Genomic DNA, 57,671 nt, shown 5'->3' on the forward strand with positions numbered 1-57,671 from the left:
TCCATGAGCGGTACCCGGACCTGGACCTCCAGGTCCACGAGGAGCAGACGTCGTCCCTGCTGGACGGGTTGGCGGCGGGGCGTCTTGACCTGCTGCTCCTCGCGGTGCCGCTGGGGCAGCCGGGCGTCACCGAACTTCCCCTGTTCACCGAGGACTTCGTCCTGGTCACCCCGCGCGGCCACGACCTCGCGGACCGCCACGACCTGCCCCGCGACGTGCTGCGCGAGCTGCCGCTGCTGCTGCTCGACGAGGGGCACTGCCTGCGTGACCAGGCGCTGGACATCTGCCGGGAGGCGGGCCGCGGCGAGGGGGTGGCCGCGACGACCACCGCGGCCGGCCTGTCCACGCTGGTGCAACTGGTCGCGGGCGGGCTCGGGGTGACGCTGCTCCCGCGAACGGCGGTGACGGTCGAGACGGGCCGCGACGACCAGCTGGAGACGGGGTACTTCGCGGACCCCGCGCCCTCGCGCCGGATCGCGCTCGCGATGCGTACCGGCGCGGCGCGCGGCGGCGAGTTCGAGGCGTTCGCGGGCGCGCTGCGGGACGCGGTCGGGTCGCTGCCGGTACGGGTGGCGGGGGCCCCGCCCGTACGGGAGCCGGTGGCCCCGCCCGCACCGCGACGGGCGGGACCGGCGGCCTGACGGCGGTCCCGCCCGTCGCGTCAGGCCTCCCGCCGAGGGTTCGGGGGCCGGTCCGTGCTCGGCTCCGGGGGCGCGCCCCCGGCGGTCGGGGCCGGTCCTGGGGCCGGGGGCTCGGGACGGGGCGGCTCGCCCGCTGTCCCGTGCGGCGGGATGGGTGCCGAGGCGGGCGCCCCGGGCGTTCCTGGCGCGGTCCCGGCCGCCTCCGGCCCAGGTGACGCCTCGGGCGGTGTCCCGTCCGCCACCGGCTTCCTCGGCCGGCCCCGCCGGGGGATCGGCTTCGCGTTCCCCGGCAGCCGGCCCGCCTCCGCCAGCGATCTGCGCAGCAGGAACTCGATCTGCGCGTTGGCGCTGCGCAGTTCGTCGGAGGCCCAGCGCGCCAGCGCCTCGTACACCGCCGGGTCCAGCCGCAGCAGGATCTGTTTGCGTTCCGTCACTGGTAGAGCGAGCCCGTGTTGACCACCGGCTGCGCGGCCCGGTCGCCGCACAGGACCACCAGCAGATTGCTCACCATCGTCGCCTTCCGCTCCGAGTCCAGCTCCACGATCTCCTCCTCGGTGAGCCGCGTCAGCGCCGCCTCGACCATGCCGACCGCGCCGTCCACGATCTCCCGCCGCGCCGCCACGACCGCACCCGCCTGCTGGCGCTGGAGCATCGCGGAGGCGATCTCCGGGGCGTACGCGAGGTGCGTGAAGCGGGACTCGATGATCTGTACGCCCGCCGCCTCGACCCGCGCGTGCAGCTCGACCGCCAGCTTCTCCGTGATCTCCTCGGCGTTGCCGCGCAGCGACAGCTCGCTGTCGTCGTGGGCGTCGTACGGGTACTCGATGGCGATGTGGCGCACGGCCGCCTCGGTCTGCGTGGAGACGAACTCCAGGAAGTCGTCCACCTCGAACGTCGCCTGTGCGGTGTCCTCGACCTTCCAGACCACCACCGCGGCCAGCTCGATCGGGTTGCCGTAGGCGTCGTTGACCTTGAGGACGGCCGTCTCGTGGTTCCGGACGCGCGTCGAGATCTCCGTACGGGACGTCAGCGGGTTGACCCAGCGCAGCCCGTCCGTGCGGACCGTGCCGCGGTAGCTGCCGAAGAGCTGGACGACTCGCGCCTCGCCGGGCGAGACCATGTTCAGCCCGCCCATCGCGAAGAGCGCGGCCAGGGCGATCAGGACGCCGGCGATGATCAGGGCCACCTTCGCGCCCCCGGCCAGGGCGGTGCCGAGGACGATCAGCCCGACGCCCGCGACCAGCCCGAGCAGCCCCAGCAGCAGGGCGAGCCCGCCGCCGATGTCGTGCGCCGGGAATTCCCGGACCCGGGGCGCGGGCAGCCGCACCGCGTCGTCGGCGGGCGCGCCGGACGTGCTGGAAGCGCTGGAATCAGTGGAGTGTGTGCTGGTCACGGCCATCCTCATGCCCCGTTTTCGGCTGCGTGCCGCGGGCGTGCCGCGGCTGTCATGTCCTGCGGTCGCCACTGCGACGACCGCTATCATTGTGATTACACATTAATCGTTTTGGCAACCCTGGGGCTGTTTCGCGAGTCGGTTCCAGTGCGGGCGGGTGCTGATTGTCACGTCCGGAACGACCGGATCGGGTGCGCTTTGTCGGGGCGTGCGGTGTTAGCTTGCTGCGATGTTCCGGATGGGGCGGAACGGCAGGAACGGCCGCGAACCGACCACATGCGCACCACGGAGACGAAAACGGAGCGAGACGGCCATGGCCCGAGCTGAGACCGGACGCGCGGGGACCGGGCACTCCCGGCGCGCGTCAAGCGGTGGCAAACGCCGTTTCCTCACACCGAGGAAGCTGCTCGGCACCTTCTTCGGGCTCTGCCTGCTCGGCATGGGCGGACTCTTCGTGATCTACCTGATGGTCCCCGTGCCCAGCGCCAACGCGCAGGCCGAGATGCAGAGCAACGTCTACAAGTACAGCGACGGCACGGTCCTGGCCCGCACCGGCGAGGTCAACCGCGAGATCGTCGGCCTGGACCAGATACCCAAGGACGTCCAGCACACCTTCGTCGCCGCCGAGAACAAGACCTTCTACAAGGACGCGGGCGTCGACATCAAGGGCACCGCGCGAGGCCTGTTCAACACCCTTTCCGGCAAGGGCAAGCAGGGCGGCTCGACCATCACCCAGCAGTACGTCAAGAACTACTACCTCAACCAGGACCGGACGGTCACCCGCAAGCTCAAGGAGCTGGTGATCTCCCTGAAGGTGGACCAGCGCAAGAGCAAGAGCGCCATCCTCGCCGGGTATCTCAACACCAGCTACTACGGCCGTGGCGCGTACGGCATCCAGGCGGCGGCCCAGGCGTACTACGGCGTCGACGCCTCGAAGCTGAACGTCGCGCAGGGCGCGTACCTGGCCGCACTGCTCCAGGCCCCCAACCAGTACGACTGGGCCCAGGGCGGCGCGACGGGGAGGAAACTGGCCACCGCCCGCTGGAACTACGTCCTGGACAACATGGTCGGGCAGCGCTGGCTGGACGCCTCCACCCGCTCCGGCCTGACCTTCCCCGTACCGCGGGAGCCGAAGGCCGCGCACGGACTGGAGGGCCAGACCGGCTATCTGGTCGAGGCCGCGGACGACGAACTCGAGCGGCAGGGCGTCGACAAGGCGGACATCGACGCCGGCGGCTGGACGATCACCCTCAACATCGACAGGAAGCGGCAGGAGCGGCTGGAGAAGGCGGTCGACGACCAGCTGGAGAGCAAGCTCGACCGGAAGAACAACAAGACGGACGCGACCGTGCAGGCCGGCGCCACCTCGGTCGACCCCGAGACCGGCCGGGTCGTGGCGCTGTACGGCGGCAGGAGCGCCACGGAGCACTGGATCTCCAACGCCACCCGGGCCGACTACCAGCCCGCCTCGACCTTCAAGCCGATCGTCCTCACCTCGGCCCTGGAGAACGGCTCCAAGACCCAGGACGGCCGGGCCATCGGCCTCGGCACGGTCTACGACGGCACCAGCGAACGGCCCGTCGTCGGCAGCGACATCCCGTTCGCCCCGCAGAACGAGGACGGCCGGGACTACGGGAAGATCGACGTCCAGCGGGCGATGAACGACTCCGTCAACTCCGTCTTCGCGCAGATGGTCGTGGACGTCGGCCCCGACGCGGTCAAGCGGACCGCGCTCGGCCTCGGGATGCCCGACGAGAACTTCCCCGCGACCCCCGCGATCACCCTCGGCACGATGAACGCCTCCACCTGGGACATGGCCGGGGTGTACGCCACGCTCGACCACCACGGCCGGAAGATCACCCCGTCGATCCTGAAGTCGGCCACGCACAAGGACCGTACGGTCGACCTGCCGGACCCGGTCGGTGACCAGGTGATCGACCGGGAGAGCGCCGACACCGTGACCCGGGCGCTCCAGGGCGTCGTGGACAACGGATCGGGGCACGAGGCCGACACGACCGCCTACGACGCCGCGGGCAAGACCGGTACGTCGGAGAACAACAAGTCCGCGTGGTTCGCCGGATACACCCCCGAACTGACCACCGTCGTCGCGCTGTTCGGCGAGTCCCCCAAGGACGGCGGCGGTCAGGTCACCCTGACCGGCACGGCCGACTCCGGCCGGGCGAACGGCGGCGGCTTCCCCGCCCGGATATGGGCCGACTACACCCGCGGCGCGCTGAACGGCGGCTCCGACGCCACGTTCGACCTGGACGTCCCCCAGCCCCTGCCGACGGCTCCCGGCCCGCCTCCGACCGCTTCCTCCCCGCAGAGTTCGCCCTCGGAACAGCCCTCGCGGAGCCCGTCGCCGGAGTCACCCGCCGACCCGCCGTCCGTGACTCCGAGCCGGCCGCCCTCCCAGGCGCCGTCGGAGAGCTCCGGGCCCTCGCCGTCGATCGAGCCTCCGCCGGACGGCGGCGGCGAGCAGCCGCCCGAGCCCGGCGGCTCGCCCAGCGGTGAACCGGACGTGGGGCAGGGGCCGCTGACGGGCCGGTGACGGATGACGGGGATGACACGGATGACGGGGGCAGCGCGGCCGTGCTCGTCCCTACGCCCGGGTCCTCACGCCCGGGTCCTCACGCCCGGGTCCTCACGCCCGGGTCCTCACGCCCGGGTCCCTACGCCCGGGTTCCTACGCCCGGGTCGGGAGCTCGAACCAGACGACCTTGCCGGTGGACAGCCGCGTCGCTCCCCAGCGCCGCGCCAGTCGGTTGACCAGGAACAGCCCGCGTCCGCCCTCGTCGGTGTCCCGGGCCCGGCGCTGGCGCGGCAGTTGCGGTGAGTCGTCCCCCACCTCGCAGCGCAGGACGTCCGTACGGAGCAGCCGCAGCGTCACCGGCCGCTCCGCGTACCGGACGGCGTTGGTCACCACCTCGCTGATCAGCAGCTCCACCGCGTCGCTCAGATCCTCCAGGCCCCAGCGGTCGAGCGCCCGCCGGGCCAGGCGTCTCGCCCGGCCCGGAGCGGCGTCCTCCGGGTCCAGGAACCAGTACGCCACGTCGCTCGGCGCGATCCCGTCGAAACGGGCCGCGAGCAGCGCGATGTCGTCGTCCCGGTCGCCGGGTCCCAGCACGTCGAGCACGTCGTCGCAGAGCGCCTCCAGCGGTGGCGCGTGGTCGGGCCCGGTCAGCTGCGCGGTGGCCGCGAGCCGTTCCCGCAGCTGCTCGATGCCGGTCCACACGTCCCGCAGCCGCGACTCGACCAGCCCGTCCGTGTACAGCAGCAGCGTCGCTCCCGAGGGCGCGTCCAGCTCGACCGCCTCGAAGTCCACCCCGCCGACGCCGATGGGCGCGCCGGGCGGTACTCGCAGCACCTCGGCCCGGCCGCCCAGGTGCAGCAGTATCGGCGGCGGGTGACCGGCGTTGGCGATCGTGATCCGGTGTGAGACGGGGTCGTACACGGCGTACAGGCAGGTCGCCATCCGGTCCGTGCCCAGCCGCTGCGCCTGCTCGTCCAGGTGGTGCAGCACCTCCTGCGGCGGCAGGTCCAGACCGGCCAGCGTCTGCGCCGTCGTGCGCAGCTGGCCCATGATGGCCGCGGAGGTCATGGAGTGGCCCATGACGTCGCCGACGACGAGCGCGACGCGGCTGCCGGGCAGCGGGATCGCGTCGTACCAGTCCCCGCCCACCCGGGCCGTCTCGGCGGCCGGGAGATAGCGGGAGGCAAGCCGGACCCCGGTGGGCTGCGGCAGGTTCTCCGGCAGCATCGTGCGCTGGAGCTCGTCCGCGATGTACGCCTCGCGGCCGTAGAGCACCGCCTTGTCGATCCCCAGTGCCGTGTGCGTCGCCAACTGCGCCGCCACCAGCAGGTCGTTCGGCTCGAAGGCGGCGCGGTCCGGCCGGCGCAGGAAGACGGCGGCGCCGATGACCCGGCGCCGCCCGCGCAGCGGCGCCAGGATCGCGCGGTGCCCGCTCGGTACGGCACGGTCGGCCCCCAGCAGCTCCGGCAGCGCGGCGCGGGCCGCGGCCGAGTCGCCGAACACCGGACGCACGCCCCGCAGCACCTCCGAGAGCGCGCCGCCCGAGTGCACCTCGCACAGCTCGGGGGCCGGGATCACGTCGGACTGCGGGTCCAGGATCGGCAGCCGCAGGGTGTCCACCGTCTGCGGCGGGATGGTGGCGCCGGGCGGGCCGTTCTCCAGGTCCTCGTCGGTCAGCCGCAGCCGGTCCGTGCGCCGCAGCCGCAGCACGAACGGCAGCACCGGCCGCTCGTCACCGACGGGCAGCGGGTCGCGGAGGTAGACCAGTATCGCGTCGGAGAACGTCGGCACGGTCGCCCGGCACAGCCCCAGCACGATCTCGTCCAGGTCTATGCCGCGCGCGATCCGGCGGGTGGCGGCTCCGACGAAGCGCAGCCGGTCGCCCTCGCGCCGCGCGAGGCCGGCGAGATCCGTGGCCGGGCCCGGTACGGCGGGCTGTGGCGCGGCCGGCTGCGGCGGCGCGGAGGCCGCCGCCTCCGTTCGCGGCCGGGTGCGTTCCTGCGGCCGGGCAACCAGGGGCTGCCGGCCTTCGTGGGAGGGTGGATGCTCCGTCACGCGTGGGGTTCCGTCCGTCCGGGCCGGTGGTGCGATGCGATCGCTTGGGCAGGGTGGCAGCCCTCCCGCATGGCTCCACCCCCTCCTGGTGACTCGCGATCGTTGTGCTGCACGGTCGTCGTGATGTGCGTTCGTAGCGGCTAACGGTGTGGGCAACGGTGTGACGCAGGATGTGACTGCTGGTCAGGCCGCTTGCTGTATACACTTGTTGGGACAGTCTTCGGTGTTCCGGAGGACGATCCTACGTTTGCACCCAGGGGGCACATCAAGGGTCTCATGACGGGGCCGGACGCGCCCGGGTGATCACGACCTCGGGTGGCGCGCATTCGGACAGTCACCGTCGCGGTCACGAGGCCGTCGCCTCCGCCCGTACCGGCGCCCGGTCCCAGCCCTCGGGGAGCTCAGGCACCGTCCAGCCAGGATCGGGCCGCCAGCGCTCCCATCCCTCGCTGTACGGGGCGCCCCAGGCGCTGATCGCCTCGACCGCGGCCCGCCCGGCCTCGCGCACCCGGCGCGCCTGCGCGGGTCCCATCAGGCCGTCCCGCTGCGCCTGGGCGAACTCGTCCTCGTCGCGCCACCGCCAGCTGTGGTCCGGGTAGACGTCGATGTCGAGGAAGTGGTCCTCGGAGTCCACACCGCCCGCCCAGCGGGTACGGGGCTCCTCCAGGTTCACGTACCAGTTCTGGAAGCGCCAGCCGCGCTCCCACCACAGCCACACCGACCAGGGTTCGCCGGGCCGGGCGAGCTTCAGCACGCCCATCCCGTACCAGCGGTCGCGCACCACCGTGCGCGGCTTGGTGTAGCGGGTGGCCAGCGGCTCGTGGTTGACGGGCGTGCCGTCCGCGAGCATCGGGCGCACGCACGGGGTGTCCGGGGCCAGCCAGGCGGCGAGCAGTTCGTCGGTGTCCTGTACGACCGTGACGGGACGGCAGATGTGCACACGGTTCCCGGCGTTCTCGCGGTACCGCCACAGGATCTGGGTGCCGGGAGCCCAATGCCGGCCGTTCGCTTCCGTCGCTGTCATGCGCAGATCTTAGGGCTTCCGCCGACGAACGGGCCGGTCGGTGGTCCGGGTGGTGGCCCGGGGCGCCGGCCCGGGTCGTAGCCGGAGTGGCGGCCCGGGCGGCGTCCCGGGTGTCGGCCCGGGTGTCGGCCCGGGCCGAGGGCCGGTCGGTGGTCAGGGCCGGGTCATGCGCAGCACGTCCAGTGCCTCGTCCAGTTGCTCCAGCGTGAGGACGCCGCGCTCCACATAGCCCTCGGCCAGCACCGTCTCCCGGATGGTGCGCTCCTCGGCCAGGGACTTCTTGGCGACCTTCGCGGCCTCCTCGTAGCCGAGGTACCTGTTCAGCGGGGTGACGACGGACGGCGACGACTCCGCGTACTGCCTGGCCCGCTCGGCGTGGGCGACGATGCCGTCGACCGTACGGTCCGCCAGCAGGCGGGAGGCGTTGGCCAGCAGCCGTACGGACTCCAGCAGGTTCTTGGCGATGACCGGGAGCATCACGTTCAGCTCGAAGTTCCCGGCCGCACCGGCCGCGGCGACCGTCGCGTCATTGCCGGTGACCTGGGCCGCGACCATGAGGACCGCTTCCGGGATCACCGGGTTGACCTTGCCGGGCATGATCGAGGAGCCCGGCTGGAGGTCGGGCAGGCTGATCTCCGCGAGGCCCGTCCGCGGGCCGGACGCCATCCAGCGCAGATCGTTGGCGATCTTGGTCAGGGAGACGCCGAGCGTACGCAGCTGTCCCGAGGTCTCCACCAGCCCGTCCCTGGCGCCCTGTGCCTCGAAGTGGTTGCGCGCCTCCGTCAGCGGCAGCCCGGTCGACCGGGCGACCTCGGCGATGACGGCGGCCGAGAAGCCGGGCGGGGTGTTGATGCCGGTGCCCACCGCCGTGCCCCCCAGGGGCAGCTCGGCGAGGCGGGGGAGCGAGGCGGTCAGCCGCTCCACCGCGTACCGGACCTGGGCGGCGTAGCCGCCGAACTCCTGGCCCAGCGTGACGGGCGTGGCGTCCATCAGGTGCGTACGGCCCGACTTGACGACGTCTCGGAACTCCTCCGCCTTGCGCTCCAGGGCCGCGGCCAGATGCTCCAGCGCGGGGATCAGGTCGCGGGTGACGGCGGCGGTCGCGGCGATGTGGATGGAGGACGGGAAGACGTCGTTGGAGCTCTGCGAGGCGTTCACCTCGTCGTTGGGGTGCACCGGCCGGCCGAGGCGCTCGGAGGCGAGCGTGGCGAGCACCTCATTGGTATTCATGTTCGAAGAGGTACCGGAGCCCGTCTGGAAGACGTCCACCGGGAAGTGGTCGTCCCAGCGGCCCTCCGCCACCTCGGCCGCCGCCTGCCGGACGGCGTCCGCGACCTGGGCGTCGACCACCCCGAGCTCGGCGTTGACCTTGGCCGCGGCGGACTTGATCCGGGCGAGCGCCTCGATGTGGGCGCGCTCCAGGCGGGCGCCCGAGATCGGGAAGTTCTCCACGGCGCGCTGGGTCTGCGCCCGCCACTTGGCGTGCGCGGGGACCCGTACCTCGCCCATGGAGTCGTGCTCGACGCGGTACTCGCCGGCGTCCGTGCGGGTGTCCGGGCTCGTGCCCGCCGGTGTGTTCGCGTTCGCGTTCGTGTCCGCCGGGGGGTTCGCGGGCGGGTTCGCCCGGGGCCGGCTCTCGTCCGTCGTCATGGTCGTGCCTCCTTGGGGATCCCTGGGGACAGCGTGTGTGCCGTCCCCAGTGTTCCCGCTTCCCCGGTGGCCACCCGAGGGTGACCACCGGAGCGAGGACGGGAGCGAGGCCGGGTCAGGCCAGGCCGGGGCCCCGGACCGGGATGCTGGTGAACGTCGGGGCCGGTGCGGGCTCGGTGAAGAAGTCGTTGCCCTTGTCGTCCACGACGATGAACGCGGGGAAGTCCTCCACCTCGATCTTCCAGACGGCCTCCATGCCCAGCTCCTCGTACTCCAGGACCTCGACCTTCTTGATGCAGTCCTGCGCGAGCCGGGCGGCGGGGCCGCCGATCGAGCCGAGGTAGAAGCCGCCGTGCGTCCCACAGGCGTCGGTGACCTGTTTCGAACGGTTGCCCTTGGCGAGCATGACCTTCGAACCGCCGGCCGCCTGGAACTGCTCCACGTAGCTGTCCATCCGGCCGGCCGTCGTCGGGCCGAACGACCCCGAGGCGTACCCCTCCGGCGTCTTGGCCGGGCCCGCGTAGTAGACCGGGTGGTCCTTCAGGTACTGCGGCATGCCCTCGCCCGCGTCGAGCCGTTCCTTGATCTTGGCGTGGGCGATGTCGCGGGCGACGACCAGCGGGCCGGTGAGCGAGAGCCGCGTCTTCACGGGGTACTTCGTCAGCTCGGCGAGGACCTCGTCCATCGGGCGGTTCAGGTCGACCCGTACGACGTCCCCGCTCTCGTCCAGGTGCTCGTCCGTGGTGTCCGGGAGGAACCGCGCCGGGTCCTTCTCCAACTGCTCCAGGAAGACGCCCTCGGCGGTGATCTTCGCGACGGCCTGGCGGTCCGCCGAGCAGGACACGGCGATCGCGACGGGCAGCGACGCGCCGTGCCGCGGCAGGCGTACCACCCGCACGTCGTGGCAGAAGTACTTGCCGCCGAACTGGGCGCCGATGCCGATCTTCTGCGTCAGCTCGAAGACCTGCTCCTCCAGCTCCTTGTCCCGGAAGCCGTGCCCGGTGGGCGAGCCCTCGGTGGGCAGTTCGTCCAGGTAGTGCGCCGAGGCGTACTTGGCGGTCTTGAGCGCGAATTCCGCGGACGTGCCGCCCACGACGATCGCCAGGTGGTACGGGGGGCATGCCGCCGTACCCAGCGAACGGATCTTCTCCTCCAGGAACTTCATCATGGAGGTCTCGTTGAGGACCGCCTTGGTCTCCTGGTAGAGGAACGACTTGTTGGCGGAACCGCCGCCCTTCGCCATGAAGAGGAACTTGTAGGCGCCGCCGTCGGTCGCGTACAGCTCGATCTGCGCGGGCAGGTTCGAGCCGGTGTTCTTCTCCTCCCACATGGTGAGCGGAGCCATTTGCGAATAGCGCAGGTTCAGCTTCGTGTACGCGTCGTAGATGCCGTGCGACAAGGCCTCCTCGTCGCTCCCCCCGGTCAGCACGTTCTGCCCGCGCTTGCCCATGACGATCGCCGTGCCGGTGTCCTGACACATGGGCAGCACGCCGGCCGCCGCGATGTTCGCGTTCTTCAGGAGGTCGAGCGCCACGAACTTGTCGTTCGAGGACGCCTCCGGGTCGTCCACGATCCGCCGGAGCTGCGCGAGGTGGGCGGGACGGAGGTAGTGCGAGATGTCGTGCATGGCCTCGGCGGCGAGCGTCCTGAGCGCCTCCGGCTCGACTTTGAGGAACGTACGCCCGTCGGCCTCGAAGGTCGAGACGCCTTCGGCGGTCACCAGCCGGTAGGGCGTGGTGTCCTCTCCCAGCGGAAGCAGGTCGGAGTACGCAAACTCTGGCATGTCGGCCATTCCTCACTCGACGGACGCGGCGCGGCCCGCTTCGGCGGCGCCTGTCCAGCGTAGGACGCGGTACCGACAGCGTTGCTGTGAGGTAGGGCTCAGTTCGGAGGCCGGGGGCCGGGGGGCGGAGGCCGGGGGGCGGCTCCGTCGTTCGGCTCCGGGGACCGGGGTCGACTCCGGGTGTCCGGCCGTGCGGCTCGGTTCCGCCGTCCGGCGCGCCGTACGGCACCCTGCCCCTAGTCGCGATCTATCGCGTTTCGCTACCCTGTGGCCGTGGACCTCGAAAAGCAGCCTCAGAAGCCGGACGCGCCGGTGCGGCCCGCCGCCGACCCGGTGCCGCCTCCCGCCGCCATCAGGGCCTCCGACGCGGACCGGGACCGGGTCGCGGACATCCTCCGGGAAGCCCTGGCGGAGGGCCGGCTGGACGCCGAGGAGCATGCCGAGCGGATCGACTCGGTCTACCGGGCGAAGACCGTCGGTGAACTGGAGCCCCTGGTGCGGGACTTGCCCGCCGTCGGCGCCGACGGCCGCACCGCCGCCGGACCCTCGGCGGCGGTGTCGTACGGCTACGGCCCCGAGGAGTCCGGGGCTCCCGCCGAGAACCTGGTGGCGGTCTTCAGCAGCACGACCCGCAGAGGCCGCTGGCGCGTGGGCCGCAAGACGCAGGCGTTCTCGCTCTTCGGCAATGTCGAGATCGACCTGACCGAGGCGCTCTTCAGCCAGCGGACGACGGTGATCAACGCGACGTCCATTTTCGGCAATGTCGAGGTCTACGTGCCCGAGAACATCTCCCTGCGCGGCAGCGGTACGGGCATCTTCGGCAATTTCGAGGTCGTCACGCTGGAGAGTTCGGAGCCTGACGCGCCGGTCGTCGTCGTGAACGGCTTTTCCGTGTTCGGCAATGTCGAGGCCAAGCCCAAGCGCGGCAAACTGATCACCGACCTGCGCCGCCACCTCCGCAAGCACTTCGGCTACTGAGCCCGCCGTCCGCCGCGCCGGCACGAGGTGGCCTCTTGCTTCGTCGCGAGGTGGCTGGGATCGCGCCGGAAGGATGCGGCGTTTTCCGGCCAAAAACGTTCTGCGGGCTCATGTTGTCCGGAATTCCGCACGGTATTCCGAACTCCGAACTGGGTAGCACTCAGTGCATAGGAGTGCGTACAGCGGGTAGGGAAGGCTGCATCGTCTCTCGCTCGCGAAGCCGTCGTCAGGAGTAGACCGTGCTGCAACTGCCGCATCAGCCCTTGCAGGTCGCCGCCGTCCCGCCACAGCGGAGTCCCACTCGGGAGGATCAGGCCGGCCCCTGGCATTCGGAGGCGGTGTGCCGCCGGGACGAAGCCGGACTGTTCTTCGCCCCGTCCAAAGAGCCGACGGCCGCCAGACTGGCGCGGGAGGAGGCCGCGAAGCGGGTCTGCGCCCGCTGTCCGGTCATGGTCGAATGCCGGGAACACGCGCTGCTCCAGCCCGAGCCGTACGGGGTGTGGGGCGGACTCACGGCCGCCGAGCGCAGAGTGGTGCTGGCCCGGCGGAGGCGGCGAGAACTGGAGCTGAGGAAGGCGGCGGCGTCGGCGGGCGGCAGGGTCGCCGCGGCCGGCTGACGCTCCCTCTTTTTTGGGGCTCGGTTCGCCTCCGGGGGCGGAGTGGAGGTTTACGGGCCGGGGAAACCCCGACGTGGTCCGGGGCGTCTCGCTGACCGCCGCGCGCGGCCTTCTTTTTGAGGGCTCGGTTCGCCTCCGGGGCGTGGGTGCCGGAACCCCCGATGGGGGCCGGGGCGTTCGGTGACTGCCGCGCGCGGCCTCTTTTTCGAGGGCTCGGTTCGCCTCCGGGGCGCTTTATGCCCCTGTCGACGGTCGACCGTGCTCGGTTTGCTCGTACCTCGCAAACCTCCGCGCGCTCTCCCTTTCGACAGCGGCGCGCCCCTTCGGCTCACTCGCCGGCGGGCGTGCCCGGCCGGGACGTATCGGGCGCCCGGAGGCGAACATGGGCATCCCGGGCGTAGCACGTGCCCCCGCCCCGGCACCACCCACCGGGCACCACCCACCAGGCCCCGCCGCCCGGCGGGCACCGCACGCGGAGCGTCATTTCGCGCGGTCGAAGTCGATCGTGCTGTAGGCCCGCAGCTTCGACAGCCGGTGCGTCGAGTCGATCTGCCGGATCGTGCCCGACTTGGAGCGCATCACCAGGGACTGCGTGGTCGCCGTTTCCGAGCGGTAGCGGACCCCGCGCAGCAGCTCGCCGTCCGTGATGCCGGTGGCGACGAAGAACACGTTGTCGCCGCTGACCAGGTCGTCGGTGGACAGTACGCGGTCCAGATCGTGCCCCGCGTCGATCGCCCGCTGCCGTTCCGCGTCGTCCTTGGGCCAGAGCTTGCCCTGGATCACGCCGCCGAGGCACTTTATGGCGCACGCCGAGATGATTCCCTCCGGCGTGCCGCCGATGCCCATCAGCAGGTCCACGCCGGTGCCCTCGCGCGCGGCCATGATCGAACCGGCCACGTCGCCGTCGGAGATGAACTTGATCCGGGCGCCGGTCTCCCGGATCTCCTTGACCAGGTCCTCGTGCCGGGGCCGGTCGAGGACGACGACCGTGACGTCGTCCGGGGCGGATCTCTTGGCCTTGGCGACCCGGCGGATGTTCACCGACACGGGCGCGTTGATGTCGACGTAGTCGGCGGCCTCGGGCCCGGTGACCAGCTTGTCCATGTAGAAGACCGCGGACGGGTCGAACATCGTGCCCCGGTCGGCGGCGGCCAGGACGGCGATCGCGTTCGGCATGCCCTTCGCGTTCAGGGTCGTGCCGTCGATGGGGTCCACGGCGATGTCGACCTCGGCGCCGGTGCCGTCGCCGATGTGCTCACCGTTGAACAGCATCGGCGCCTCGTCCTTCTCGCCCTCGCCGATGACGACCACGCCGTTCATCGAGACGGTGGAGACGAGGGTGCGCATGGCGTTCACCGCGGCGCCGTCCGCGCCGATCTTGTCGCCGCGCCCGACCCACCGGCCGGCTGCCATGGCCGCCGCCTCCGTGACCCGGACGAGTTCCAGGGCGAGGTTGCGGTCGGGCGCCTCGGGAGACACCTCGAGCGGGGGAGGCAGATGATGCTCGGTCATCGGAGCGCACCTTTCTGTACGGCGACGGCCGGATAAGAGGGTGATATGACTCTATCCGTACATCGACAAGTTGAGCAGTGGGGCCCACGGATGAGCGCCGGAGCGTGATGCGACCATGGTGGGGTGGCAGGTATGCGAGGCAAGCAGACGGTTCGGGACATGATCCTGTCGATGGCGGTCATCGGAGCGGTCGTCGCGGTCATCTATGTGTTCATTCCGCACGACGACGAAGCGGCTCCGGTCCAGCCGGTCGACTACCGCGTCGAGTTGCTGACGGCCCGGCGCGCCGCGCCGTACCCGGTGCTGGCCCCGGCGGGCCTGCCGGAGGGCTGGAAGGCCACGTCGGTCTCGTACAAGACCGAGAGCGACGACGCCTGGCACCTCGGCTACCTCGACCCGGACGGTGAGTACGTCGCCGTCGAGCAGTCCACGGCGCCCCCGCGGAAGTACGTGCCGGAAGTCAGCCGGAAGGCCGCGGACTCGGGCCGGACGCAGCAGGTGGCGGACGAGGAGTGGCAGCGCTGGGAGGGGCCCAAGTACGACGCCCTGGTCCGTACGGAGGGCGGCGCGACCACGGTCGTGACCGGTACCGCGTCCTTCGAGCGGCTGGGTGAGATGGCGGCGGCGCTCGAGGCCGGGAAGGACGCCGCGCCGGCCCAGGAGCCGCAGGAGTCCCGGAAGCCGCAGGGTGACGCCTGACGGTCCTGACAAGGGGGCCGGGGCCGCCGCTGAGGCCGGGCCGAGTACGACGACGAGGCCGCCCTCCGCGGCAGGGCGGGCGGCATCGTCGCGTCGTACCGGCCCCGCCCGCGTGTACGGGCGGGCCGCCGCGGACGGCGTCAGACGGTGGTGACGACGTCCTCGTAGCCGAGTCGCGGGGAGCGCGGGAACCAGGCGTTCTCGCCGGGCCTGCCGATGTTGACGATCATCAGCGGGGTGTGGTCGTCGTCCAGGAACTCCTTCTGGACTCCGGCGGGGTCGAAGCCGGTCATGGGCCCGGCGGCCAGGCCCGCCGCGCGCACGCCGACGATGAAGTAGCCGGCCTGGAGCGCGGCGTTCAGCGCGGCGGCGCCCTCGCGCACCGGACGCTCGGTGAAGAGGTCCTTGGCCTGCGGGTAGTGCGGGAGGAGCCGCGGCAGCTCCTCGTGGAACTCGTTGTCCGCCGCCAGGATCGCGACGAGCGGGGCGGTGGCCGTCTTGGGCCGGTTGCCCTCGGACATCAGCGGTACGAGGCGCTCGCGAGCCTCGGCGGAACGGACGAGGACGATCCGCAGGGGCGACTGGTTGAAGGCGGTGGGGCCGTACTTGACCAGGTCGTAGACGGCCCGGACCTGCTCCTCGGTCACCGGCTCGGCGGAGAAGGTGTTGGCGGTCCGGGCCTCCCGGAAGAGGAGGTCCTGGGCGGCGGGGTCGAGGGCGAGGGACATCGGTGCACCTTCCGGAACGTGCGGGATCGCGTGATCGCGGATCAAGAATTCGACTTCACCGTACATATTGTTGAGTGAAGCTTCAACTAAATCCGGAGCTGGGTGTTCCGATTCACAGGCGCGGGGAGCCGTCTCCTGCCCGCTCGCGGGCCCGCGGGCATCGCCCGGCCCGTACCGCTGACCGCGCGCCGGGCCCGTCCTCCCGTCGCGGCGGAACCGGTACCTGGTGCCGCGACGGGGCAAACGTTGCCGGGAGGGGCACTACGCGCCGGGCTCGCCCGTCCCCCTGCCGGCCGCCCGGGAATCCGCCTCCGCTTCCTCGGCCTCGTGGGCCAGCGACGCGTCCAGCCTCGCCCGGGCCCCCTCCAGCCAGCGGCGGCACACCTTCGCCAGCTCCTCGCCGCGCTCCCACAGGGCCAGCGAGTCCTCGAGCGACGTGCCGCCCGCCTCCAGCCGGCGGACGACCTCGATCAGCTCGTCCCGCGCCTGCTCGTAGCCGAGCGTCGTCCCGCCCACCGCCTCGCCGGTCGCTTCTCCGCCCGTCCCCCGGCCCGCCTCTTCGCTGGTCTTCCCGGTCGTCACTTCGTCCGTCCTGGCCATGTGTCCACCCTAGGTACGCGCCGCACGGCGGGGCGCGGTCCGACAACGACAATTCCGTGAGCCGGGGCGCGGCGGCGCGCCCGGGCTCGGGCTCGGCACCCGCCGCGCTCGCCGCGGGGGCCCCACCGGCTCACTCCGACACCCGCACCGAGAACTCGCCCTCGGCCACCCGGGCGCGCAGTTCCTCGGCCGCGGTGACCTCCCGCGGGGACCGTACGACCGTCCCGTCCGGCCGCTGCAGCACGGCGTACCCCCGCTCCAGCGTGGCGGCGGGCGACAGCGCGACCACGCGCGCCAGCGTGTGCGACAGCTCCGAGTCCGCGCGGTCCAGCAGATGGCGCAGCACCCGGCGGCCGCGGTCGGCCAGCGCGTCCACCTCGGCCCGGCGCTCCTCGACCATCCGGTGCGGTCGCTCCAGCGCGGGCCGGGCGAGCGTGTGCGCGAGGCCGCGCTCCTCGCGGTCGAGCAGCCCCCGGACACAGCGGAGCGCACGCTCCCGCAGCGCCTGTACGCGTTCCAGCTCCTCGCCGACGTCCGGCACGGTCTTCTTCGCCGCGTCGGTGGGCGTCGAGGCGCGGACGTCCGCTACGAGGTCGAGCAGCGGGGAGTCCGGCTCATGGCCGATGGCCGAGACGACGGGCGTGCGACAGGCGGCCACCGCCCGGACGAGCTGCTCGTCGGAGAACGGCAGCAGGTCCTCCACGCTGCCGCCGCCGCGCGCCACGATGATCACGTCGACCTCGGGCAGGGCGTCCAGCTCCTTCACCGCCTGGACCACCTGGGCGACCGCGTTGACCCCCTGCACGGCGGTGTTGCGCACCTCGAAGCGCACGGCGGGCCAGCGCCGCCGCGCGTTCTCCAGCACGTCGCGCTCGGCCGCGGACGCGCGGCCGCAGACCAGGCCGATCAGCTGCGGCAGGAAGGGCAGGGGCTTCTTGCGGTCCCGTGCGAAGAGCCCCTCCGCGCCCAGGGACTTCTTCAGGCGCTCCAGCCGGACCAGCAGCTCACCGATCCCGACCGGCCGTATGTCCGTGGCCCGCAGCGACAGCTGCCCACGCGGCGCGTACCACTCCGGCTTGGCCAGCACCACGACGCGCGCGCCTTCGGAGACGACATCGGCGATCGCGTCGAAGACCTGCCGGAAGCAGGTCACGCTCACGGAGATGTCGTACGACGGGTCCCGCAGCGTCAGGAAGACGACGCCGGCGCCGGGCCGGCGCGAGAGCTGCGTGATCTGCCCCTCGACCCAGACGGCCCCGAGCCGGTCGATCCACCCGCCGATGAGCCGGGACACCTCGCCGACGGGCAGCGGAGCTTCCGCGGTTGTGTGGAGAGCCATACCGAGGAGCGTATAGGCCGGGTACGACACCGCCCCGTGCCCGGCGGCACGGTGCCCGACCCGCGCCGAGCGGCACGGCCCGTGCCCGGCGGAACAGTGCCCGGGTGCCGACCTCCCGCCCGGGCGGGGCAGGCGCCGTCAGTGCTCGCGCTCGTCCTTCCCGGATGCCGGAGGCCGTGGGGCGGCGGCACCGCCCCGGCGCCGTTGCGCCAGCACCACGACGAGCCCCACCACCAGCCACGCCGCTCCCACCAGCTGCGCGGTCCTCGCCGCCGCCGCGATGACGGCGATCAGGATCGCCGCGCCGGTCACCGGCAGCACCACCTGCGCGACCGGGCGCGGGGGACCGGCCGCGCGGCGTACCGCGAACCAGCCCACCACCGACGCGTGCAGCAGGACGAAGGCCGTCAGAGCACCGATGTTCACGACGGAGACCAGCTCGTCCAGGCCGTCCGCCCGGCGCGCCGCCCAGACCGCCGCGACCAGCGTCACCGCCGCCGCCAGCAGCAGCGCCACCCGCGGTACGCCCGAGTCCGTGCGGGCGAGCGCGCGCGGCAGACGGCGTTCGCGGGCCATCGCGAAGAGCAGCCGCCCGGCCGCCGCCTGCCCCGCCAGCGCCGCGAACGCCGCGCCGATCGCCTTGCTCACCGCCACCAGGTCGTGCAGCCAGCCGCCGACCGACCGGTCCACCGCGTCGTAGAACGCCGACCCCTGCTTCGCGGGGTCCGCCGCGAGCTGCGCGGACGTCACCGGTTCGAGCAGCGCCACCAGGTAGGTCTGTACGACGAACAGCACGCCCGCGAGCGCCAGACACGCCAGCAAAGCCCGCGCGACCTGCCGTGACCCGGCCGCCCGTTCGTCCGCCTGCCCCTTCGCCGCCGTGCCCTGTGTCGCTCTCGTCCCCCTTCCCGTCACCTCCCCTTCCTTTTCCGCCCCCTCTCGCGTCCCTTTCACTTCCTCCGCGAACGAGGCGATCGCGTCGAACCCCAGATACGACAGCACCGCCACCGACACCGCGCCGAGCACCGCCGTCACCGAGAAGACCGTGTCCCCGGTGAACGGCGTCGCCCAGCCGCGCTCGGCACCGTTCCGTACGAGCACGACGAGTGCCGAGACCACGAACACCAGCAGCACCGCGATCTCCATCGCCAGCACCGCGAATCCGACCCGCGCCGCCGCCCGCACCCCCCACAGGTTGAGAGCCGTGGTGACGACGACGGCCAGCGCCGTCCACACCCACCGGTCGACGGACGGCACGAGTGCCTCCATGGCGATCCCGGCGAACAGGTAGGCCACGGCGGGGATCAGCAGATAGTCGAGCATCGCCATCCACCCGGCGACGAATCCGGGCCCTTCGCCGAGCCCCTTGCGCGCGTACGCGAACACGGAGCCGGCCTGCGGGGCGACCCGCACCATCTGGGCGTAGCTGAACGCCGTGAACGACATGGCGACCGTCGCCACCACGTAGACGAGCGCCACGGAACCGTGCGAGCGGGCGTCGAGCGTGCCGTACACGCCCACGGGCGCCATGGGGGCGATGAAGAGCAGCCCGTAGACGACGAGGTCCCGGAAGCCGAGCGTCCGCCGCAGCGCGCCGCCACGTACGGCCCCCGCGCTCCTTCCGCTCCCGCCATTCCCGCTCGCGCCCTTGCCGCTCGCGCTGTTGCCGCTGCCGCTGCCGCCGCTGCCGTCGTCGGTCCCGTCGCTCATCCCGGCCCTCCAGCCACTTCCTCCGCGCCGCCGGTCTCCGCACACCGTCTCCCCGTCCGCCCAGTGTGCGACGGAAGGCCGATCATCAGCCTTGCTCACACGGCCTTACGATGGGACGCATGACTGCTACGTCCCGCCCGTCGCCCGCCGCCACCCCCCGTGGAGACGCCGCGCGCCGCGCCGGCAAACGCGTCCTGCTCGCCGCTCCCCGTGGCTACTGCGCCGGGGTCGACCGCGCCGTGATCGCCGTGGAGAAAGCCCTGGAGCAGTACGGCTCCCCGGTCTACGTGCGCCACGAGATCGTCCACAACAAGTACGTCGTCAAGACTCTGGAGAAGAAGGGCGCGATCTTCGTCGACGAGACGGCGGAGGTCCCCGAGGGGTCGATCGTCATGTTCTCGGCGCACGGTGTCGCGCCGGTCGTCCACCAGGAGGCGGCCGAGCGCAAGCTCGCCACCATCGACGCGACCTGCCCCCTGGTGACGAAGGTCCACAAGGAAGCCGTCCGCTTCGCCAACGAGGACTACGACATCCTGCTCATCGGCCACGAGGGCCACGAGGAGGTCATCGGCACGTCGGGCGAGGCCCCGGACCACATCACGCTGGTCGACGGCCCGAAGGACGTGGCGAACGTCGAGGTGCGGGACGAGTCGAAGGTCGTCTGGCTGTCCCAGACCACGCTGTCCGTGGACGAGACGATGGAGACGGTCGACGCGCTCAAGCAGCGCTTCCCGAAGCTGATCTCGCCGCCGAGCGACGACATCTGCTACGCGACGCAGAACCGTCAGATCGCGGTCAAGCAGATGGGCGCCGACGCGGACCTCGTGATCGTGGTCGGTTCCAAGAACTCCTCCAACTCCGTTCGGCTGGTCGAGGTCGCCCTCGGCGCCGGCGCGGGCGCCTCGCACCTGGTGGACGGCGCTGAGGAGATCGACGAGAGCTGGCTGGACGGGGTCTCGACGGTCGGCGTCACCTCGGGCGCGTCCGTTCCGGAGGTGCTGGTCGAGGGTGTGCTGGAGTGGCTCGCCGAGCGCGGCTTCGAGGATGTCGAGATCGTCAAGGCGGCCGAGGAGTCGATCACGTTCTCGCTGCCCAAGGAACTGCGCCGCGACCTGCGGGCGGAGGCCGCGGCGCTGGCCGAGAAGGCGTGACGAGCGGGCGCTGATCAGACGCGCCTGGGCTCGGCTGTCGGTCCGCGTGCCGATCATGGTCCGGGCGTCCCGCCGTGGCCCGGGCGCCCCGCCATCGTCCCCGGCGCCCCGCCATGGGCCGGAGCCCGGCCGTCGCCCCGGGCGCCGCACATCGCTCCGGGGGCCGGCCGTCGTCGGCCTCCCCCGCCTCCCCCGCCTCCCGCGCTCGCGGGCGCAGCCCTCCCGGACGTCGCTGTCGGCGGCTGGCCGTAACGTGGCTTCCATGAACGTCTTCGGAGTGGACATCGGCGGCTCGGGCATCAAAGGCGCGCCCGTTGACCTGGACCGCGGCGACCTGGCCGAGCCGCGGCACAAAGTGCTCACCCCGCACCCGGCGACGCCCGACGGCGTCGCCGACGGCGTGGTGGAGGTGGTGCGGCACTTCGGCTGGTCGGGCCCGGTGGGCATCACCTTCCCCGGGGTGGTCACCGGGTCCGTGATCCGTACGGCCGCCAATGTCGACAAGTCGTGGATCGACACGGACGCGGGTGAGCTGCTCGGCGACCGGCTGGGGCAGCGGGTCAGTGTCCTGAACGACGCGGACGCGGCGGGCGTCGCGGAGATGGCGTTCGGCGCGGGGCAGGGCCGCAAGGGCGTGGTCTTCCTGCTGACCTTCGGTACCGGCATCGGCAGCGCGCTCTTCATCGACGGCAAGCTCGTGCCCAACACGGAGCTGGGACATCTGGAGCTGCACGGTCACGAGGCGGAGAAGCACGCGTCGACCAAGGTCAAGGAGGACGAGGACCTCAGCTGGCACCACTGGGCGCACCGGGTCCAGAAGTATCTGGAGCACGTGGAGATGCTCTTCTCGCCGGAGCTGTTCATCATCGGTGGCGGAGTGAGCCGCAAGGCCGACAAGTTCCTGCCGCTGATCAAGGGCATCAGGGCCGAGATCGTCCCGGCGGAGCTGCAGAACAACGCGGGGATCGTGGGCGCGGCGATGGCGGCGTCCGAGGGCTGATCGTCGCCCGTGGGGACGTGCCGCGCGCGCCCGGACGGTCGGGCGCCCGGCACGTGTACGTGGAACGGGCGGCCCGGCAGGTCCTGGGGGAGGCCGGTCCGGGCGCGCGCGGCCGGCAGGCGCGGCGACGTGTGGCCGAGGTGTGCCGCGGCCCGGCCGGGGCACGGCTGACAGGCGCGGCCTGTCAGCCGTGGCGAGAGGCCCGGAAGGCGGCGACAGCGGCCCTGGTGGCCGCGGCCTCCCGGGCTCGCTGACGACGGCCCATGTCCTGGACCTTCCGTACGGTCGCGATCAGACCCGCGACGAGCGTGCCGCCGTACAGCCAGCCCGCGTGCACGGCCAGGGTGGTGACGAGCGCCATCGTGTGTCCGCCGAAGCCCCCCGCGCCCCCGGCGATCGGGAGCGCCCCGACCGCGAAGGCGATCGGCACGCTGATCGGGGCGGTCACGAGGTCGGCGGGGCGTACCCACAGCGCGGTCACGGCGCTGACCGGCAGGAACATCGCCCCGTACACCGCTTGGGCGCCGTCGAAGAGCAACTGGTCCGCGTAGGCGCAGAAGAGCATGGTGGCGGTGGCGAAGAGCCCGGCGCCGAGTCCGGTGAACCGGGGGTTGGGCAGGCCGCGCGGCCGCGTCGGCCCGGCAGCCCCCCGCCGCCGGGACACGGCGGCGGTCCGGGTGGGCCCGCCGGCCCGGGTGGATGATGCGCCGGTCCGGGAGCCACGGGCCCGGCCGCCGTCGACGGACCCCTCCGACCACGCGGCCGGGCCGGGCCCGCCGGGCCCCGGCACGGCGCCTCCCGACCCGGTGCGGCCCGCGGCCACACGCCGCCCCGTCGTGGCACCGCCGGCCGGGGGACCTGACAGCAGGGGCCGTGCGGGCAGGGCGTTGTCGGGCAGGGAACCCCCCGCCGTCATGGCGCGCCGCTGCGCGGGGGCGCGCTGCGGGCGGGGGTGCCGCTGGGGCTGGTGGGTCCTGCGCTGCGCCATCGGTGCCGCTCCGTCCTGTGCTGCTCCACCGGACCAACGTAGGCGCCGGAGGGGGACGAATCAGGCATGGGACACGCCCTTGGAACGACCTTGCCCCGGTGTTCGAGGCATGGAGACGCCCGGGCGGGCCCCGGACCGCCGTGCCGAAGTGTCCGGGCGCGGCGGGCAGGGCGGAGTCCGGCACGGCCGCACGCCGTGCGCCACGGCCGTACGCGATGAGGCGCCGCGGGGCGGGAGGCGCTGGGCAGCGCCGCGCGGCGAACCGGTCATCGGCCGCGGCGGCCCGCCCGTAAACTGGGGGATCGGGCCCGCCGGGGCCGCGCTCAGTACCCACTCCAGGAAGTCGCCAACGTGTCGCTCACGATCGGAATCGTCGGCCTGCCCAATGTCGGCAAGTCGACCCTGTTCAACGCCCTGACCAAGAACGACGTGCTGGCGGCCAACTACCCGTTCGCCACGATCGAGCCCAACGTGGGTGTGGTCGGCGTACCCGACCCCCGCCTGGACAAGCTCGCGGAGATCTTCAGCTCCCAGCGGATCCTCCCGGCGACCGTCGACTTCGTCGACATCGCGGGCATCGTGCGCGGCGCCTCGGAGGGCGAGGGCCTGGGCAACAAGTTCCTGGCGAACATCCGTGAGTCGGACGCGATCTGCCAGGTCATCCGGGCCTTCCAGGACGAGAACGTCGTCCATGTCGACGGCAAGGTCTCGCCCAAGGACGACATCGAGACGATCAATACCGAGCTGATCCTGGCCGACCTCCAGACCATCGAGAAGGTGCTGCCGCGGCTCCAGAAGGAATCGCGGATCAAGAAGGACATCGCTTCGAAGGTGAAGGCGGTCGAGGAGGCCAAGGAGATCCTGGAGAGGGGGGACACCCTCTTCTCCGCGGGCATCGTCCAGGGCAGTGAGAAGTCCGAGCCGCTGCACGACCTGCACCTGCTGACGACCAAGCCGTTCCTCTACGTCTTCAACGTGGACGAGGACGAGCTGACGGACGAGGCCTTCAAGGACCAGCAGCGCGCGCTGGTCGCCCCGGCCGAGGCCATCTTCCTCAACGCCAAGCTGGAGGCAGACCTGGCGGAGCTGGAGGCCGACGAGGCCCTGGAGCTCCTGCAGGCCATGGGACAGGAAGAGCCCGGCCTCGCCACCCTCGCCCACGTGGGCTTCCGCACCCTCGGCCTGCAGACCTACCTGACGGCCGGCCCCAAGGAATCCCGCGCCTGGACGATCAAGAAGGGCGCGACGGCCCCCGAGGCGGCCGGTGTGATCCACACCGACTTCCAGAAGGGCTTCATCAAGGCCGAGGTCATCTCCTTCGCCGACCTGGTCGAGACGGGCTCGGTGGCGGAGGCCCGCTCGGCGGGCAAGGCCCGTATGGAGGGGAAGGACTACGTGATGCAGGACGGCGACGTGGTGGAGTTCCGCTTCAACGTCTGAGCGGATGAACTGACACCACGTTGCTCGACGTGGCAGACACGCAGGTCGGAAGGGGACGGACTCGTGAGAGGCCGACCCCTTCGTCCGTCCCGTGCTGGATCGGTGCTGGGTCTTCTGCCCGGACGTCAGGCGTACTCACGTGTCGTACAGAGTGGAGCGATGCCCGACGTGTACGACCCACACCACCAGCTCGCCGTTGTCGATCGTGTAGATCACGCGATAGTCGCCCACCCGTAGGCGGCGGCGGTCGGGCTGGGAGACAAGAGCGGTGGTGTTGAACCCCAACGGGTCACTCTCCAGCTCGGTCAACTTGGCCAGAATGCGGAGGGCCATGTCTCGCGATGCCTTGCGGAGTTCGGCCTGAGCCTCGGGCCGGAAGACGGCGCGGTGCTCACTCGCTGCGTGCCAGCGTCTCCCTCATGATGTCCTCGATCGGGATGCCGTGCGCTGGACTGGCCATGCGCTCGTCGATGATCCGGTTGATCTCGCGCTCTTCCCACTCTGGTATTTCCGGAGCACGTCGATGGACACCACGGCAGCAACCTCCTTGCCTCGGCGCGTGATCACCGTGGGTACGTCGTCACGGTCGGCTCGTTCCACGACCTCGGCCAGGTGTGTCCGGACATCGCGGATGGACTCTGTGGGCAGCGGCTGCGTCATGCGCCCAAGTGCACCTGGTGTTTCATGTGTACGCAATGGCCGCGTTGGCTAATGCCGACGTTACTAACATTGTTGTTAGTGTCACGAGTGGAGGTTGGCCGACGTGGTGGATTTCGTAGGTCGTCGGCAGGAGCTGGCGACGTTGGAGTGAGAACTCCAGAAGGTGGCGGCAGGGCTTGGCGGGGAGCGGCCCGGTCGGTGCGTGATGTTGCGAGGGCGGCGCCGAGTGGGCAAATCGCGACTGGTCGAGCGGTTTGCGGAGCGCTCCGGAGCCCCCTTCTTGTTCTACGCGGCGACCGGTGCTTCCCTTCCGGCAGCGTCTGCCCGGACGTCGGAGCCGGGCCTCGGGGAGACGGCCCGGGGCCGGACGGCCGGGCGGCTCAGCCGTAGCGGCGGGTCTCGTGGAAGAAGCCGGGTACCGTGTGCAACTCCCCGGCCGCGGTGACCTCTTCGTACACGTGGCGGGCCAGCGCGAGATCGAGGACGCCCAGGCCGAACGGGGAGAAGACGACGGTACGGTCGGCCGGCGGGGCGAGGTGGCCGGTCAGCGCGTCGTGGAGGGTGCCTGCCACGAAGTCGCGGTGCCCCGTCCGCTGTTCGGCCAGATGAGGTGAGGTGTCCGCCTTCAGGCAGTGGTCCACGTCGTCGACGACGTTGTACGAGTCCAGGATGATCTCGGGCGAGAGATCGCGCAGCGAGACGTGCAGCACCAACGGGTGATGGGCGAAGTGCTCCGGGTCGTGGATGTGCGGGGTGCCGGCGACCGTCGCGAAGACGACGAGGTCGGCGGCGCGGATGACGTCCTCGGCGCTGTCGTGGACCACGGTCGGGGTGTCGCCGGTGTGCCGCAGCCGCTCCTGGAAGGCGGCGCTGTACTCCGGCTCCAGGTCGTACAGCCCGATCTCGTCGAATCGCAGGCCCGCGGCCAGGAGATACCGGTGCACGTAGCGGGCGATGAGCCCCGTGCCGCAGAATCCGACCCGGCGCGGGCGCACGCCGCGCAGGGCGCTCAGCCGGACCGCGGCGAGCGCGGCCGACGCGGCGGTGCGGCTCGCGCTGATGATGGAGCTCTCCATGCAGGCGAACGGGTAACCCGTCACCGTGTCATTGAGAATCAGCACGGCGGAGGCCCGGGGAATTCCGGACGCCACATTCTCCGGAAAGCTGGAAATCCATTTGACGCCGTGTACGTCCACGTCCCCGCCCACCGAAGCGGGGAGTGCGATGATCCGGGAGGAAGGGCGGTCCGGGAAGCGAAGGAAATATGAGTCGGGATTGACGGTCTCGCCCCGGCCGTGCAGCAGATAGGCGTTCTCTATTACCTTCGTGACCTGATTCTCGTGTCCGTCGAGGACTTCTTTTGTCTGGGTGCCCGAGATGACTGCGAAGGGGGGAACGGAATTCATGGATCATGGCTATCGGGCAGGCCGTGATTTTTCAAGTGGCCGGTCCCGCGTGGTGGCGCCGGGCGCGTCCCGCCGGCGGGACGGGCGCCGATTCCCCGAAGCGGCGGTCCGTGCGGGGGCGCGGGCGCGGCGGGGGCCCGCCGCCCGCACGGCCCGGGGCCGGTGCTGCTAACCCGCGTCCACCGCGGCTGTCGCCGCGCCGTCCAGTACGGCCACCATCCAGGCCAGCAAGTCCTGGTCGGCGCTCTCCGCGGCCCGCTGCCACCGCTGCTTCTGCTGGCCCATCAGGTCCAACTGGACGCGCACCACCGACTTTCCGCCGTCGCCCAACTCCCGGCTGTCCCGGATCCGCCGCCGGAGTTCATTGCGGGACCAGCCGTGCAGTTCCGTCTGGGTGAGCCACCTCTCCTGCTCGGCCTCGGGGAGGCTGGTGACCTCGGCGTGGTGCTGGAAGCTGAGCTTCGCCCGGCGCCTTTCCGGAGTGAACCGCCGCGCCACCCAGGCGTAGTTGCGCAGGGTCTGGTAGTCGAGAGAGGTCTCGGCGATTGCCTTCTTGTAGCGGTTCGGGTAATTCGACTGCCCGAAAATGAGCCAGTCGCCCAGCCACCAGGCGGAGGAGTCGGCGATGACATGGATCTGCCGGCCCAGGTTCCGCCATTCGTCGATGGTCATACTCTCCGGCATGGCGAGCGTGACTCGCTTGGTGATGGCTCTGCTGCCGACTCCCAGGCGTTCCTGCGCCGGCCGTGTCGTCGACACGGTGCCGTTCCTGCCCGTCACTGTTTTGTAGACATTGTCCGACATAAGGTCTTTGCCTTTGCTCGTCCGCTACTGCCTGCTGCGGAACGAGATTGCCAGGGCGGGCCAAAAATTGACTATATGAAAACTTGACGGTTGTTTTGCGAAGCTTAAAGCGGTGTCGGTGGCGCTCGGTGGGCCACCGGTTGTGGAACCGGCCGGGTCGCCGTGCCCCCGTCGCCGGCATGCGCACGGTCTCCGTGGCGTGCCGGGCGTCGTGCTCGGGGCGGCACCGGCGTGGTCCACGGTCGTGCGCACCCGATCGCCTTTCTCTCCCTCCGCCGCCGAATGGGAGATCCGATGGATCACCATCCAGGAATTGTTTTCCCGGTGTGCGCGAATGGCTGATCAGAAAGATTTCGGGCGGGTTGGATCGGAATGGTGGTGAACGCTTTCACTCTTCGGTCACGGACGGTGACTCTGGTACGCTAAAGAGGTTGTTCTTGGATACGGAGGGGCGTTGATGGCGAAAGATTCGGGGCAATCCAAGGTATTTGAGGTGGTCCAGACCGTGGCTGTGCTGGCCGCGATCCCGCTCGGTCTGATCCCTCTGGTCCAGTACGTCGCGAGTGACGATCACGGCGACCTGTTCCGTGCCTTATTCGGTGAGCAGACCGGCTCGATGGGGCTGCTGCTGCCGGGCCTGGTCATCCTCGTGGCGCTGGTGATCGTAGGAGTGGCGGAAGTCGCGAAGAAGCGCGGCAACACGTCCCAGTGAGCGGATTGGAGCGGGCCCGGGGCCGGAAACCTCCGTCCATCGGGCCCGCGTTCGCCGCGTGGGCCGGTCGTCGGCGTCCGCGCTCGCGGGCCGCTACCGGGCCAGGCACCACTCCAGGACCGCCATCGCGCTGTGCAGTTTGAACCGGGCCTGCTCGAACGCGATGCTCGCGGGCCCGTCCAGCACCTCGGCGGTGACCTCCTCCCCACGGTGCGCGGGCAGGTCGTGCATGAACAGGGCGCCCGGACACCGGGCCATCACCCCGGCGTTCACCTGGAACGGCTCGAAGTCCCGCCGCCAGAGCGGATCGGCCTTGCTGGTCCCGGTCGTGTTCCAGCGCGTGGTGTAGACGACGTCCACCGCCGTCGGCAGCGACTCCATGTCATGGCGCTCGACGGCCCGGCTGCCGTAACGGCCCGCCAGGGCCTGCGCCTCGGCCAGCACCTCCGGCGCCAGACCGTAGCCCCTCGGTGTGCGGAACTCGATCTCGGTGCCCGGGAACCGGGGCAGCGCCAGGGCGAGCGCCGCCGCCGTGTTGTTGCCCTCCCCGGCGTACAGCAGCCTCAGACCGTCCAGCCGCCCGAAGCGGGACCGGAGGGTGGCGAGATCCGCCAGGGCCTGGGTGGGGTGTTCGTCGGCGCTCATCGCGTTGACGACCGCCGGGCAGTGCTCGGCCAGCAGCCGCATCTCCCCGGGGTCCCCGGCCGTACGGATCACCAGTCCGTCCAGCATTCCCCCCAGCACCCGGGCGGTGTCCCCGAGCGATTCCCCGGTGTTCAGCTGGAGGTCTCCGGGACCGTACGTGATCACGTCGGCGCCGAGGCGCAGCGCCCCGGTCGTGAACGACGTACGCGTACGGGTCGAGGTCTTCGTGAAGTACACGCCGACCACCCGTCCCCGCAACGGCGCGTGCCGGGACGCCGCGTCCGGATCCAGGGCGATCTCCCCGGCGCGCCGCACCAGCCGGGCGAGGTCGGAGTCGTCGAGATCACGCAACGAGATGACATGACGGGCGTCGGCCATGGTGGTCACTCCTCACCGCTCGGGGAACGTTCGATGACCTGGTCCAGCCGTGCTGCCAGGGTGGATACGTGGGGCGGGAAGAGCGCGCTGCGGTGGTCGCCGGGAATCCGGCCGGACCGGATTCCGCCGGCCGCCAGGGCGCGCCACTGGTCGAGGTAGCGGTCGAAGGTCCGGCCGATGATGTCCTCGTACCCGCCTTCGGCGAGTTCCTGGCAGACGAGTACGTCCACCGCGCCGGCGTACCGCGGGAACCGGTAGTGCAGCCGCAGCTCGGCCATCTCCCGCCAGGACCTGAGCCGATGGCTCCAGCCGTGGACCAGGTCCAGGTCGAGGGCCTCGTCCCCGAACACGGTGTCCCCGTCGTCGACGATCGTGCGCAGCGCCGCCAGCAGTTCGTCCCGTGTCCGGGCGCGCTCCGGGCCGTCCGCGGACTCCCGCAGCCGGGTCAGCGCCGCGCCGGCCCGCCGCAGCTGTGCCACGTTCTCCGCGAGCGGGTTGACGCCGGTGGAGGGGTACTCGATCGGGTCGATGAGGATCAGCCGGGGGCGTTCCCCGTCCGCGCGCAGTGCGCGTGCCATCTCCCAGGCGATGCCGCTGGAGCCGCACCAGCCGAGAATGTGGTACGGACCGTGGGGCCGTTCCCTTCTCAGCGCGGCGACATAGGCCGCCGCGACCTCCGCGAGGCTCTCCGGGGCCGGGGCGTCGCTGTGCAGCCCCGGCCACTCGAAGGCCGCCACGGGACGTTCGCCGGCGTAGACCTCGGCCAGATGCCGGTACCAGTGAGCGCTTCCGCCACCGGGATGCACACAGAACAGCGGGTCGCCCTCGCCGGTGTCACCGAGCCAGATCAGCGGGGAGGGCTCCTCCGCGGGAGCCGGCGGGGACTCCTGCCGGCCGGGCCCCGGGGCCACGGCCTGTGCCGCGGCGGTACGGGACGCCACCTGACGTGCCATCGCCCGCACCGTACGGTGCCGGAGGAAGTCCCGGAAGGCCAGCTCGATGGAGTGGGTGCGGGCGAGCCGGGCCGTGATCCGCATGGTGAGCAGGGAATGACCGCCCAGCGCGTAGAAGTCGTCGTCCCTGCCGACGCGTTCGACACCGAGGGCCTCGGCCCAGGCGGAGGCGATGGCCTCCTCGACCGGTCCGACGGGAGGCACGTACTCCGTGTCGCCCTGGGGCCGCGCGGTGTCGGGCGCGGGCAGCGCGTTGCGGTCCACCTTGCCGTTGGCGAGCCGGGGGAAGGTCTCCATGGGGACGAAGTGGGTCGGCACCATGTGACCGGGCAGGGCCGTGCGGGCGTACCGGGCCAGTTCACCGGGCGGGAGCCTGTCCTCGCGTGCGATGACGTAGGCCGCGAGCTGCTGGGCCCCCTCGGGACCGGGCACCGGACGCGCCACGGCCGAGCGGACCCCCGGGTGCGCGGTGAGCGCCGCCTCGACCTCGCCCAGCTCGACGCGGAAGCCACGGATCTTCAACTGGTGGTCACGGCGGCCCAGGACCTCGATACGGCCGTCCGCCAGCCGTCGGCCGATGTCGCCCGTCGCGTACATGCGGCTGCCCGGGACGGCGGCGTACGGGTCCGGCAGGAACACGTCCGCGGTGCCGGCCGGGCGGCCCAGGTACCCCCGGGCCAGCCCCCCGCCGCCGACATGGATCTGTCCGGCCACCCCGTACGGCACCGGCTCGAGGCGGTCGTCCAGCAGGTAGCAGGCGGTGTGGGCGGGCAGGACCCACGCCGGGGGCGTGTCCGGGGCGTACCGGCTGCCGAAGCAGTACACGGTCGCCTCGGCCGGACCGTACATGTCCCACACCCCGGCCTCGGTGGCGCCCAGCCGCCGGGTCAGTCCGGTCCCGAGCGACTCCCCGCCGGAGACGCGGCGGAAGCCCGGCGGCGCGGTCCAGCCGGTCTCGTCCAGCATCTTCCAGGTCGTCGGTGACGCCTGCATCAGGGTGGCCCCGCGCGAGCGGAGCACCTCGGCGAGCGAGAGGGGGTCCTGGGCGTAGTCGTTGCCGGCGAGGACCAGCCTGCAGCCGGCGGCCAGGGCGACGAAGACGTCCAGCTGCCAGACGTCGGTGGTCGTCGGCACCACCGTGACCACGGTGTCGTCCGAGGTGAGAGCCATGTCCCGGATCATCGAGCGCACCCGGCCGGAGAAGGCGGCGTGCCGCACCGTCACGCCTTTCGGGCGGCCGCTCGATCCCGATGTGTGGACGACGTAGACCAGCTCCTCGGGGTGGGCCGGCCGCGGCGCGGCTTCGGTGACGAGGTCGCCGACGTCGGTGGGGAGCACCGTCCTGAGCGAGCCCGCCTGGGCCCCCACCTGTGTCCGTACCGGCGCGTCCGCCACCACGACGGCCACCCCCGCCCCGGTCAGGATCGCCGTGTTGCGTGCGGCGGGATGCGAGGGGTCGACCGGTACGTACGCGGCGCCGATGCCGACGATGCCGAGTACGGCCGCCACCAGTTCCGGGTCGTCGGCGGGCAGACATACGCCGACCGGATCACCGGCTCGCACGCCCAGCGCCCGCAGGTGTGCCGACCAGGAGCCGGACCGCTGCCGCAACTCCCCATAGCTCATGCGGTGTTCGCCGTGTTCGAGGGCCACCGCCCGCGGTGCCCGCAGGGCCTGCTCGTGGACGAGTTCGTGCACCGCGAGGGCGGGCCCGACGGCCCCCACGGCCTGATGGGCGGTGCCGTCGTGGGTGGTGCCGTCATGGGTGGTGCCGTCGTGACCGTTGCCCTCGGCGAGCAGCCGCCGGCGCTCCTCCTCCGGCAGCAGGGAGACCCGGGCGTCGCCGTCCGGATCGGCGGCCATCAGGTCCAGCACCGACCGGTACATCTCGGCGAGCAGCGCGGTGTACCGCTCCCCGATCCGGCTGGACTTGGCCACCAGGACCAGGTCACCGGCCTCGGTCAGCACGCACAGCGGAAACTCGTTCAGGCTGATGTCGGTGGTGTCGGTGGTGTCGACGGCCGTGCGGTCCAGCACATGGAAGTCGAGGTAATTGAAGGCCACGTCGAACAGCCGGTCGCCCCGGCCGAATTCGTGCTGCAACTGGGGCATCGGGAAGCGGCGGTGCGGCCACAGCTCGACTTCCCGGGCGAACACCTCGCGGACCAGCTCCCGCCAGGTCCGTGCCGGCCCGGGGGCGACCAGCGGCACCGGGTTGAGGAACATGCCCCGGACCTGGTCCCCGCCCTGGACCTCGGTGCGGCCGTTGCACACCAGGCCGGAGTAGAAGCCGTCGCCCTCGGCGAACGTCCGCCACACGGCGACATGGGCGGCGAGCAGCACGCTCTTGAGCGAGGCCCGGGCCAGCCCGGCGAGATGCCGCAGTTTCCCTTCGAGGTGCCGGTAGGGGACCCGCAGGTGGTAGTCGCCCGGACCGTCCGGATCGGCCCAGGCCGGCGGAATCGTCAGCCGTACGGCGTTCTCCAGCCGCCCCGACCAGAACGCGCGGTCCGCCGGGCCGTCGAGGCTGAGCCGCTCCTGCGCGATGAAGTCGGCGTACCGGACGGTGGTCCGCGCCGTCACCGACGGCTTCCGGCCGGCGCGGACGGCCCGGTAGCACGCGATGATCTCGGAGAGAACGGAATTGTGGCTCCAGCCGTCCAGCACCGCGTGGTGTTCGGTGAGGGAGAGATGGAACCGGTCGTCCGCGACGCGATGGGCGTGCACCCGGATCAGCGGGGCCTCGCCCGGCTCGAACAGGCGCCCGCGCTCCGCCGCCCGGAACCGGTCCATGAAGGCCCTCTGCTCCTCGGCGGAGGAGCCCCTGAGATCCGCGTGGCCGAACTCGGCCTCGGCGGAGGCGTACACCAACTGCAGCGGCTCCGAGAAGGTGTGCAGGTCGAAGCCGGTCCGCAGGATCTCGTGCCGGGCCACCACCGTGTTCGACGCCGCCTCGAGGGCCTCGCTGTCGAACGGGCCGTCATCGCGGATGAGGTAGCTGGTGATGTTGTGGTACAGGTTCCGCTCGGAGTCGGAGAGCATCTCGTAGACCATGCCGGCCTGTACGCGGGCGAGCGGGTAGGCGTCACTCACCCCCTCCGGGACCTTGGCCCGGTCTTCCGCGCTGATCAGCGAGAACGGCGGGACACCCACCACCTCCGCCGGGGACGCGCCCCGGGAGGCGGCCAGTTCCGCGATGGTCTGGTGACGGAACAGGTCCTGTACGGAGTACGGCAGCCCACGGGCGCGCAACAGGCCGACCAGGCGGACGGCACGGATCGAATCCCCGCCGAGCGAGAAGAAGTTGTCGTGGACACCGATCCGCCGCGGCCCGTCGAGCACCTCCGCCAGGGCCGCGGCCATGGTTTCCTCGGTGGCCGTACGCGGCGCGACGAAGGCGTCCGCCGCCTCGTGCCCCGACGCGTCGGGGCTGGGCAGCGCGCCGAGGTCCAGCTTGCCGTTGGCGGTGAGCGCGAGCTTCGGTACGGACATGAACGTCGCCGGCACCATGTAGCCGGGCAGCCGCGCGGCCACGTACCGCCGCAGGTCCGCCACCGCGACCTCGGCACCGTCCTTGGGGACCGCGTAGGCGACGAGCTGCCGGTCGCCGGGAGCGGACTCGTGCACGGTGACGGCCGCGGCCGTCAGGTCGGGGTGTCCGCTCAGGCAGGCCTCGATCTCTCCCGGCTCGATACGGAAACCACGGATCTTCACCTGGTCGTCCGACCGCCCGAGAAAGCCGATGTCCCCGTCGCGCAGCACGCGGGCCTGGTCCCCGGAGCGGTAGAGCCGCGCACCCGGCGGGCCGAAGGGGTCCGGGACGAACCGCTCCGCGGTCAGGGCCGGCCGGCCGAGGTATCCGCGGGTGACGCCCGGGCCGCCCACGTAGAGTTCGCCGGGCGCCCCGGGGGGAACCGGCCGCATGCGCGCGTCGAGCACGTGCAGGGTGAGGTCCGGCAGCGGGAGGCCGATCGGGCTGCGGTGCCCGCCGAGGTCGTCCCGGCCCAGCGGCCGGGAGGTGACGTGCACGGTGGTCTCGGTGATGCCGTACATGTTGACGAGCAGCGGCGCACGGTCGCCGAACCGCTCCCACCACGGCCGGAGTGTGTCCACGTCGAGCTTTTCCCCGCCGAAGACGACCAGGCGCAGCCGGAGACGGTCGAGCACCGGCTCGTTCCGGGCCGTCAGCTCCGCCAGGTTCCGGAACGCGGACGGAGTCTGGTTCAGTACGGTCACCCCCTCGTCCGCCAGCAGACCGGCGAGGTCCCACGGTGAGCGCGTCACCTCATGCGGGACGATCACGAGGCGACCGCCGTGGAAGAGCGCGCCCCACATCTCCCAGACGGAGAAGTCGAAGGCGTAGGAGTGGAACAGCGCCCACACGTCGTCCGGGCCGAAGCCGTGCTCGTCCTTGCCGGTGGTCAGGAGCCGGACCACATTGGCGTGGGTGACCTGAACGCCCTTGGGACGGCCGGTGGAACCCGAGGTGTGGATGACGTACGCGAGGTCGTCCGGGTGCGTGTCGGACGCCGGGGCCCGGTCCGGCGACGCGGCGATCCGGGCCCGCTCGACGGGGTCGTCGAGGACGACGGTCCCGCCGGGCACCCGGTGGGCGGTCTCCGCCGCCCCCTTCGCCGGCGTGCTGTCGGTGACGATCACCCGGGGAGAGGCGTCGCGGACGAGGTAGTCGATCCGCTCGGCGGGGAGCGCGGGATCGAGCGGGAGATACGCCGCGCCCGCCTTGAGCGTCGCCAGCACCGTGACGATCAGATCGATCCCGCGCGGCAGCCGGATCCCGACCAGTTCCTCCCGCCCGGCACCGGCCGCGCGCAGCCGGTGCGCCAGGCGGTTGGCGCGGGCGTCCAGTTCGCCGTACGTCAACGGCTCGCCGTCGAAGGTGAGCGCGACGGCTTCGGGACGCGCCGCGGCCTGTGCCGCGAACCGCTCGTGCAGGCAGGTGGTGACGGGCGCCGCAGCGGCCGGGGGGCGTGTCCCCCGTCCTCCCCGCCCCGCCCGGCGTGCCTCCTCCTCGCTCATCAGCGGGAGCTCACTGATCCGGGTGCGCGGCTCCCGTACGGCCGCGTCGAGCAGCCGGACGTAGTGCTCGCCCATCCGCCGTACGGTGTCCGCGTCCATCAGGGAGTGGGGAAAGGTCACCGATCCGGTCACCGAGCCGTCGGAGTGCTCCTCCAGCGCCCAGGTCAGGTCGAACTGGGCGTGTCTCTGCTCCAGGGGGATCAGCTCCCCGGTGAGGGCGCCCGCCTCGAACCGGAACGGCTCGTTGTTCTGCAGAACGAAGTTGACGCCCGTCAGGGGATGGGTGGCGAGGTCACGGCCGACGGCCAGCGCGTCGACGACGCGCTCGAACTGCACGTCCTGATGAGCGTAGGCGTCGACCGCGGTGGCCCTGGCGCGTCGGAGCAGTTCGGCGAAGTCCGGGTCGCCGGACAGGTCCGCGCGCAGGACCAGCGTATTGACGAAGAGGCCGATCAGGTCGTGGGTGTCGGCGTGGGTCCGGCCCGCGATCGGGGAGCCGACGGCGAAGTCGGCCTGGCCGGTGTACCGGTGCAGGAGGGACCAGAAGGCGGCCAGGTAGACCATGAAGGGGGTCGCCTGGTGGGCACCGGCCAGCGCACCCGCCCGGCCGGCCAGCGCGGCCGGTATCCCGAAGGTGACGGTCGCCCCCGCGGGTTCCCAGACGGCGGGGCGGGGCCGGTCGGTGGGCAGCTCCAGTGCGGGCAGGTCGCGCAGTTGCCCCACCCAGTACTCCAGTCCCCGGCCCAGAAAATCGTCGGAGGCGTGGGCGCGCTGCCAGACGGCGAAGTCGGCGTAGCGCAGTCGCGGTTCGGGCAGCGACTCCCCGGCGCACAGGGTGGCGAGTTCGTGGGCGAGCAGACCGCCGGACCAGCCGTCCACCGCGATGTGGTGCACGACGATCGCCAGGACGTGCTCCTCGGCCGCCAGCCTGATCAGCCGCGCCCGCAGGACGGGGCCGGCGGCCAGGTCGAACGGCGTGGCGCTGTCCGCGTACAGCAACGCGTCCACGTCATCGGGGCTCGCGCCGGTGAGGTCGTCGGTCAGCAGGTCGACGGGGGACGGCGGATCGATGGTCTGCACGGGTTCACCGTCGTCGCCGAGCGTGTAGCGGGTACGCAGGATCTCCTGGCGGCGCACCAGTTCGTTCAGCGCGCGGCGGATGTCCGCCTCGGCCAGGGGGCCCGTCAGACGGAACACCAGCGGTACGAGGTACTCGGTGCCGCCCGGGCGGAGCTGGTCCAGCACCCACAAGCGGCGCTGGGCGGAGGACAGCGGCAGCGATCCGTCCCGGGGTGCCACCTCGATGGCGGACCCGTTCGGCACCGGCGCCGAGGCACGCTGCCGCAGACGGTCGCGGAGCAGCCGTGCGCCACGGCTCGCCTCTCGGTCGCGCTCGCGCTCAGGCTGGTCAAGGCTCATGTGAACATCCCTACGATCGTGTGACGGCTGGGCCGGGGCGGGCCGGCGCGGTCCCGGCCACGGCTCCCGCTCCCGCGCCGGCCGCTGTATCCGCGCCCGCTCCGGTTCCGGCTTCCGCTCCGGCTTCGGCTTCGGCTTCCGCGAGTCGCGCCAGTGCGTCCGTCTGGGCGGCGACGGTGGTCGCCTCGAACAGCAGACGGAGAGGTACGTCCATCCCGAACAGGTCCCGCAGCCGCGCCGCCAGCCGCGTGGCGAGCAGGGAGTGGCCGCCGAGATCGAAGAACTCCTGCCGCACTCCCACCCGCTCGACCCCGAGCACCGCGGCCCACGCCCCGGCGACGGCTTCCTCGATCTCGTCGCGCGGCGCCACGAACTCCTCGTCCTCCGGCTGGGGATCCGGCAGTGGCAGCGCCTTGCGGTCCACTTTCTCGCTCGCCCCGAGCGGCAGTTCGCCGAGGAACACGAACGCCGCGGGCACCATGTACTCGGGGAGGCGGTCACGCAGAAAGGCGCGCAGCTCGGCACCGGTCAGGCGGGCCGATCCGGCCGATCCGGCCGCGTCGGCCGGGTCCGGACGGGGCACCGCGTAACCGATCAGCCGGCGCCCGCCGTCCGGCAGGCTGTGGACCGCCACGGCGGCCGCCCGCACGGCCGGATGCCGGGCCAGGTGCGCCTCGACCTCCCCGAGTTCGACCCTGAATCCGCGGATCTTGACCTGTGCGTCCACCCGGCCGAGGAACTCGAGGGCACCGTCGGCGCGCCGGCGGGCCAGGTCCCCGGTCCGGTAGAGCCGCTCGCCGGCCCCACCGCCGTACGGATCGGGTACGAACCGGTCGGCGGTGGCGCGCGGTCGGCGCAGATAGCCCCGGCCGAGCCGGGGGCCGCCGAGGAACACCTCACCGGCCACCCCGAGGGGGACCGGCTCCATCCGCCCGTCCAGTACGTACACCCGCGCTCCGGGCAGCGGACGGCCCAGCGGAACGCCCTTGTCCGGGGAACCGGTGGCGTGCGGACCGGCTTCGCCCACCTGCTGGGTCAGCGCCGCGACGGTGGCCTCGGTCGCTCCGTAGAGGGTGACGAATCCGGCGTCCAGCCCGGTGGCGAACCAGCGCCGGGCGTCCTCGTGGGTGATCACGTCACCGGCGACGACCATGTTCCGCAGGGTGCCCAGCCGGGGGTCGCGGTGCGTGACCTCGGCCACCAGCTCGCGGTAGTAGTGCGGGACGACGGCCAGTTGCGTGGCCGCGGTCCGCTCGATCAGCGCGGGCAGTTCGGCGGGGGGCACCAGGCCGGGACCGGCGACCACCACCGTGGCCCCGAGCAGCAGCGGTGCCAGCATCTGCTCCAGGGCCGGGTCGAAGTACAGCGGCGCGAGGAACACCACCCGGTCGTCGGACCGGTAGCCGAGCCCGGTGGCCATGGCCCGCACGTGGTGGGTGAGCGCCCGGTGCGTGATCATGACGGCCTTCGGGCGGCCCGTCGAACCGGAGGTGTGGACGACATACGCCAGCCGGCCGGGATCGCCCGGCGGCAGCTCGACGGGCGGAACCTGGTCCGGTGTGTCCACCAGCACCGCCGGTACGGGCAGCTCTCCCAGGCCGGACAGCGTCCCGCTGTCCGTGAGCACGGCCGACGGCCGAAGCTCCTCCAGCAGCGACGCCAGGCGCCCGGCCGGCTGCGCGGGATCCAGCGGCGCGAACACCCCGCCGGCCAGGAAGACCGCCAGCAGGGCCGTGACGGCTGCCGCCGACCGGTCCAGCAGGACGGCCACCGGGGCTTCGGGCCGGCTGCCCGCGGCGACCAGCCGCCGTGCCAGCGCGTCCGCGCGTGCGGCGAGTTCGGCGTAGGTGAGGTGTTCGCCGTCGCCGGCCACCGCGAGGGCCCGGGGGGTGCGGGCGGTCTGGGCGGCGAACGCCTCGTGAGCACACTCCGGTTCGAGGCGCGTGGACGACGTGTGCGGGGTGCGCGGTGGATTCCAGCCGTGGAGCAGCCGCTCGCGTTCGTCACGGTCCAGCACGGGCAGCCGGCTCAGCGGCCGGCGGGCCCCGGCCGCCATCGCCGCGGCGAGCGCCCGGAAGTGGCGGGCGATCCGGCGCACGGTGGCCTCGGCGAACAACTCCGTGGCGTACTGAAGCTCCATTGCGTACCCGCCGTCGGGACGGACGGTGAGGAGGACGGTCAGGTCGAACTTGGCGCCGGTGTGGTCCGTTTCGAAGGGCTGGACGTCGACGCCGGTCAGCGTCAGGGGCCGGGGCGCCGCCTCCCGTACCCCGAAGGTGACGTCGACCAGCGGCGACCGCGCGAGGTCACGGCGCGGAGCCAGCTCGTCCACCAGCCGGTCGAAGGGGAGCCGGTCATGGCCGAACGCGTCGAGGACGCGGTTCCGTACCCGGCTGATCAGCCGCTCCGGCGTCGGGTCGTCCGAGAGGTCGGCCCGCAGGACGAGGGTGTTGACGAAACACCCCACGACGTCCTCCAGTTCCGGGTGGTCACGTCCGGCGACCACGGTGCCGACGGCCAGGTCGGTCGCACCGGTGTAGCGCCCCAGCAGCGCGTAGAAGACGCTCAGGAAGGTCATGAACGAGGTGGCACCCCGCTCCCGGCCCAGGCGCAGCAGCGGCCGTGCCACCTCGGCGGGCAGCACCTCGCGCACGACGCCGCCGTCCCCGTCCCGCACGGCCGGCCTCGGCCGGTCGGTGGGCAGGTCCAGGGGCCGCACCCCGCTCAGCCGCTCACGCCAGTACCCGAGATCGGCGTCCAGGGCGGGGCCGGACAGCCGGGCGCGCTGCCAGGCGGCGTAATCCGCGTACCTCAGGAGGGACGGCCGCGGCGCCGGTGGCCGCCCGGCGGCACGGGCGCGGTAGAGCCGCGACAGCTCGGTGGCGAGTATGTCCTCGGTCCAGTCGTCCGTGAGGATGTGGTGCATCAGCAGGACGAAGACGTGGTCGCGCGCGCCGACACGGATCAGGTGCGGGGCGAACGGCGCTCCCGCGGACAGATCGAACGGGCGCCGGGCCAGCGACCGGATCAGGTGCCGCACGCGCGCCTCGCTCCGCTCCCGGCCTGCGCCCCGGGGTGGGCCGGCGATGTCGGTGACCGGCAGCGGGACCGGCTCCGCGGGGGACACGACCTGGCGCGGAGCACCGTCCGGACCGGTCACGTAGCGGGTGCGGAGGATCTCGTGGCGCGCCACCAGGTCGTCCACGGCGGCGCCCAGGGCATCGGTGTCCAGTGGTCCGCGCAGGCGGAACGCCCAGGTCACCTGGTATTCGGCGGCACCCGGGCTGAGCCGGTCGAGAAACCACAGCCGCTGCTGGGTGAAGGACAGGGCCCCGGGGGACCGTTCCTCGTCGGAGGGCACCTCGATACGGCCGCCGGTCTCGTCCGCGGTGAGGTGCGACAGCCGCTCGGCCAGCGCCGCCACGGTGCGCGCTTCGAACACCGTCCGTACGGACACGGGGACGCCCAGGGCGGCGCGGAGCCGCCCCGCGAGGCGGATCGCGAGCAGGGAATGACCACCCAGCTCGAAGAAGTCCTCCTCGGCACCGACCGTCTCCGTCCGGAGTCCGAGCACCTCGGCCATGAGCTCGGCGACCAGCTTCTCCTCGGGGGTGTCCGGCGCGACTGTTCCGGTGGCGCGGACGGCACCGGGCTCCGGGAGGGCGGTCCTGTCGGTCTTGCCGCTGCTGGTCGTCGGGAGCGCGTCCAGCGTCATGAGGACGGACGGCACATAGGCGTCCGGGAGCCGGTCCAGCAGGTACGCGCGCAGCTCCCGGGACGTGGGCGGCGTCCGGTGCGCGGGCGGCTCGGCGGACGGCCCGGGGCGTGGCTCGGCACGCGGTACCACGTACCCGACGAGCCAGGGACGGCCGTCCGGTCCCGGGCGGGGGACGACCACGGCCGCCGCCACGGCGGGATGGCGGGCCAGTACGGCTTCCACCTCACCCGGTTCGACCCTGATACCGCGGATCTTCACCTGGTGGTCCATCCGGCCCGCGAACTCCAGCACGCCGTCCTCGCGGCGGCGCACCCGGTCGCCGGTCCGGTACGCGCGGGCGCCGGGCGGACCGTACGGGTCCGGGACGAACCGGTCGGCGGTCAGCCGGGGGCTGCCGAGGTAGCCGCGGGCCAGGCCCGCCCCGGCCACGTGCAGTTCGCCGGCGGCCGCGCGCGTGCCGTCCGGCGCGAGGACCTCCGCCCGCGTGCGGTCCAGCGGCCGGCCGATGGGCACGGTGCCGGTGCCCGGGCCGTCGAACTCCCACGAGGTGACGTCGATCGAGCACTCGGTCGGACCGTAGGTGTTGACCAGGGTGGCGGGAAGCCGTGTGGTCAGCCGGACGGCCAGCTCGTCGGAGAGCGGTTCGCCGGCGGAGAAGAGCAGCCGCAGCGAGGTGCAGTCCGCCAGGCCGGGCTCGTCGGTGAGTGCGCTGAGGAACGTCGGAACCCCTTGCAGCACGGTGATCCGCTCCCGTGCCAGCACCTCGGCCGTGAGCGCGGGATCCCGCTCGGTGCCGTCGGGCGCGAGCACCACCGTTCCGCCGCTGACGAGCGGCCCGAAGAACTCCCAGACCGAGGCGTCGAAGGTGACGGACGTCTTCTGGAGCATCCGGTCGGCGGCTGTGAACGCGTAGCGGCCGACGGCCCAGCGGACCCGGTTGCCGATTCCCCGGTGCACCACCGCCACCCCCTTGGGGCGCCCGGTCGAGCCGGAGGTGTACATGACGTAGGCAAGGCCGTCCGGATCGATCGCACCCGCCACGGGTGTGGCCGGCCGGGTGTCGATCGCGGCTCGCGCGGCGGTGAGCCGCAGCACCGGCACCTCGGGACGGACGACCGGCGGCTCGGTGTCCACCAGCAGCAGGCGCGCGCCCGCGTCCTTGAGCATCCATGCCAGTCGTTGGGCCGGATGGGCGGGGTCCAACGGCATGAACGCGCCGCCTGCCCGCAGGACTCCGAGCAGCGCCACCACCAGGCGGGGGCGCCGCGGCAGGCAGATGGCCACGACATCGTCGCGGCGCACCCCGCGGGCGCGCAGCTCGTGAGCCAGCCGGTTGGCCGCCCGGTCCAGTTCCCGGTAGGTCAGCGCGCCCTCGGGCGACTCGACCGCCGGGGCGTCGGGGGTCAGCGCCGCCTGACGGGCCACCAGTTCGGGCAGGCCGGCGTCCGGGCTCGGGGGGTGGTTCATGGTCACCTCGGCTCGATCAGTCGATCAGTCGATCGTCAGCCGGTCCGGCCGGCCATCCGCTCGCGCAGGCTGAGCGGCCGCATGTCGGTCCAGACCCGCTCGATGTGGTCAAGGCACTCCTCGCGGGAGCCGGACGTTCCCTCGGCCCGCCATCCCGCGGGGATCTCCCGGTCGGCGAACCAGACCGAGTACTGCTCCTCGTGGTTGACCACCACGAGATACCGGTCGTCTGTGGACATGCTGTTCCCTTCATGCGTCGGGTCCGTGGGGTCCGTGGGTTCCATCGGGTTTCTGGGTTCCATCGGGGTCCGTGGGTTCCGTCGGGTCCGGCTGGTACGGCTGGTCCGTCGGGGTGTCCGACGCGTCCGGTCCGACGCGGCCGTCGACGGATCAGCACGTCGCCTTCTCCTTCCAGAGGTGCCGGATGTCGCCGAACTGTTCGTTCACCCAGGTGTCGGAGTAGATGGTGTCCAGGTATCGCTCACCCCGGTCGGGCAGCAGCAGGACACAGTTGGCGCCCGCCGGCAGTGCGCCGAGTCTCTGCTCCACGGCGCTGACCACCGCGCCGGAAGACCCTCCGCTGAGGATCGCCTCCGTACCCACCAGGCGGCGGCAGCCGACCACACAGTCCTGATCGGTCATCCGTGCCACCGAGTCCGCCATGCCGTCGAAATGGAGTTCCGGACGGATGGCCGCGCCATGGCCGGGAACAAGCCGCCGGCAGCCCGTTTCGCCGAAGATGGCGCTGCCCTCGGCGTCCACCGCGACGATACGGGTGGAAAGCCCGCCGCGCGCGATGAATTGCGCACACCCGTGAATGGTGCCGCAGGTGCCGGTGGCGACGAACAGATAGTCCACTTCCCCGTCGAGCTGCTCGACTATCTCCCGCATGATGGCTTCCTGGGCCCGGGCATTGCGAACATTGGCGTACTGGTTGGGCCAGAAGACATGCGGAAGGCGCTGCCGGAGCTGGTGCACCCGCTGGATCCTCGCGGGCAGGAATTCGCCCGTCTCGCCGTCGCGTTCGGTGACCATGCTCAGCTCCGCGCCGTAGGCCCGGAGGATTTTCTGGTTCTGCACGGTCGTCTTCGGGTCCACGACGCAGATGAAACGGATTCCGTACAGCCGGCAGACCTGGGCCAGACCGATCCCGAGGTTTCCCGAACTCGACTCGACCACGACGGACAGACCAGGTGTCAGCTCCCCGCTCTCGATGGCTCCGAGCACCATCCCGATGGCCGCCCTGTCCTTGACGCTGCCACCCGGGTTCAGCGCCTCCAGTTTCGCGTAGAACCTGGCGGCCGAAAAGGGGAAAAGCCGCTTGAGCGGCACCAGCGGGGTGGCTCCGACAGCCGAGAGGACACTGTCATGCCTACCACTGCTCCCGGCATCCGGATTCTTCACCATGTCGGCCTCTCCTCATCAGGCTGAAGCTGCCTCGCCGGGCGCGGCGGCCGGTTTCTCCGGTGCCGGAGAAACCGCCCCGTCCCGCTCGGCCGCGAGGCGCAGCAATCGGTCCACGAGCCCTTCGAGTTGGTTCTTCTGTTCCGCGATGGCGAGCACGTGCTCCGCCATGTCCGCGAAGGTCGTGCCCCGGAAGTACCCCAGGTCCTCCAGCAGCATCACCTCGGTCGACTTCTCCAGCTCCAGCATCAGCTGGACCGAGGAGAAGGAATCGAGATCGGTGAGCAGGTTCGGCCGCGGCACTCCGGGCTGCTCCCCGCAGATCATGTACGCGGTGTCCCGTACGAGTTCGGTCAGCGCGCCGACCGCCACCGGATCCCTGCCCGTGGCCACTGTCCTGTCCGACATGATTGCCGCTCACACTCCTTTTCCGTATCCCGATTATTTCGGCCTTCGCGGTCCGGTAATCCGAACACCCGGCGGGGAACGCGGCCACCGGCCGATCACCCGACAAGGCGTTCATCGTTTCCACAGCGGGACACCGCTGTCCAGTCGGATGTCCCGCTGGCGGGACGGGGGCGAAGCCGCCGCGGCGGCGCCCGTACAAGGCACTTGACGCCCCGTGAGCCGCATTACTACTTTCCTCGAAGTTATTCGCCGATTTGCCGCACCGGAGAAGTCGCCCGGAAATGAGGACCGTCCATCATGCTGTATCCGCACACCGAGTCCCGGCAGGTCGTACTGCGCCCCGCCGGTACGTCCGACGCGCCGGACGCCTACGAGATCCTGTTCCGGACCGGTTACCGCGGGCTGCCGACGATCGACGAGTACGTGGCCTCCTTCGGGCGCGGGGCGTCCGCCGTGTTCCTCGTGGACCCGGCGGGCGGTGGCGAACCGGCCGGCCTCGCCACCATCTCCGCCCTGAATCCGGCCGGTCATCTGACGGTCGAGGTCACCATGGCCGACGGCCGGCCCGACGAGTCGCTACGGGACGCGACCGCCCTGTGCACCAATTTCGCGTTCTCGATGTGGCGGACGCGGAAGGTGTACTTTCACACCACTCGGACGAGCGCCCGGGCACTGGCCTTCGGCGACGAGTATTCCGCCATGATCCGCGAGGAGGCGGTACTGCGGGACTACGTGTTCTTTCACGGCCGGACCTGGGACGTGAACGTTCTCTCCATCCGGCGGGAAGAATGGGATGAACAGGGCGTCGAACTCCTGAAGCTGATCACCTGAACCAAGGCCCCACACCCTCCTGGAGGTGACGCGCCATGCCCCTTTCCGTATGGGGTTATCTGTCCGAGTACGAAAAAGAACGGAACGACATTCTCGAAGCCGTCGACTCGGTGTTCCGTTCCGGGCAGCTGATTCTCGGCGACAGCGTGAGGTCTTTCGAGCGCGAATTCGCCGCGTACCACGGAGTGCCGCACTGCGTCGGGGTCGACAACGGCACCAACGCCCTTGTGCTGGGCTTGCGCGCGCTCGGGATCGGCCCGGGCGACGAGGTCGTCACCGTCTCGAACACGGCGGCACCGACGGTGGTGGCGATCGAGGCCGTCGGCGCGCGGGCGGTGTTCGTCGACGTCCACCGCGACACGTACCTGATGGACGTGGGCCAGGTGGAGGCGGCGATCACCCCGAGGACCGCATGCCTGCTGCCGGTCCATCTGTACGGCCAGTGCGTGGACATGGAACCGCTCATGGCCATCGCCGCGCGGCACGGCCTCCCCGTCCTCGAGGACTGCGCACAGGCCCACGGCGCCACCTATCGGGGACGCGTCGCGGGCTCCATGGGCCGGGCGGCGGCGTTCTCCTTCTACCCCACCAAGGTGCTCGGCGCCTACGGCGACGGCGGTGCCACGCTCAGCGGCGACGCCGAGGTCGACGCGCGCCTGCGACGGCTGCGGTACTACGGCATGGAGGACACCTACTACGTCGTCGAGACACCTGGCCACAACAGCCGGCTCGACGAGGTGCAGGCGGAGATCCTGCGCCGCAAGCTGACCCGCCTCGACGACTACACAGCCAGGCGCCGCGCCATCGCGGCACGCTACGCCGAGGCGTTCAGCGGCACCGCGCTGCTCACCCCGCGGGTGGCGCCGGGCAACACGCACGTCTATTACGTGTACGTCGTACGGCACCCCGAGCGGGACGCGATCATCGCCGCGCTGAAGCGGCAGGACATCCTGCTGAACATCAGCTACCCGTGGCCGGTGCACATCCAGTCCGGATTCGCCCATCTCGGCTACGGCGAGGGCGCGTTGCCGGTCACCGAGGAACTGGCCGGCCAGATCTTCTCGCTGCCCATGTACCCCTCCCTCACCGATGCCGAGCAGGAGCGGGTCATCGACGCGATACACGGCGTGCTGGCCGAGCTCTGACCACAGGAGGACTGATCGTGAGAGACCGACTCATGACCGCACCGCCTCGGGACGCGAACGGGACACGGGCGGCCGGGCGGCACTCGGCCGTGTCGCTGGACGCGTTCCACCAGTGGTGGGCCGACCGTCACCGCGACGGCCGCTTCCACGTCGAGCGGATCCCGTTCGCGGATCTCGACTCCTGGTCCTTCGAGAGCGACACCGGGAACCTGGCGCACTCCAGCGGCCGGTTCTTCACCGTCGAAGGGCTCCAGGTCCGGGACAACCTCCTGGAGACATGGTCTCAACCGATCATCAACCAGCCGGAGATCGGCATCCTCGGCATCGTCGTCAAGGAGTTCGACGGCGTCCTGCACTGCCTGATGCAGGCCAAGATGGAACCGGGCAACGTCAACACGCTCCAGCTGTCGCCCACCGTGCAGGCGACCCGCAGCAACTACACCCAGGTCCACCGTGGCATGTCCACGCGTTACCTGGAGTACTTCATCGGCCCCGGCCGGGGCCAGATCCTGGTGGACGTCCTCCAGTCCGAGCAGGGCGCCTGGTTCTGGCGCAAGCGCAACCGCAACATGGTGGTCCTGGTGACCGAGGACATCCCCGTGCACGACGACTACCACTGGCTGACCGTGGAACAGATCCGCGAGCTGAACCATGTCGACAATCTCGTCAACATGGACGCCCGCACCGTGCTGTCCTGCATGCCCCTCCCGCTGCCGGACGAGTCGCACCTGCCGACCGGGGACCCCTTCCGTGACGCGCTGATCCGCTCCTGCCAGTACCAGCAGGACGGGGTCGAGACCCGGCACACCTCGGGGGAGGTCCTGAGCTGGTTCACCGAGGCCAAGACCCGCTGCCACTGGACGGCGCGGCTGACACCGCTGGCGAAGATCAGCGGCTGGAACCGGGACGGGAGCGAGATCGCCGACGAGCACGGCCGGCATTTCCGGATCGTCGCGGTGGAGGTGGAGGCCGGCACCCGCGAGGTCCAGCGCTGGACCCAGCCCCTGCTCCTTCCCCGTGGTCAGGGAAGGGCGGTCTTCATGGTCCGCAACGTGGCCGGCGTGCTCCACGTACTGGTGCAGGCCCGTCCCGAGTACGGCCTGATGGACCAGGTCGAGATGGCGCCCACCGTCCACCTTCTGCCGGGTACGGAGGTTTCGGCCGTGGCGGAGCCCTTCCTGCGTGACGTACTGACCTCCCGGACGGCGAAGGTCCACTACGACCAGGTGCTCTCCGAGGAGGGCGGACGGTTCCTCAACGCGCTCACCCGCTACCAGATCACCGAGGTGGGCGAGGAAGTCCCGCTCGAGACGCCCCGCAACTACTGCTGGATGACGATCCGACAGCTGATGGATCTGCTCCGGCACGGCCACTACCTGAACATCGAGGCACGTTCCCTGCTGACCTGCCTGCACAGCCTGTACTGACCTGTGCGGCCCAGCCATCACCGGAAGTCCGGTCGGACATGAACACGGATATGAGCATGGACATGAGCGCGGACACGAGCACGGACATGTCGGCGGTGCGCATCGACGGTCTGTCGCTGCCGAACGCCTGTCGGATCACCCCGGTACGCCATGCCGACCGGCGGGGGTTCTTCTACGAGGCGTTCCGCAGCGACGCGATCACCGAGGCCATCGGCTACCCGTTCCGCGTCCGCCAGTTCCACTGCTCCGTGAGCCGGCGCGGCACCATCCGCGGCATTCACGGCACCCTGCTGCCGCCCGGCCAGGAGAAGCTGGTGACCTGTGTGCGCGGCGAGATCATGGACGTGGCGGTGGACCTCCGGCTGGGGTCACCGACCTTCGGCAGGTACGAGATGCTCCACCAGGTCGCCGGCAACGGAGTCTCCCTCTACCTCGCCGACGGTTTCGGCCACGCGTTCCTCGCCCTGACGGACGACGCCTGTGTCACCTTCCTCTGCTCCGAGGAGTACAGGCATGGAACGATGCTGCACGTCAACGCGCTGGACCCGGACATCGCCATCCCCTGGGACCTGACCGGGGCGCCGGTCATGTCGGACAAGGACGCCGCGGCGCCCACCCTGGCGCAAGCGGCGGACAGGGGGCTGCTGCCCAGCTACGAGGAGTGCCTCGCGCACTACGAGGCCCGGCGGCACCAGGCCGCCTAGGCCGTGTTCCAGAAGTCCCGCGACCGGCGCCCGGGCCCAGGAACCACACGCACCCCACCGCCGCCCCACCCTGCACCGAGCGGAGTCGACTGCCGATATGAGCGCTGAAGAGACCGACCGACTGCGCATGGGGGTGCTGGGCTGCGCCGACATCGCCTGGCGGCGGACGCTGCCGGCCCTGGTCGCCGACGCGACGATCGAGGTCACCGCGATCGCCAGCCGGAGCCCGCGGCGCGCCACCGAGTTCACCGACCGCTTCGGCGGTCTCCCGCTGGCCGGGTACGACACACTCCTCGCCCGGGACGACGTGGACGCGGTCTACATCCCGCTTCCCGGACTGCTGCACGCCGCCTGGGTGGAGCGCGCCCTGGAGGCGGGCAAGCACGTACTGGTCGAGAAGCCGATGACCGCGAGCCATGCCGAGACCGCCCGGCTCATCGAGCTCGCCCGGGCACGAGGGCTGGTGCTGCTGGAGAACTACATGTTCCTGCACCACTCCCAGCACACGGCCGTACGGGACGTCCTGGCGCGCGGGGACATCGGCGAGGTCCGGGGCTTCGCCAGCGATTTCACCATCCCGCCCAAGCCGGACGGCGACATCCGCTACCAGCCGGAGGCCGGCGGGGGAGCCTTCCTCGACTTCGGTGGCTACCCCGTCCGCGCGGCCCTGCACTTCCTCGGCGGTGAACTCGACGTCGTCGGCGCCGTCCTCCGCCACGACAGCTCCCGGGACGTGGTGGTGTCGGGCAGTGTGCTGCTGTGCACGCCCCAGGGCGTTCCGGCACAGCTCACCTTCGGCATGGAGCACTCGTACCGGACCAGCTACGAATTCCGGGGGAGTACGGGACGGCTCTTCCTCGACCGCGCCTTCACACCGCCGGAGACCTACCAGCCGGTGCTGCGCATCGAGAGCCAGGACCACCGCGAGGAACGTGTCCTGCCCGCCGACCATCAGTTCGCCAACGTCATCGCGTTCTTCGCCGATGCCGTACGCGGCGGAACCGAGCCGCGTGTCCAGCAGGGGAACACACTGAAACAGGCGTGGCTGATCGAGCGCATCCAGCAGGCCGCCACCGTCGTCAAGGTCTGACCCGGCGGCGGACGGCCGCGCCACCGGGTCGGGCCCCCGCGTCGGGCCCCTCGGCAGAGCCTCCTCGTCAGGGGGTCCACTCCGCCAGCTCGCGCGGCGAGAGCACGGTCAGCCCGGACTCGTCGGCGGGGATCCGGCCGAGCACCCAGCCGACGATCGCCGAGGCCACCTGGGCGGTCGGCACGGTGCCCCGGCCGCCCAGCGGGCCGTTCGACAGATCGGTCCACATCCTGGGAGCCCTCGCCAGCAGCACCCGTACTCCGTGCCGGGCGGCGCAGAACCTGCCCAGTGCCTCGACGGCCGTCTTCCCCACGTAGTACTGGGGATAGCGGGCGGGCATGTCCTCCACGGCTCCCGAGGACAGCAGGACGACCCAGGCGTCCTTCTTGAGCAGCGGCAGCGCGGCCGCCAGCGGCCGCAGTGCCACCGTCAGGCTGGTGTCGACGAACGCGACGAAGCTGTCCACGGTGTCGACGTGCAGGTCGGACGGCAGTACGGCCGGGCCCGCGCTGAGCACCAGCCCGTCGAGCCGGACCCCGTCCTCGGCCAGGGCCGCCATCCCGGCGCTCGTACGCTCATGGTCCTGGGCGTCCAGCAGCAGTGGACGCACCCGGTCGTCCCCGAACTCCTCGCGCAGCGCCTCGGCCGGGCCGTGAGCCCGCTGGGTGGCCCAGACACGCGCGCCCTGCGAGGCGAGCACCGAGACGACCGCCGCGCCGATGCCCCTGCCGCCGCCGACCGCGAGGACTCGCTGTCCGGCCAGTCGGCCGCCGGCCGGCAGGACGCTCGTCGCCGAGGCCCGGTCCGGAGCGGGGACGGCGCGCCGCTGGAACGTACGCAGCTCCATGTCGAGCCCGCGCCCGGCGCCCGCGCAGTCCGCCCGCACCACCACGGTGCCGCTGCGGGGATCGGCCGTGGTCACCGTGGCGGTGAAGCGCGGGTCGTGGTCCGACTCCCGGTCACCCACGCGCACCCGCAGACCGGCGAAGATCAGGTCCCGGCCCGGCACCCGCATTCCGGTGAACCAGCTGGCCCAGCCGAGCGCGCCGAGCAGCGCGTCCGGGACGGCACGGGCGCCGAGCCGATCGGCCAGCGCGCGCAACCCCTCGGGGGCGGGCAGGCCGTACGCCCCGTGCCGGCTCTCGCCCGGCACGCGGTCCCCGGAAGGCTCCGGCTCCGCCGGGGCCGGCCGCTTTCCCGGTACGACGGCGTTCTCCAGCCCGTCACCGCCGAGCACATCGCAGTGCAGGACCGGCGTGGTGCCCTCGCGGACCACCACGGCGACCCCGCCGTCCTCCCGCTCGGAGACGGCGGCCCGGTACGTACGGCCGGGAAAGAGCGGGCCGGAGAACCGGGCGCCGAGCCCGGAGGCGGTGCGCAGCCGCTCGGCCGGCACCGCCGCCAGCGCGGCGATCACGGCCAGCGCGCCGGGCACTTCGCAGGCGCCGCTGGAGGTACGCCGTGCGAAAGCGGGATCACCGTACTGCGGATTGCGGTCACCGGATGCCGCGGCGAAATCCGCCACGTCGTCCTGGGTGAGGCAGTGCGTCAATTCGTCCAGCAATGCCTTTCTCCTTTTCCTCGCCCGGCGCCGTGCCGGACAATATCGTATTGACCGGCCGGTGCGGTGGACCGGTCAATTCCCAAGGATTATGCTCCCCGCAGCGGATGCCCGAACCCCGGCGCAGCTGAACTCAGCGAGGTTTTTCATGTTCACCGAAGACCATGCGGATGTTTTCGAAAGTATCTACCGCAGCCGTGGCAAGGACTGGCGGCAGGAGGCGAAGGACGTCTCCGCGCAGATTCTCGCCCGAGCCCCCGGGGCGACCTCACTGCTGGACGTGGCCTGCGGGACCGGGGCTCATCTCGCCGCCTTCCACGAGGACTTCCCGCACGCCGAGGGGGTCGAACTGGCGGAGCCCATGCTGGCGGTGGCCAGGAAGCGGCTCGCCGGTGTGCCGCTCCACCGGGGAGACATGCGCGCCTTCCGGCTGGGCCGCGCCTTTGACGCCGTGGTGTGCATGTTCTGCTCCATCGGCTACCTCGACAACGTGTCCCAGATGCGGGAAGCGATACGCTGCATGGCCGGTCATGTCGCCCCCGGTGGTGTTCTTGTCGTCGAGCCGTGGTGGTTTCCCGAGCAATTCATCGACGGCTATGTCGCGGGGGATCTGAGTCGCGAAAAGGGCCGTACCATCACCCGGGTCTCGCATTCCGTCCGGCAGGGCGACAAAACTCGGATGGAGCTGCGGTACGTGATCGGCGAGGCGAGTGGTATCACCGAGTTCACCGAAATCGAACTGCTCAGCCTGTGGCGCAAGGACGAGTACCTCGCCGCCTTCGCCGACGCCGGCTGCCCCGCCGAATTCCTCGAATCCGGTCCGACCGGCCGCGGTCTGTTCATCGGCGTTCGGAAGCGCTGACCCGCACGGGCCGTCCCGCCGGCGAGACGCCACCCGACAGGAGAGAGATGCGCGTCCTGTTCGCCACGTATTCCGAGACAACCCATTTCCATGCCATGGTCCCGCTGGCGTGGGCGCTCGCCGCCGCCGGGCACGAGGTGCGCGTGGCCAGCCAGCCCGCTCTGACCGAGGTGATCACCCGGACCGGACTGACCGCGGTCCCGGTGGGCACCGACCACACCCTCTGGCGGATCTCGGACCGGTTCCTCACCCGGCGGTTCGCCGAGGTGAACCCCATGGCCCACCAGAGGATCCGAGGGGTGGATCTGCCCCCTTTCGCCCGGTCGGAGGAGTCGGCCGAGAGCACCGGCTGGGACTATCTGCGCTCCGGCTACGAAGACATCCTGCGCAGCTGGTACAAGATCATCAACGATCCGCTGACCGAGGACCTGGTCGGCTTCGCCCGGCAGTGGCGGCCGGATCTGGTGATCTGGGAGCCGACCACGCACGGTGGGCCGATCGCGGCCGAGGCCGTGGGCGCGGCACACGGCCGCCTGCTGTGGTCCCTGGACATCTTCGCCAGGACCCGGCAGAAGTTCCTCCGGCTCCGGGAGCGGCAGCCGCCCGGACAGCGCCAGGACCCGCTCGGCGAGTGGGTGGGCGGCCAGGCCGACGCGTACGGGGTCGAGTTCTCCGAGTCGTTGATCACCGGTCAGTTCACCCTCGACCAGTACCCCGCCCCCTTGCGGCTGGACACCGACGTGCACCACGTCCCGATGAGATACGTGCCCTACAACGGCACGTCGGTGATCCCACGATGGCTGAGGGAGCCACCGGCCCGGCCACGGGTCTGCCTGACCCTCGGCCTGTTCAGCACGGACCGGTTCGGCGGCTACCCGATCAGTGTGCAGGACGTCCTCGACTCGGTCGCCGACCTCGACATCGAACTCGTCGGCACGCTCGCCGAGGCGGAGCGGCGCAAACTGGTCCGCGTACCGGACAACGCCCGGCTGGTGGAGTTCGTGCCCCTGCAGGCGCTGGCGCCCACCTGTGCCGCGGCCATTCACCACGGCGGCTTCGGCACCACCAACACCGTCGCGGCGGCCGCCGTACCCCAACTGGTGATCTCCGAGCAGCACGACACCCCGATGCTCGGCCGGCGGCTGCGGGCGTACGGGGCCGGACTGACCGAGTTCTACACGGACATCACCGGCGAGCGGGTCCGCGCGCACCTGGTACGGCTGCTCGAAGAGCCGTCCTTCGCCGCCGCCGCCGCTTCGCTGCGGGAGGACATGCTCGGCATGCCCACTCCCCGGGAACTGGTGCCGGTCCTTGAGAAGCTGACCGCCGACCACCGCACACGGCCCACCACGTCCCGAGGAGCGACATGCGCGTCATCATCGCCGGCGGCGGTATCGCCGGCCTGGCCACGGCCCTGAGCCTGCACGCCGCCGGCGTCGAATCCATCACGGTCACCGAGGCGGCCGACGAGATCAGACCGCTCGGCGTGGGCATCAACCTGCTGCCGCACGCCGTTCGCGAACTCACCGAACTCGGCCTCGCCGAGGAACTGGCCGCCATCGCGGTCCCGACCAGGGAACTGGCGTACTTCAACCACCTCGGCCAGCTGATCTGGTCCGAACCGCGTGGTCTCGCCATGGGCTACCAGTGGCCGCAGTACTCGGTCCACCGCGGCCGGCTGCAACTGCTGCTGCTCAGAGCCGTGACCGAACGCCTCGGCCCCGACGCGATACGGACCGGGCACCGGCTGACCGGCTTCACCACGGCCAGCGCCTCCCCTTCGGCGGATGTGACGGCCCACTACGGACCGACCGGGACCGGCGGGACGACGACCGAGATCACGGGCGATCTCCTGATCGGCGCCGACGGCATCAGGTCAACGGTCCGCGCCCGCCTGTACCCGGCGGAGCCCGCGCCGCTGTGGAACGGGCTGGTGCTGTGGCGCGGTACGACCCGGGCCCGCCCCTTCCGCGGCGACCGCTCGATGATCATGGCCGGTGACGACACGCAGAAGTTCGTCGCCTACCCGATCACCGCCCCGGACGCCGACGGGAAGGTCGAGATCAACTGGATCGCGGAACGCCCCGTGCGGCGCGCGGCCGGCGATCGGGGGGACTGGACCCGCCCCGTCCACGTGGCCGAGTTCCTGCCCCACTTCGAGGACTGGCGGTTCGACTGGCTGGACGTGGCCGGGACCATCCGGCGGGCGACGGCCGCGTACGAGTACCCCATGGTGGACCGGGACCCCCTGCCGCGCTGGACCCATGGGCGGGTGACGCTGGTCGGCGACGCCGCCCATCCCATGTACCCCATCGGCTCGAACGGCGCCTCGCAGGCGATCCTCGACGCCCGGGTGCTCAGCGACGCCCTCGCCAGAACGGGCGAGCCGGGCCCGGCGTGCGAGGCGTACGAGGCCGAACGCAGGCCCGCGACGAGCGCGATCACTCTGGCGAACCGGCAGATGGGCCCCGAACTCGTCCTGAAGCGCGCCCACGAGAGGGCACCCGAGGGCTTCACGGACATCGAGCGGGTACTGCCGCTGGCCGAACGGGAGGAGATCGCCGCCCGGTACAAGCGGCTGGCGGGGTTCGACCCGGTGCTGCTGAACCAACGGCGCAGCTACGACGCCACGCTGTCCACGTGACCCCACGCCGCCGCCGCGGACGCCCTCACCGCCGTGTCTCCGGTTCCGCGGGCCCCGGAGACACGGCGGCTCGGACCGCTACGCCACGTCCCCGCCGGGCGTGCGGGCGGCCGCGTCGGCGGCCAGCAGCTCCTCGGCCGCCTGCCGCAGTACGTCACGGGCGGCACGGACCTCGGCCGCCAGCGGCCGGTCCGCGTCCAGCGGCGGGGAGATCGCGGCGAGCCGGGCCCACGGTCCGGGCACGTCGGCGCTCCTGCCCCGCATGGAGGTCAGCTGGGCCACGGTCACCCCGAGCGAGCCGATCACCAGCCAGCCGAGTTCCAGCGCCTCCGCGACGGAGTTGGCGCCGTTGAGCGCCATCGGCACATGGTCCTGGTTCCAGCCGTTGGTGGGCAGCATGGTCAGCGAGGCGGGGGAGGCCAGCTGCCGGATGCGTGAGACGAACGACGTCGCGCTGAGCTGCACCCCCGCCAGCCCCGCACCGCGGCCCGGTCGCGGCGTGAGCATCGGCGGCAGATCGCCGTTGGTCACCGGGCTCACCAGGAGACCCAGCTGACGCTCCGACAGGTAGACCGCCGAGTGCAGTGCCAGACCGGTCTGTTCGGAGGCGAAGCCGACCGGCATGGCGTGGAAGTTGCCGCCGTGCAGGACCGTGTCCTCGAAGACGATCGGGTTGTCGGTACAGCCGTTGGCCTCCCGGCGCAGCAGCTCACCTGCGAACTCCAGCTGGTCCAGCACCGCGCCCAGGACCTGGGGCCCGCACCGCAGGCTGTACGGCTCCTGGAGCGGGCGAGCGGGATCGCGTTCGGCTCCCGCCGGCAGCTCCTCGCGGATCCAGGCCGCCACCCGGGACTGCCCGAGCTGGCCGCGCGCGATGCCCAGACCGGGCTCGTAGTGCTCCGGGTTGGCGCCCAGCAGCGCGTTGATCCGGCCGGTGAGCAGCGCCGCCGCGCGCACCAGCGCCAGTGCGGACTGCTGGTTCACGATCGCCATGGCCAGGCCGACACCCGTACCGTTCACAAACGCGAGCGCCTCCCGTACCGGCCAGACGAACGGCTTGATACCGAGTGCGGCGAGCGCTTCCGCGGCGGGCCTGATCTCCCAGTCCCCGTCCGCGTTCCTCACCCAGGCCCGGTCCACCCCGGTGTGGCTGAGCGCGGCGTGCGCGAGCGGCTGGAGGTCGCCGCTGGCACTGACGGTGCCGTGCCGGGGAATGGCTGGGACGAAGCCGGCGTTCCACGCGTCCGCCAGGGACTGCCAGAAATCCGGTGACACGGCGGAGAAGCCCTTGCGCATGCTGTTGAGCCGGAGCCAGACGACCAGCCGGCACACCTGTGGCGGCAGCGGGTCCCCCTGGGCGGTGCCCAGATGGGATATCAGGCTGTCGCCCTGCTCCAGCTCCGACTCCGCCTCGAACAGCACCAGCGGGCCGAATCCCTGGGTGAGACCGTAAATGGGCTTGTCGGCCGCGAGTTCCTTGGCCACGGTGGCGGCACAGGCCCGCATCCGGGCGATGTCCCCGTCGCTCAGCGGCGCCAGCTCGGCGTCCCATCCGGCGCGGTGGAGGATGTCACCGAGGGAGAACTCGGTGCGGGTCAGGTCGGACACGGTCACGATATGGCTCCTGCGTCGATCGTTTCGATGTTCTGAACACGGCGGAATTTGCCGATCTCGGTGCGGTCGATGCGGTCGACGGCGCGCACCCCGCGGGGGCGCAGCCCCATCCGTTCGAAGGCCGAGGCCAGGTCGAGGTCGCCCAGCCCGGTGCCGGGTCTCAGTACCACGAGCAGCTCGACGTGTTCCCCGATCAGCGGGTCGGTCACCGGGCGCACGGCGTGGTCCGCGCAGTCGAGCACCGGCCGCAGCAGGTCCTCCAGCCGGTCCAGATTGAATCTGCGGCCATTGACATTGACGAGCCTGGTGCGCCGTCCGGTGAACCGGAAGTCGCGGTCGCCCAACCGCTCGACATGGTCGTCCAGTTCGCAGCTCTCCGGGGCCGCGTCACCGGCCAGGAAGGCCAGCCGGGGACTGCGGACCTTCAGTGTCACCTCGCCCTCGTCCGGCCGGAGCGGATCCGCGAAGGAGACGTCGTCGATCAGGCTCCAGTCCGGTGGGGTGCCCTCGGACCACTGCCGTGTGGCCACCCCACCCGACTCGGTGGCGCCGAAGACCTCCACGATCCGGGCCCGTTCGGCACCCGCCTCCGCGAGGAAGTCCAGCGAGGCGTCCGGAATCATCCCGCTCGCGTGCAGGACGGTGACGTGGCCGGTGGAACGTACCCAGGCCATCTGGCGCCGCAGCAGGGAGAAGATCCAGGGAATGGCCATGACCGCCCAGCGCCGGTGGTCGCCGGCCGGGGGGAGCCGACCGGCGAACCCCGGCCGGTACCAGACCGGAATACCCAGCCGCGCCGGCACCAGCACGCTGGTCAGCGCGCCGTACAGATGCTTGGAGTGGACGAACGAGAGGGCGGCGTCCGGCCGGTGCGGGGCGAGGAGCCGGGAGAGCATACCGGCCTCGCTCCACAGGAATTCCTTGCTCCGGTACCAGGCCCGGCTGGCTCCGGTGGTGCCGGAGGTGTGGAACGCCACCGTCGGCGGCAGCAGGCCGAGCACCAGTTCCTCGATGGCCGCGAGATCACCGCGGAACGCGTCCCAGCGCACGACCCATGGCTCGTCGGTGACCCTCGGCGAGGTGAATCCCTCGCGCAGCAGTTCCTGCGGTGTGAGTTCGGGGTAGCTCACGGAATGCTCCCTAAAAGTGGTGGCCCTTTTGTACGCGAAGGGGACGGCGCCGGGCCGGGTCGGGCACACGGAAAAGGAAGCCGGGGGCACGTCTCGCCGGCGGGACGCGAAGACGGTCTAGTCGTCCGCCACCCACTCACTCCGCTCGACCTGGAATCCATAGAGATTCCAGTACCGGCCGCGGAAGTACAGATGGTCGTTCAGAGTGCTGAGGATCCGGCTGTCATCGGGCCGCATACCGAAGGAATCCAGGCTGGCTTCGGTGGTTTCGGTGATGACCCGGTCCACATTGAACATGGCGAACGCGTAGTTGATGGTCAACCCGATGGCTTCGGAGCCGGTCCCGAGGCGGTTGAGCTCCGGGTCGAGATAAGTGCCGCAGCGGATGTGTCCCGCCTGGTCGAGGCCGAACAGCAGGCTGAACCCCAATACCCGGCCGTCTGCCTTGTTGACCACCTGAAAGGCGGCGTCGGGCCGCGGCGGCGGCCCCTGCGGCCGGCCGACGGGCAGCCGGACGCTCTCCACGCCGGTCCGCAGCACCGTGCGGAAGAACTCCGCCTGGTCGGCCGCGGTGGCGGGGCGCAACAGGACCCGCCGGGAGGAAGTCTCCGGGTAGATCACTCTGTTGTCGCGTCCGTCATTCACGTGGTTCACGTCATTCATGTCTTTCGCCTCATCGATCCTGCCTACACTGGAAGTTGACACGGCCATTCGTTCAACAGCAGGGGTTTTCCATGACGCGGGAGCCGTCCGGGCCGCCGGGAAACAGGTTCGACCGGCCCGCGGTCGGCTGGTGGAGAGCCCGGCTGGCTCTTCTCTTCGCCGCCGCGATCGCGATTCTGGTGCTGCACGCCGTTGTGCCGGGTCTGTTCAAACTGGGCGGTCACTGGCTCTTCGTGCCCGCCGCGGCGGTCGCCGTACTGGCCGTGCCCACGGTGCTGCTGCTGCCGGCATGGTGGTTCGAGGCGCACCGCTGGGAAGTCACCGATGTCGCCGTTCATGTGCGCACCGGCTATTTCTGGCAGCGGTCGAAGATGGCGCCGCTGTCCCGGATCCAGTCGGTCGACACGGTGCGCGGTCCCCTGCGGAAGCGTTTCGGTCTGGCCACGGTCACGGTCACCACCGCGGCGGTGAAGGGTTCGCTGAGAATCGAGGGTCTCCGGGAGGAGCGGGCCACGGCGGTGGCCGACGAGATCACCCGGGCCTCCGGCGCCGGGTCCTGAATCCGCTGACATGGCTTCCGGACCCTTTCCAGGTCACGTCGTCGAGGCGGTCGTGCGGCCGGAGCCGGCCGCACGGACCGGCTCCGCCGCCGGGCCGTCCCCACCGTCCCCGTCCGGGCCCCGGGGAGTGAGCTTGCGCATCAGCGGCCCGGTGAGGGCAGTGGTGATCACGGCGACGAACACCAGGATGGTGAAGGCCAGCTCGTTGATCAGGCCCGCTTCCAACCCGACGGTGGCGATGACCAGTTCGGTGATGCCCCGGCAGTTCAGCAGCGTCCCGAGCCGTACGGACTGCCGCCACGTCAGCCCGGCGAGCCGGGCCGCCCCGCTCACGCCCGCCCATTTCGTGAGCACGGCGGCGGCCAGTACGGCGGCCAGGGCCAGCCAGTGCAGCGGATCGGTGCCGAGGAGGCCGATCGAGGTGCTCAGGCCCACCCCGGCGAAGAACACCGGCAGCAGCACGATCAGGGTGAAGTCCTGCAACTGGTGACCGACGCGCCGCACGGTCTCCGAATCCCAGGGCACCGCGACGCCGAACAGGAACGCGCCCATCACCGGATGCAGGTTGATCGCCTGGGTCAGCCCGGA

Annotated in this window: 42 protein-coding genes and 4 pseudogenes (2 of these 46 only partly in view); 19 read left to right on the forward strand and 27 right to left on the reverse strand. The window is 71.4% G+C overall.

Annotated features, from left to right (window positions below):
• Nucleotides 1–641, forward strand: partial view of a hydrogen peroxide-inducible genes activator gene (locus ACU6P3_RS22295; protein WP_447198016.1) — the 3' portion only. The gene continues 400 nt to the left of window position 1, outside the view; the window shows 641 of its 1,041 coding nt (coding positions 401–1,041); the start codon falls outside the window, past its left edge; its stop codon occupies nt 639–641.
• Nucleotides 642–862: 221 nt separating this feature from the next.
• Here the strand turns inward: ACU6P3_RS22295 and ACU6P3_RS22300 are convergent.
• Nucleotides 863–1,126 (reverse strand): annotated as a pseudogene (locus ACU6P3_RS22300) (type II toxin-antitoxin system antitoxin); the annotation flags it as partial.
• On the reverse strand, nt 1,072–2,040 hold the full coding sequence (locus ACU6P3_RS22305; protein ID WP_447193818.1) for an SPFH domain-containing protein: 969 nt from the start codon (nt 2,038–2,040) through the stop codon (nt 1,072–1,074). The pseudogene ACU6P3_RS22300 and the gene ACU6P3_RS22305, both read right to left, overlap by 55 nt.
• Before the next feature lie 307 nt (nt 2,041–2,347).
• Between ACU6P3_RS22305 and ACU6P3_RS22310 the strand changes: the two genes are divergently transcribed.
• The gene (locus ACU6P3_RS22310; protein WP_447193819.1) at nt 2,348–4,585 is read left to right on the forward strand and encodes a transglycosylase domain-containing protein; all 2,238 of its coding nucleotides are present in this window, start codon (nt 2,348–2,350) and stop codon (nt 4,583–4,585) included.
• 135 nt (nt 4,586–4,720) lie between these two features.
• Here the strand turns inward: ACU6P3_RS22310 and ACU6P3_RS22315 are convergent, their stop codons facing one another.
• The 4 genes from ACU6P3_RS22315 to ACU6P3_RS22330 all read right to left on the reverse strand — a co-directional run bounded on the left by ACU6P3_RS22315 (nt 4,721) and on the right by ACU6P3_RS22330 (nt 11,079).
• Nucleotides 4,721–6,622, reverse strand: a complete 1,902-nt coding sequence (locus ACU6P3_RS22315; RefSeq protein WP_447193820.1) for a SpoIIE family protein phosphatase — start codon at nt 6,620–6,622, stop codon at nt 4,721–4,723.
• A gap of 346 nt (nt 6,623–6,968) precedes the next feature.
• Nucleotides 6,969–7,646 carry a cytidylyl-2-hydroxypropylphosphonate hydrolase gene (gene fomD / locus ACU6P3_RS22320; RefSeq protein ID WP_447193821.1) on the reverse strand — a complete coding sequence of 226 codons (678 nt, stop codon included), beginning with the start codon at nt 7,644–7,646 and terminating at the stop codon, nt 6,969–6,971.
• Between the two features lie 153 nt (nt 7,647–7,799).
• Nucleotides 7,800–9,296, reverse strand: a complete 1,497-nt coding sequence (locus tag ACU6P3_RS22325) for a class II fumarate hydratase (RefSeq protein WP_447193822.1) — start codon at nt 9,294–9,296, stop codon at nt 7,800–7,802.
• 115 nt (nt 9,297–9,411) lie between these two features.
• Nucleotides 9,412–11,079 (reverse strand): fumarate hydratase, encoded by a 1,668-nt coding sequence (locus ACU6P3_RS22330; RefSeq protein WP_352084067.1) that lies wholly within the window; start codon nt 11,077–11,079, stop codon nt 9,412–9,414.
• Between the two features lie 273 nt (nt 11,080–11,352).
• Here ACU6P3_RS22330 and ACU6P3_RS22335 point away from each other — a divergent pair, with 273 nt between their 5' ends.
• Complete coding sequence (locus ACU6P3_RS22335; protein WP_344270085.1) at nt 11,353–12,057, forward strand: DUF1707 SHOCT-like domain-containing protein; 705 nt, start codon at nt 11,353–11,355, stop codon at nt 12,055–12,057.
• 239 nt (nt 12,058–12,296) lie between these two features.
• The gene (locus ACU6P3_RS22340; protein ID WP_344270088.1) at nt 12,297–12,674 is read left to right on the forward strand and encodes a WhiB family transcriptional regulator; all 378 of its coding nucleotides are present in this window, start codon (nt 12,297–12,299) and stop codon (nt 12,672–12,674) included.
• 480 nt (nt 12,675–13,154) lie between these two features.
• Here ACU6P3_RS22340 and glpX read toward each other — a convergent pair whose 3' ends face one another.
• Entirely contained in the window at nt 13,155–14,186 is a 1,032-nt protein-coding gene (gene glpX / locus ACU6P3_RS22345; protein WP_447193823.1) for a class II fructose-bisphosphatase, read from the reverse strand.
• 123 nt (nt 14,187–14,309) lie between these two features.
• Here glpX and ACU6P3_RS22350 point away from each other — a divergent pair, with 123 nt between their 5' ends.
• A complete protein-coding gene (locus tag ACU6P3_RS22350) occupies nt 14,310–14,885 on the forward strand; it encodes a DUF4245 domain-containing protein (protein ID WP_447193824.1) in 576 nt (191 codons plus the stop codon).
• Between the two features lie 140 nt (nt 14,886–15,025).
• On the opposite strand, the gene ACU6P3_RS22355 is transcribed toward ACU6P3_RS22350, so the two are convergent.
• The 4 genes from ACU6P3_RS22355 to ACU6P3_RS22370 form a co-directional block, all read right to left on the reverse strand.
• A complete protein-coding gene (locus tag ACU6P3_RS22355; protein ID WP_447193825.1) occupies nt 15,026–15,613 on the reverse strand; it encodes a malonic semialdehyde reductase in 588 nt (195 codons plus the stop codon).
• Nucleotides 15,614–15,874: 261 nt separating this feature from the next.
• Nucleotides 15,875–16,213: an exodeoxyribonuclease VII small subunit gene (locus ACU6P3_RS22360; RefSeq protein WP_447193826.1), complete on the reverse strand. Its 339-nt coding sequence runs from the start codon at nt 16,211–16,213 to the stop codon at nt 15,875–15,877.
• Nucleotides 16,214–16,343: 130 nt separating this feature from the next.
• The gene (gene xseA, locus ACU6P3_RS22365; protein WP_344270100.1) at nt 16,344–17,552 is read right to left on the reverse strand and encodes an exodeoxyribonuclease VII large subunit; all 1,209 of its coding nucleotides are present in this window, start codon (nt 17,550–17,552) and stop codon (nt 16,344–16,346) included.
• Between the two features lie 138 nt (nt 17,553–17,690).
• Complete coding sequence (locus tag ACU6P3_RS22370) at nt 17,691–19,262, reverse strand: APC family permease (protein ID WP_447193827.1); 1,572 nt, start codon at nt 19,260–19,262, stop codon at nt 17,691–17,693.
• A gap of 110 nt (nt 19,263–19,372) precedes the next feature.
• Between ACU6P3_RS22370 and ACU6P3_RS22375 the strand changes: the two genes are divergently transcribed.
• Together ACU6P3_RS22375 and ppgK are read left to right on the forward strand one after the other, a co-directional pair.
• Complete coding sequence (locus ACU6P3_RS22375; protein ID WP_447193828.1) at nt 19,373–20,413, forward strand: 4-hydroxy-3-methylbut-2-enyl diphosphate reductase; 1,041 nt, start codon at nt 19,373–19,375, stop codon at nt 20,411–20,413.
• Nucleotides 20,414–20,675: 262 nt separating this feature from the next.
• Entirely contained in the window at nt 20,676–21,413 is a 738-nt protein-coding gene (ppgK, locus tag ACU6P3_RS22380; protein ID WP_447193829.1) for a polyphosphate--glucose phosphotransferase, read from the forward strand.
• A gap of 184 nt (nt 21,414–21,597) precedes the next feature.
• Here ppgK and ACU6P3_RS22385 read toward each other — a convergent pair whose 3' ends face one another.
• A complete protein-coding gene (locus ACU6P3_RS22385; RefSeq protein WP_447193830.1) occupies nt 21,598–22,401 on the reverse strand; it encodes a DUF6542 domain-containing protein in 804 nt (267 codons plus the stop codon).
• A gap of 351 nt (nt 22,402–22,752) precedes the next feature.
• On the opposite strand from ACU6P3_RS22385, the gene ychF reads away from it, so the two are divergent.
• On the forward strand, nt 22,753–23,841 hold the full coding sequence (gene ychF / locus ACU6P3_RS22390; RefSeq protein WP_447193831.1) for a redox-regulated ATPase YchF: 1,089 nt from the start codon (nt 22,753–22,755) through the stop codon (nt 23,839–23,841).
• A gap of 135 nt (nt 23,842–23,976) precedes the next feature.
• Here ychF and ACU6P3_RS22395 read toward each other — a convergent pair.
• Nucleotides 23,977–24,237 (reverse strand): annotated as a pseudogene (locus ACU6P3_RS22395) (type II toxin-antitoxin system RelE family toxin); the annotation flags it as partial.
• Nucleotides 24,233–24,501 (reverse strand): annotated as a pseudogene (locus ACU6P3_RS22400) (type II toxin-antitoxin system Phd/YefM family antitoxin). The pseudogenes ACU6P3_RS22395 and ACU6P3_RS22400, both read right to left, overlap by 5 nt.
• 163 nt (nt 24,502–24,664) lie before the next feature.
• Here ACU6P3_RS22400 and ACU6P3_RS22405 point away from each other — a divergent pair.
• Nucleotides 24,665–24,808: pseudogene (locus tag ACU6P3_RS22405) on the forward strand (ATP-binding protein); the annotation flags it as partial.
• A gap of 73 nt (nt 24,809–24,881) precedes the next feature.
• Here the strand turns inward: ACU6P3_RS22405 and sbnB are convergent.
• Both sbnB and ACU6P3_RS22415 read right to left on the reverse strand, forming a co-directional pair.
• On the reverse strand, nt 24,882–25,907 hold the full coding sequence (sbnB, locus tag ACU6P3_RS22410) for a 2,3-diaminopropionate biosynthesis protein SbnB (RefSeq protein WP_447193832.1): 1,026 nt from the start codon (nt 25,905–25,907) through the stop codon (nt 24,882–24,884).
• A gap of 168 nt (nt 25,908–26,075) precedes the next feature.
• The gene (locus ACU6P3_RS22415; RefSeq protein WP_447193833.1) at nt 26,076–26,666 is read right to left on the reverse strand and encodes an LmbU family transcriptional regulator; all 591 of its coding nucleotides are present in this window, start codon (nt 26,664–26,666) and stop codon (nt 26,076–26,078) included.
• Between the two features lie 502 nt (nt 26,667–27,168).
• Between ACU6P3_RS22415 and ACU6P3_RS22420 the strand changes: the two genes are divergently transcribed.
• Nucleotides 27,169–27,423 carry a hypothetical protein gene (locus tag ACU6P3_RS22420; RefSeq protein WP_447193834.1) on the forward strand — a complete coding sequence of 85 codons (255 nt, stop codon included), beginning with the start codon at nt 27,169–27,171 and terminating at the stop codon, nt 27,421–27,423.
• Nucleotides 27,424–27,516: 93 nt separating this feature from the next.
• On the opposite strand, the gene ACU6P3_RS22425 is transcribed toward ACU6P3_RS22420, so the two are convergent.
• The 6 genes from ACU6P3_RS22425 to ACU6P3_RS22450 form a co-directional block, all read right to left on the reverse strand.
• A complete protein-coding gene (locus tag ACU6P3_RS22425) occupies nt 27,517–28,446 on the reverse strand; it encodes an ornithine carbamoyltransferase (protein ID WP_447193835.1) in 930 nt (309 codons plus the stop codon).
• A gap of 5 nt (nt 28,447–28,451) precedes the next feature.
• Complete coding sequence (locus ACU6P3_RS22430; protein WP_447193836.1) at nt 28,452–35,855, reverse strand: non-ribosomal peptide synthetase; 7,404 nt, start codon at nt 35,853–35,855, stop codon at nt 28,452–28,454.
• Between the two features lie 10 nt (nt 35,856–35,865).
• Nucleotides 35,866–41,040 (reverse strand): non-ribosomal peptide synthetase, encoded by a 5,175-nt coding sequence (locus ACU6P3_RS22435; protein WP_447193837.1) that lies wholly within the window; start codon nt 41,038–41,040, stop codon nt 35,866–35,868.
• A 35-nt stretch (nt 41,041–41,075) separates the two neighbouring features.
• Nucleotides 41,076–41,279, reverse strand: coding sequence for an MbtH family protein (locus ACU6P3_RS22440; protein WP_344270122.1), 204 nt, complete (start codon nt 41,277–41,279; stop codon nt 41,076–41,078).
• A gap of 151 nt (nt 41,280–41,430) precedes the next feature.
• On the reverse strand, nt 41,431–42,447 hold the full coding sequence (gene sbnA, locus ACU6P3_RS22445) for a 2,3-diaminopropionate biosynthesis protein SbnA (RefSeq protein WP_447193838.1): 1,017 nt from the start codon (nt 42,445–42,447) through the stop codon (nt 41,431–41,433).
• A 15-nt stretch (nt 42,448–42,462) separates the two neighbouring features.
• Nucleotides 42,463–42,852 carry a hypothetical protein gene (locus tag ACU6P3_RS22450; RefSeq protein ID WP_344270126.1) on the reverse strand — a complete coding sequence of 130 codons (390 nt, stop codon included), beginning with the start codon at nt 42,850–42,852 and terminating at the stop codon, nt 42,463–42,465.
• Nucleotides 42,853–43,149: 297 nt separating this feature from the next.
• On the opposite strand from ACU6P3_RS22450, the gene ACU6P3_RS22455 reads away from it, so the two are divergent.
• From ACU6P3_RS22455 to ACU6P3_RS22475, 5 genes are all read left to right on the forward strand, one after another.
• On the forward strand, nt 43,150–43,683 hold the full coding sequence (locus ACU6P3_RS22455) for a GNAT family N-acetyltransferase (protein WP_447193839.1): 534 nt from the start codon (nt 43,150–43,152) through the stop codon (nt 43,681–43,683).
• Between the two features lie 35 nt (nt 43,684–43,718).
• Complete coding sequence (locus ACU6P3_RS22460; RefSeq protein ID WP_447193840.1) at nt 43,719–44,828, forward strand: DegT/DnrJ/EryC1/StrS family aminotransferase; 1,110 nt, start codon at nt 43,719–43,721, stop codon at nt 44,826–44,828.
• Between the two features lie 32 nt (nt 44,829–44,860).
• The gene (locus tag ACU6P3_RS22465; RefSeq protein WP_447193841.1) at nt 44,861–46,255 is read left to right on the forward strand and encodes an NDP-hexose 2,3-dehydratase family protein; all 1,395 of its coding nucleotides are present in this window, start codon (nt 44,861–44,863) and stop codon (nt 46,253–46,255) included.
• A gap of 62 nt (nt 46,256–46,317) precedes the next feature.
• Entirely contained in the window at nt 46,318–46,959 is a 642-nt protein-coding gene (locus tag ACU6P3_RS22470; RefSeq protein ID WP_447193842.1) for a dTDP-4-dehydrorhamnose 3,5-epimerase family protein, read from the forward strand.
• A gap of 97 nt (nt 46,960–47,056) precedes the next feature.
• Nucleotides 47,057–48,049, forward strand: a complete 993-nt coding sequence (locus ACU6P3_RS22475) for a Gfo/Idh/MocA family protein (protein WP_447193843.1) — start codon at nt 47,057–47,059, stop codon at nt 48,047–48,049.
• A 67-nt stretch (nt 48,050–48,116) separates the two neighbouring features.
• Here ACU6P3_RS22475 and ACU6P3_RS22480 read toward each other — a convergent pair whose 3' ends face one another.
• The gene (locus tag ACU6P3_RS22480; protein ID WP_447193844.1) at nt 48,117–49,613 is read right to left on the reverse strand and encodes an SDR family oxidoreductase; all 1,497 of its coding nucleotides are present in this window, start codon (nt 49,611–49,613) and stop codon (nt 48,117–48,119) included.
• A gap of 145 nt (nt 49,614–49,758) precedes the next feature.
• On the opposite strand from ACU6P3_RS22480, the gene ACU6P3_RS22485 reads away from it, so the two are divergent.
• Genes ACU6P3_RS22485 through ACU6P3_RS22495 form a run of 3 tightly spaced genes read left to right on the forward strand, consistent with a single transcriptional unit; the run spans nt 49,759 to nt 53,116 of the window.
• Nucleotides 49,759–50,472: a class I SAM-dependent methyltransferase gene (locus ACU6P3_RS22485; RefSeq protein WP_447193845.1), complete on the forward strand. Its 714-nt coding sequence runs from the start codon at nt 49,759–49,761 to the stop codon at nt 50,470–50,472.
• 47 nt (nt 50,473–50,519) lie between these two features.
• Nucleotides 50,520–51,890, forward strand: a complete 1,371-nt coding sequence (locus ACU6P3_RS22490; protein ID WP_447193846.1) for an activator-dependent family glycosyltransferase — start codon at nt 50,520–50,522, stop codon at nt 51,888–51,890.
• Nucleotides 51,839–53,116: a flavin-dependent oxidoreductase gene (locus ACU6P3_RS22495; protein ID WP_447193847.1), complete on the forward strand. Its 1,278-nt coding sequence runs from the start codon at nt 51,839–51,841 to the stop codon at nt 53,114–53,116. The genes ACU6P3_RS22490 and ACU6P3_RS22495 overlap by 52 nt, the downstream gene beginning before the upstream one ends.
• Nucleotides 53,117–53,194: 78 nt before the next feature.
• On the opposite strand, the gene ACU6P3_RS22500 is transcribed toward ACU6P3_RS22495, so the two are convergent.
• The 3 genes from ACU6P3_RS22500 to ACU6P3_RS22510 all read right to left on the reverse strand — a co-directional run bounded on the left by ACU6P3_RS22500 (nt 53,195) and on the right by ACU6P3_RS22510 (nt 56,523).
• Nucleotides 53,195–54,730: an aromatic amino acid lyase gene (locus tag ACU6P3_RS22500; protein ID WP_447193848.1), complete on the reverse strand. Its 1,536-nt coding sequence runs from the start codon at nt 54,728–54,730 to the stop codon at nt 53,195–53,197.
• Nucleotides 54,727–55,860 carry a class I adenylate-forming enzyme family protein gene (locus tag ACU6P3_RS22505; protein ID WP_447193849.1) on the reverse strand — a complete coding sequence of 378 codons (1,134 nt, stop codon included), beginning with the start codon at nt 55,858–55,860 and terminating at the stop codon, nt 54,727–54,729. The genes ACU6P3_RS22500 and ACU6P3_RS22505 overlap by 4 nt, the downstream gene beginning before the upstream one ends.
• Before the next feature lie 117 nt (nt 55,861–55,977).
• Entirely contained in the window at nt 55,978–56,523 is a 546-nt protein-coding gene (locus tag ACU6P3_RS22510) for a GNAT family N-acetyltransferase (protein WP_447193850.1), read from the reverse strand.
• Between the two features lie 71 nt (nt 56,524–56,594).
• On the opposite strand from ACU6P3_RS22510, the gene ACU6P3_RS22515 reads away from it, so the two are divergent.
• Nucleotides 56,595–57,083: a PH domain-containing protein gene (locus ACU6P3_RS22515; protein WP_447193851.1), complete on the forward strand. Its 489-nt coding sequence runs from the start codon at nt 56,595–56,597 to the stop codon at nt 57,081–57,083.
• A gap of 33 nt (nt 57,084–57,116) precedes the next feature.
• Here the strand turns inward: ACU6P3_RS22515 and ACU6P3_RS22520 are convergent, their stop codons facing one another.
• Nucleotides 57,117–57,671 carry the 3' end of a cation:proton antiporter gene (locus tag ACU6P3_RS22520; RefSeq protein WP_447193852.1) on the reverse strand. 735 nt of this gene lie beyond the right edge of the window, so 555 of the gene's 1,290 nt are visible here — the last part of the coding sequence; the start codon falls outside the window, past its right edge — the gene reads right to left on this strand; it ends in the stop codon at nt 57,117–57,119.

It is taken from the genome of Streptomyces hebeiensis (genome assembly GCF_052983195.1).

What these genes read in the sequence shown, in the direction of transcription:
- ACU6P3_RS22355 (WP_447193825.1), bottom strand. Translation starts at nt 15,613, where the DNA reads ATGTCCCTCGCCCTCGACCCCGCCGCCCAGGACCTCCTCTTCCGGGAG.
- ACU6P3_RS22310 (WP_447193819.1), top strand. Translation starts at nt 2,348, where the DNA reads ATGGCCCGAGCTGAGACCGGACGCGCGGGGACCGGGCACTCCCGGCGC.
- ppgK (WP_447193829.1), top strand. Translation starts at nt 20,676, where the DNA reads ATGAACGTCTTCGGAGTGGACATCGGCGGCTCGGGCATCAAAGGCGCG.
- ACU6P3_RS22440 (WP_344270122.1), bottom strand. Translation starts at nt 41,279, where the DNA reads ATGTCCACAGACGACCGGTATCTCGTGGTGGTCAACCACGAGGAGCAG.
- fomD (WP_447193821.1), bottom strand. Translation starts at nt 7,646, where the DNA reads ATGACAGCGACGGAAGCGAACGGCCGGCATTGGGCTCCCGGCACCCAG.
- ACU6P3_RS22330 (WP_352084067.1), bottom strand. Translation starts at nt 11,079, where the DNA reads ATGCCAGAGTTTGCGTACTCCGACCTGCTTCCGCTGGGAGAGGACACC.
- ACU6P3_RS22385 (WP_447193830.1), bottom strand. Translation starts at nt 22,401, where the DNA reads ATGGCGCAGCGCAGGACCCACCAGCCCCAGCGGCACCCCCGCCCGCAG.
- sbnB (WP_447193832.1), bottom strand. Translation starts at nt 25,907, where the DNA reads ATGAATTCCGTTCCCCCCTTCGCAGTCATCTCGGGCACCCAGACAAAA.
- ACU6P3_RS22375 (WP_447193828.1), top strand. Translation starts at nt 19,373, where the DNA reads ATGGGACGCATGACTGCTACGTCCCGCCCGTCGCCCGCCGCCACCCCC.
- ACU6P3_RS22450 (WP_344270126.1), bottom strand. Translation starts at nt 42,852, where the DNA reads ATGTCGGACAGGACAGTGGCCACGGGCAGGGATCCGGTGGCGGTCGGC.
- ACU6P3_RS22475 (WP_447193843.1), top strand. Translation starts at nt 47,057, where the DNA reads ATGAGCGCTGAAGAGACCGACCGACTGCGCATGGGGGTGCTGGGCTGC.
- ACU6P3_RS22460 (WP_447193840.1), top strand. Translation starts at nt 43,719, where the DNA reads ATGCCCCTTTCCGTATGGGGTTATCTGTCCGAGTACGAAAAAGAACGG.
- ACU6P3_RS22305 (WP_447193818.1), bottom strand. Translation starts at nt 2,040, where the DNA reads ATGGCCGTGACCAGCACACACTCCACTGATTCCAGCGCTTCCAGCACG.
- glpX (WP_447193823.1), bottom strand. Translation starts at nt 14,186, where the DNA reads ATGACCGAGCATCATCTGCCTCCCCCGCTCGAGGTGTCTCCCGAGGCG.
- ACU6P3_RS22420 (WP_447193834.1), top strand. Translation starts at nt 27,169, where the DNA reads ATGGCGAAAGATTCGGGGCAATCCAAGGTATTTGAGGTGGTCCAGACC.
- ACU6P3_RS22465 (WP_447193841.1), top strand. Translation starts at nt 44,861, where the DNA reads ATGACCGCACCGCCTCGGGACGCGAACGGGACACGGGCGGCCGGGCGG.
- ACU6P3_RS22430 (WP_447193836.1), bottom strand. Translation starts at nt 35,855, where the DNA reads ATGAGCCTTGACCAGCCTGAGCGCGAGCGCGACCGAGAGGCGAGCCGT.
- ACU6P3_RS22435 (WP_447193837.1), bottom strand. Translation starts at nt 41,040, where the DNA reads ATGAACCACCCCCCGAGCCCGGACGCCGGCCTGCCCGAACTGGTGGCC.
- ACU6P3_RS22485 (WP_447193845.1), top strand. Translation starts at nt 49,759, where the DNA reads ATGTTCACCGAAGACCATGCGGATGTTTTCGAAAGTATCTACCGCAGC.
- ACU6P3_RS22370 (WP_447193827.1), bottom strand. Translation starts at nt 19,262, where the DNA reads ATGAGCGACGGGACCGACGACGGCAGCGGCGGCAGCGGCAGCGGCAAC.
- ACU6P3_RS22515 (WP_447193851.1), top strand. Translation starts at nt 56,595, where the DNA reads ATGACGCGGGAGCCGTCCGGGCCGCCGGGAAACAGGTTCGACCGGCCC.
- ACU6P3_RS22490 (WP_447193846.1), top strand. Translation starts at nt 50,520, where the DNA reads ATGCGCGTCCTGTTCGCCACGTATTCCGAGACAACCCATTTCCATGCC.
- ACU6P3_RS22425 (WP_447193835.1), bottom strand. Translation starts at nt 28,446, where the DNA reads ATGGCCGACGCCCGTCATGTCATCTCGTTGCGTGATCTCGACGACTCC.
- xseA (WP_344270100.1), bottom strand. Translation starts at nt 17,552, where the DNA reads ATGGCTCTCCACACAACCGCGGAAGCTCCGCTGCCCGTCGGCGAGGTG.
- sbnA (WP_447193838.1), bottom strand. Translation starts at nt 42,447, where the DNA reads ATGGTGAAGAATCCGGATGCCGGGAGCAGTGGTAGGCATGACAGTGTC.
- ACU6P3_RS22470 (WP_447193842.1), top strand. Translation starts at nt 46,318, where the DNA reads ATGAGCGCGGACACGAGCACGGACATGTCGGCGGTGCGCATCGACGGT.
- ACU6P3_RS22360 (WP_447193826.1), bottom strand. Translation starts at nt 16,213, where the DNA reads ATGGCCAGGACGGACGAAGTGACGACCGGGAAGACCAGCGAAGAGGCG.
- ACU6P3_RS22510 (WP_447193850.1), bottom strand. Translation starts at nt 56,523, where the DNA reads ATGAATGACGTGAACCACGTGAATGACGGACGCGACAACAGAGTGATC.
- ACU6P3_RS22455 (WP_447193839.1), top strand. Translation starts at nt 43,150, where the DNA reads ATGCTGTATCCGCACACCGAGTCCCGGCAGGTCGTACTGCGCCCCGCC.
- ACU6P3_RS22325 (WP_447193822.1), bottom strand. Translation starts at nt 9,296, where the DNA reads ATGACGACGGACGAGAGCCGGCCCCGGGCGAACCCGCCCGCGAACCCC.
- ACU6P3_RS22495 (WP_447193847.1), top strand. Translation starts at nt 51,839, where the DNA reads ATGCGCGTCATCATCGCCGGCGGCGGTATCGCCGGCCTGGCCACGGCC.